Genomic DNA, 55,974 nt, shown 5'->3' with positions numbered 1-55,974 from the left:
GCAGGCGTTTGAACCCCGCGCGGTCGAACTCGCCCGATTCCAGCAGTTGCATGGCCGAGTCGTAGTCGCCGTGCGGTGTTCTGACACCACCGGCGATCACCAGCGCCTGGTCGACGCCCGCCTCATTGGCATAGCGCGCGGTCCAGTCGTGCAGCATCGCACGATCATGGATGATGCGCGCCGGGAAATGCGGCATCGGCGCATAGCCCTCGTCGGTGAGGCGTTTGGCCGTCGCGACCATGTCGTCGATCGGCGTGCCCTCGATATGGGCGATGTAGACGCGGGTGCCGGCGGGTAGCAGGTCGCGGAAGGTCTCGACCTTCTCGGCGGTGCGCGGCATCACCTCGATCGAATAGCCATGCAGCAGCGCCTCGACCTCGCGGTTGACGGGGGGCTTGGCCGGGGTGGATCTGTCACGTGTCCTGAAGTTCAAAAGTGCCATCGCGGCCTCCCATAGCGAGCCGGGGCGCATTCACGCCCAGCCATCGTTTGCGATCAACGTCTTGATGCGGTCCTGATCGAATTCAGCGTCGAGGCGGTCGGCCTCTGTCCGGGCGACGGTGTCGGCGTCGCCCTCGACCGGGTAGGGATCGGCCTTGCGCCAATCGGCGAGATAGGCGTCGGTGCCCGCCGCGCCGGTCTTCATCGCGGCGCGGTCGATGGCCTGCTCGAACCGCTCGGGCAGTTGCACCTTGGTGCCCCGGCGCCCCTTGCCGACGATGACCTGCGCGGGGATGTCCCGCCAGTAGACGATGGTGACGTCAACCATGGCTGATTCCTTGTTCCTTGAGGCCTTGGTAAAGCAGGGGCGACATATGGCAGCGCTTGATTTCGACAGAACGGATGCGACCAGCGACGCGGGGGCAGAAGGCGACGGGGTGTGGCAATTGTGCAGTCGGCAAGGCCTCGAGGATGAGCCGCACAGTGCCGGGCCGCGATGCGGCGATTCACCGCTGGCGCAGAGGCTCATTATGCCAGCCACATCCGAATGACATCATGGCGTTGCAAAGTCGTCGGCCAACTCGCCGTGCCGGGGGGCGGCGTCATGCCGGAGGCATGCGTCCCGCATGACGATGCGCGGCGGCCTGCGGCCGTGATCCCGCGCGGGGGAGCCACGTCACCGCTCAGCTTTTGAAATGCTTCGACAGTTTCAGGCCCTGGCCCTGGTAATTCGATGCGATCCCGGCACCGTAGATCTGGTCGGGCACCTCACGCATCCGCTCGTAGACCAGGCGCCCGACGATCTGGCCGTGTTCCAGCACGAAGGGCGCCTCGTGGCAGCGCATCTCGAGCACCCCGCGCGAGCCGGCCCCGCCCGCCGCCGCGTGGCCGAAACCGGGATCGAAGAAGCCCGCGTAATGCACCCGGAATTCCCCCACCATGGCCACATAGGGGGCCATTTCGGCGGCGGTGTCGGGGGGGATATGCACAGCCTCGCGGCTGACGAGGATGTAGAAGGCGCCGGGGTCGAGGATAATATGCCCATTCTCGGCATGAACCTCTTCCCAGAAATCGGCGGGTGCGTAATGGCCGATACGGTCAAGGTCGATCACACCGGTATGCGGCTTGGCGCGATACCCTACCAGCGTTCCGGTTGCCGGGCGCAGATCCACCGAAAATCCGAGACCGTCGTCGATCACGGCGCTGCCATCGACCAGCGGGGTTTCGGCGTGCAAGGCGCGCAACGCCGCGTCGCTCAGCGTGGCGTCCCCGACGCGAAAGCGGATCTGGTTGAGCCGCATGCCCGAGCGTACCAGCACCGAAAACGAGCGTGGGCAGATCTCGGCATAAAGCGCCCCGGTATAGCCCGGTCCGACGCGATCGAACTCGACCCCGCCATCGGTGATCACGCGGGTCAGAAGATCGAGCCGGCCGGTCGAGGATTTCGCGTTCGCCACCGCCTGCACCGCGTCGGGCAGGGCAAGGCACTCCATCAGTGGCACGACATAGACACAGCCCTTTTCAAGGACGGCGCCGGGGCCAAGATCGAAGCGGTGCATCTCGAATTCCGCGAGCCGGTCGGTCACGCAGCGGCCCTTGCCGGTCAGGAACGAGGCGCGCACCCGATAGGCGACAGGGCCGAGGCGCAGGTCGAGGCTGGCCGGTTGCACCTGGTCGGGCTGAATGTCGCTCTTGGCCGACAGGCGGCCATCGGCAATCATGGCGCGCAGGCTCTGGCTGGAGAGAACACCGCTCATGCGGCATGCCCGCATAACGGCGACACCTCCGCCCGGACGGGCAGGGGCCCCATCGCGGTCGATGTATTTGTCGGATTGGTCGGGCTAGCAGGACTCGAACCTGCGACCTTCCGTCCCCCAGACGGACGCGCTACCAGGCTGCGCCATAGCCCGACGATGGCCTGTTCATACGCATTTTGCAGGCGGGAACAAGGGGCAAATCCCATTTTAATTCCCGGCCGCGTCGTTTGCGCGGCTGTCGCCGTCGAGGCGGCGCAGGCGGTCCGCGATGGCGGACAGGCGCGTCGCCAGATCCGCCGGCACAGGGGGGTGCAGTCCGGCCAGCAGGGCCAGCGCGCCGCGGGGCGCCGGCAGGGTATCGGGTGCATCCTCGGGCAGATCGGGCAGCGGGGGCAGGGCGGGCCTTGGCGGCGTATCGGGGGCCGGGGGCGCGGTCGCCGCATCCGGTGCCGTGCCTGCGTGGCCCGGGGGCGGCGCGCTGTCCGGCTCGGTTGCGGCCGTGTCAGGCATATCGGGTGTTGCCGCGTCCGGCGGTTCTGGCATGGCAAGGTCCGGGGCGGCGTCCGAAACCGTGTCCGGTGCCGGCTCGGGAGGCGTGCCGCCGCGCGGCTCGAATGCAAGGACATCGGCGCCCGTGGTCCCTGCCGTGGCCGTGTCACCGCCCTGACCGCTGTCACGCTCACTGCCTGCGTGGTCGTGCGATGGTGCCATCGCCACGACATGTGCCACCCCGTGATCGCGCAGGATCTTCTGCACGCCCTTGATGGTCATGCCCTCGTCATGCAGCAACAGCCGGATACCACCGATCAGCTTTATGTCGTCGGGCCGGTAATACCGGCGTCCGCCCGCGCGTTTGACCGGCTTGATCTGGGGAAACTTGCTTTCCCAGAAGCGCAGCACATGCGCCGGCACCTGCAGGATGTCGGCAACCTCGCTGATCGTGCGGAAGGCGTCGGCGGATTTTGCCATCAGCGGCACGTGTCCTTAACCTGTACCTTCAGACCTTGTTGCCGTTGGCGACACGGTCTTTCATCAGGTGTGAGGGTCGGAACGTCAGCACCCGGCGGGGATTGATGGGCACCTCCTCGCCGGTCTTCGGATTGCGGCCGATCCGGGCCGTCTTGTCGCGGACCGAGAACGTGCCGAACGACGATATCTTGACCTGCTCGCCCCGCACCAGCGCGTCCGACATGTGGTCCAGCACGCTTTCGACCATTTGGGATGCGTCGTTGCGGGACAACCCCACTTCGCGGAAAATCGCCTCGCTCAAATCCATCCGTGTCAGAGTCTTGTTTGCCATAATGTCCCCGTTGTTTTTCGCAGCACTGTGGCCACAAGCAATTTCCATGTCAATGTCAACACCTTGACTGACGAGGGCCGCACGCGGTTTTTTGCGCGGTTTCGGTATTTTACCACCGCAGGACGATGGCACCCCAGGCAAGACCGCCGCCGATTGCCTCGGACAAGACGAGGTCGCCAGGGCGGATGCGACCATCGGCAACCCCTACCGAAAGCGCCAGCGGGATCGAGGCCGCCGAGGTGTTGCCATGGTCCTGCACGGTGACGATGACGCGGTCCATCGGTAGGCCAAGCTTTTTGGCGGTGCCCTGGATGATCCTGATATTGGCCTGATGCGGAACGATCCAGTCAACGTCGTTCGCGGTCAACCCGGCCTTGTCGAGCGCCGCCTCGGCGGTCGAGGTCAGCTTTTCCACGGCCTGCCGGAACAGCGGATTGCCCTGCATGCGCAGCTTGCCCGACGCGCCGGTGGTCGACACGCCGCCATCGACATACAGCATCTCGCGGTAGCGCCCGTCGGAATTGAGATCCGAGGACAGGATGCCGCGATCGGCGGTCGTACCGTCGCCCTCGGCCGCGCCGAGAATCAGCGCGCCGGCGCCATCGCCGAACAGCACGCAGGTCGCGCGATCGGTCCAGTCCATGATGCGGCTGAAGGTTTCGGCACCGATGATCAGCAGCCGGTCGGCCTGGCCCGAGACAATCAGCGCGTTGGCGGTGGTCAGCGCGTAGATGAACCCCGCGCAGACGGCCTGCACGTCGAAGCCGTAGCCCCGCGTCATGCCCAGATCGTTCTGCACCATGGTCGCGACCGACGGAAAGGTCAGATCGGGCGTCGAGGTGGCAACGATCACACCGTCGATATCATCCGGTGTCAGACCGGCATGTCGCAGCGCCGCACGCGCGGCGTTTGTCGCCAGATCCGACGTGGTCTGGCCCTCGGCGGCAAAGCGGCGGTTCTCGATGCCAGAGCGCGAGCGGATCCACTCGTCGGTCGTGTCGAGGGTCGCCTCGAAATGGGCATTGGGCACGATGCGGTCGGGCAGGTCGTGCCCGACCCCTTCGACGACGGCGCGGCGGGTCATTGGTTTTCCTTGTCGGGGGTCATCTCTGGCGGGTCGTCGGTGTCGGGCAGCGCTGCTGAGGCTACACGCGCCGCGAGCCGTTCCGTGAAGTTCGACTGACCCAGCTCGAAGGCGAGCTTGATGGCCGAGCTGACGCCGGTCTCGTCGGCCGAGCCATGTGATTTGACGACCGTTCCGTTGAGCCCGAGAAACACGCCGCCATTCGCGCGACGCGGGTCGATCCGCTTCTTCATCCGGCGCAGCGATGTCAGTGACAGGACCGAGGCGAGCCGCGACAGCATGGAATAGGCAAAGGCCTCGCGCAGCAGATCCGAGAACAGTTTGGCCGTGCCTTCGCCGGTTTTCAGCGCCACGTTGCCAGTGAACCCGTCGGTGACGATCACGTCACAGACGGTTCCGGGCAGGTCGCGCCCCTCGACGAACCCGACGAATTCGAAATCCGAGATATGCGCATTGGCCGAAATCAGGTCATAGGCTTCGCGCAACTCGGCGCGGCCCTTGTGTTCCTCGGTGCCGACATTCAGCAATCCGATGCGCGGCCGATCCAGCCCAAAGCCGTTGCGCGCGTAGGATGCGCCCATCAACGCGTATTGCACCAGATCGCGGGCGTCGGCGCGGATATCCGCCCCGCCATCGAGCATGATGTTGTGTTGTTGCGGGTTCTGGGACGGCCACATCACCGCGATCGCCGGCCGCGTGATGCCCGGCAGCTTGCGCAGGCGCAACACCGACAGCAGCATCAGTGCGCCGGTATTGCCGCAGGACACGCATACGGTCGCCTCGTTCGACTGGACCGACTGGATCGCGGACCACATCGAGGTGTTGCGACCCTGACGCGCCACCGTGCTGGGCTTGTCGTCCATGCTGACGCTGTCGGGCGCATGACGGATTTCACACCGGTCCGTCAGTTCCCTGCGCTTGGCCAGAAGCGGTGCGATCACATCCTCGGGCCCGTGAACGATATAGCCGATATCGGAATTCTTCCGGGCCGATCTGGCCATGCCGGCAACGACCGTCGCCGGCCCCTCGTCACCGCCCATCGCGTCAATCGATATTATGGTGCGTCCGGAAGGTTTCCCAGTCTGGCCTGTCGAAGCGGTCATGCGGCATGTCGCCCTTCGTCTGTTCAGGCCGCGTCTTCGTCCATCTCGATGTCGTCGACCGTGCTGACGACCTCGCGATCCGCGTAGTGACCGCAGGCGACGCAGACATGGTGCGGGCGCTTCAGCTCGCCACAGTTGGAGCACTCGTTGGGGTTCCCCGCAACGAGCGAGTCGTGGGCGCGGCGATTGTTGCGGCGCGATTTCGAAACTTTGTTCTGTTGGACAGCCATGTCTCAACCTCAATTCCAAGGGGCCGAGCGGCCCGGTTTCACGAATGTTCGCGGCTCTTAAAGCGTATGGCGCCGTTGGTTCAACCCTCCGAGCCGACGAAACCGCGAAAATACAGAGATTTGTCCCCGCGACAAGCGATTCCCGCGCAATATGGGCCCCGTCTCACTCCTTTGTGCCGAGTTTGTCGCGCAGCCCCGCCAGTCCGGCGAAGGGTTTGGTATCCTCGTCGGTCAGTGGCACGACCCCTTCGGCGGCTGCTGTCACGGGGTCCAGTTCCGCCCCGTCGCGGCGCGGCCAGGGTGGCAGCGCAAGGCTCAGCGCCTCGATCATCACGCGACGCAGGTCGATATCGTGTTCGAGCGGCTCAACCGTGTCATCCTCTGGCATCTCCATCTCGTCGCCGGGCAGATCCTCGGGCCGGTCGGCCTCGGGCGAAAAGCGCCGTGTCACCGGTTCGTCGATGCGGGTGGTCACCGGAGAGAGTGTCACCACGCAGGGCTGCACCACCGTGGCCCCCAGATCCGCGTCCAGCACCCAGTCCGGCCCGTCCGCCGTGATCCGCCCGGACAGGCGCAGCTTGCGCAGATCGGACAGGCCAAGCTCTTCGGCGATCATCCGTCGGGTGCCGGCGTCAGGCGTCAGCTCGACACTGTGCTCGCCGCGTGCGCGCAGATGCGCCACGCGCAGCACCTCGTCATTTCGCTTCGCATCGCTCATGTCGCGCCTGCTTCCTTTCTTGAACCTGCGGCCTGCATTGATATAAGCCGACGTAAGAGCCGCGCGCGGCCATGGCAAGAGGGCAGACATGACAGCTTTGATCCCCCGACTGGTCCGCAGCATGGCGCTTGTCGGTCTGTTGACCGCGACGGCATGCAGCGCGACCTACAGCAATCACGGATATGTCCCCCCAGAGCAGGACCTGCAGGCCCTCGTCGTCGGGGTGGATACCCGCGCCACCGTTGACGATGTGGTCGGCCCGCCCTCGGTGGCCGGCATGTCGCAGGACGGCGATTACTATTATGTGCGGTCGCGCAAGCGGACCTTCGGCATGTTCCGCCCGCAGGACGTCGAACGGCAGGTGCTGGCGATCTCGTTCAACGACGATGACACCATAGCCAATATCGAACGCTTCGGGTTGGAAGATGGCAACGTTGTGCCGCTGGAGCGTCGCGTGACCGACAATTCGGTGGTCAGCGACGGGTTCCTGCGGCAATTGCTGGGCAACCTTGGCAACATCAATCCCTTCGGAAACGACGACAACAGCGGATTCGGCCTTTGATCCAGTCACGCCCGTGTCATCGCATCCGTGTTAGATTGACGTGGTGGACGGAATGGCAAGGAACGAGGCGACGATGACGGGGGACGCGCGGTACGTGGCGCGACCGGCCAGTGGCCCGGACGATGTGCGGCGGGCGCAGGCTCTGCGGGCCCAAGGGTTCGGGCGGCCGGGCGGCACGGATCACGATGGTTTCGACGACATCTGCATGCATGTCCTGATCGAGGAGCGGACGACGGGCCGGCTTGTCTGCTGTTTCCGGGTCATGATCCTGACCGGTGGGTGCGACATCGCGCAAAGCTATTCGGCGCAATTCTACGAACTGTCCGCCCTTGGCGAATTCGACGGCAGGATGGCCGAGGTCGGCCGTTTCTGCATCGCGCCGGACCTGCACGATCCCGACATCCTGCGCGTCGCCTGGGCGGCGCTGACGCGGCTGGTGGATGACGAGAGCATCGAGATGCTGTTCGGCTGCTCGTCCTTCAAGGGGGTGCGGGCCGACACCTATCTCGATGCCTTCGCCATGCTGCGCGAGCGGCATCTTGCGCCGCCGGAATGGGGGCCGCGTGTCAAGGCGCCCCGCGTGTTTCGCTTTGCGCAAAAGCTTCGGCGCTATCGTCCCGATCTGAAACAGGCGATGCGGCACATGCCGCCGCTGCTGCGCACCTACCTTGTGATGGGCGGATGGGTCAGCGATCACGCGGTGATCGACCGCGAGCTGGACACCCTGCATGTGTTCACCGGGGTCGAGGTCGGCGCGATCCCGGATCGGCGCAAGCAGGCGTTACGGGCCCTTGCCGGCTGAGCGGTCTTGACGCTGGCGGGGCGTCGGGATAGCCCGCCGCCATGGCACGCGCACCCCTTCTGCAACTCAACGACATATCGCTTACATTCGGCGGTGCACCACTGTTCAGCGATCTGTCGCTGGTGGTGCAACCGGGCGACCGCGTCGCGCTCGTGGGGCGCAACGGGTCGGGTAAATCGACCCTGATGAAGGTGATGGCCGGGCTGGTCGAGGCCGATCGCGGAGACCGCATCGTGACCCCCGGCACGACCGTCGGCTACATGGAACAAGAACCCGCGATGGAAGGGTTCGCCACGCTGGGCGATTTCGCTATGAGCGAGTTGGACGAGGGCGAGATGTACCGCGTTGAGATGGCCGCCGAGGGGCTGAAGTTCGACCCCGCGCGCCCGGTCGAGACCGCCTCGGGCGGCGAGCGCCGCCGCGCCGCACTTGCCAAGCTGATGGCGGAATCGCCTGAATTGATGCTGCTGGACGAGCCGACCAACCATCTCGATATCGAGGCGATCGCGTGGCTGGAGGACCAGCTGAAAAGCACCCGCAAGGGATTCGTCCTGATCAGCCACGACCGCGCGTTTCTACGTGAGCTTAGTCGCGCAACCCTATGGATCGACAGGGGAATGACGCGTCGACAGGAGCGCGGGTTCGAGCATTTCGAGGAATGGCGCGACAAGGTCTGGGAAGAAGAGGATCAGCAGCGCCACAAGCTGGATCGCAAGATCAAGGCCGAGGCCCGCTGGGCCGTCGAGGGGATCAGTGCGCGGCGCAAGCGCAATCAGGGCCGGGTGCGCAACCTGCAGGAATTGCGCGCCGAACGCGCCTCGCAGGTGCGCCGGCAGGGCACCGCGGCGATGGCGCTGGAACAGGGCCCGTCCTCGGGGCGCAAGGTCATCGAGGCCGACGGGATTTCGAAGCGTTACGACGATCTGGTGATCCTGCGAGAGTTCAGCATCCGCATTCTGCGCGGCGAGCGTGTGGCCTTTGTCGGCCCCAACGGCGTGGGCAAAACGACCCTGCTGAAGATGCTGATGGGCGAGGTGCCGCCCGATACCGGCACCGTGACGCATGGCACAAACCTTGTGCCGGCGGTATTCGACCAGGCGCGCGCGCGCCTGGCCCCCGACATGACATTGTGGGATAGCCTCACGGGCGACCCGGACATGCGCGTTTCGGGTCAGGCCGACCAGGTGATGGTGCGCGGCCAGCCACGGCATGTGATGGGCTATCTCAAGGATTTCCTCTTTGACGAACGGCAGGTGCGCGCCCCCGTCCGGTCGCTGTCGGGCGGCGAGAAGGCGCGGCTGCTGCTGGCCAAGCTGATGGCGCGCGAAAGCAACCTTCTGGTGCTCGACGAGCCGACCAACGATCTGGATATCGAGACCCTCGACCTGTTGCAGGAACTGCTGGACGACTATGACGGCACGGTGCTGCTGGTCAGCCATGACCGCGATTTTCTGGACCGCGTCGCGACAACGACCATCGCGATGGAGGGCGACGGCACCGCCACCGCCTATGCCGGCGGGTGGACCGATTACAGGGCGCAACGCGGCGCGGATACGGCCCCCAGCCATCCGGCGAACGCCCCCAGATCCAGCCATGCCAAACCCCAGACCAAGGCGCGCCCCGCGCAACAGAAGCTCAGCTTCAAGCAAAAGCACCGGCTGGAAGAATTGCCCAAGGAAATCGGGCAGCTGGAGGCCGAGATCGCCAAGCTTGAGGACTTGCTGGCAGATCCCGATCTTTTCTCGCGCGACCCGGTGAAGTTTCGCAAGGCCACCGAGGCGCTGACCGCCCGTCAGACCGCAAAAGACAAGGCCGAGGAAGAGTGGCTGTCGCTGGCCGAAAAGGCAGAGGCCGAGGGTTGATTTCGCTGTAGACCGTCGATTTTCGCGATTATGTTTCGCCGCATGACGTCAGAGAATCGCAGCCTTCGGGACCGCATCAGACTATTATATGATGGGCGCAGCAAGCGCGCGACGCGCTTTCGCTACGCGCTGCTGATCTTTGATGCGGCCAGCATCGTTTTTTTCCTTGCCACCGCGACATTGCCGCTGACCCCGGCGCTGATCGCCGTCGATGTCGTGATTGCGATGCTGATCCTTGGTGATTTCATCTGCCGTTTCTGGATTGCCGAGAACAAACCCCGGCACTTGCGACAGATCTACGTGCTGGTCGACCTTGTGGTGCTGGTCTCGCTGATCGCGGCCCCGTTCCTGGGCCAGCAATTTGCGGCGCTGCGGCTGTTGCGGGCGCTACGACTGGTGCATTCGTATCACCTGCTCAAGGATCTGCGGCGCGACATGCGCTTTTTCCGGCTGCACGAGGATGCGATCGTCGCGGCGGTCAACCTGCTGGTCTTCATCTTCACGATGACGGCGGTCGTGTTGCTGCTGCGTGGGGGGCGTGAACACGGGCTCGAAACCTACGTGGACGCGCTCTACTTCACCGTGACCACGCTGACCACGACCGGTTATGGCGATATCCTGATGACCACGTCCGCGGGGCGGCTGCTGGCCGTGGCGATCATGGTGATCGGCGTGGGGCTGTTCCTCAGCCTCGCGCGCGCGATCTTCACGCCCGCCAAGGTCCGCCATAAATGCCCGGACTGCGGGCTGATGAAGCATGACCCCGATGCGATCCATTGCAAGCATTGCGGGCTGGAGCTGAAGATCGAGACCGAGGGCGCGTAGCGAGAAAAAGACGCGGCGTCGGCAGCCCCGACGCGATACGAGGCCACAGGCCGCCGCGCCCCTCACTGCATCCGCAGCGCGCCGTCCAGCCGGATCACCTCGCCGTTGAGATACCCGCATTCAACGACGAACCGCGCCAGTCGCGCGTATTCTTCCGGATGCCCCAGGCGCTTTGGAAAGGTCACTTCGGCCGCGAGGCTGTCCTGAACCTCTTGCGGCAGACCACGCATCATCGGCGTGGCGAAGATGCCCGGTGCGATGGCCATGACGCGGATGCCCTCACGAGTCAGATCGCGGGCCATGGGCAGGGACAACCCGACGATCCCGCCCTTGGACGCGGCGTAGGCCGCCTGGCCCTTCTGCCCCTCGAAGGCGGCGATCGAGGCGGTGTTGACGATGACCCCGCGCGCGCCGTCCGGATCGGGCGTGTTGCCGGCCATCTCGGCCGCCGCCAACCGGGCGACGTTGAACGTCCCGACAAGGTTGATGTCGATGGCCTGTCGAAACAGGCCGAGATCGTGTGGCCCGTCACGGCCCAGCGTCTTGGCCCCCGGGGCGATGCCGGCGCAATTGATGGCCACGGTGATGCGCCCCATGGCGGCTTTTGCCCCGGTGATGGCAGCGGCGACAGAGGCTTCGTCGGTCACGTCCGTTTCGACGAATGTCGCGTCGATCTCGGACGCCACATCCTCTCCGCGCGCCGTATCCCGGTCGAGCAGCGTCACCTGTGCGCCGCAGGCGCGAAAATGTCGTGCCGCGGCCTCGCCCAGACCCGACGCTCCCCCGGTAATGATTGCCGCCGTGTCCTCGATGCGCATGATTGCCTCTTTGTCTGCAAATGAACACATGTTCAGATACCGGGCGCGGCGCAGGCTGTCAAACCGACCGCGCGTGCCCGAGATCCGCCATCCGACGCGTGCGGGGCGTGGCGTTTCCCGACCCGGCCCTCGCCGGCCCTTGGTCGCACGCGCCACGCCGACACGGACCAACAGAAATGGCCCCCCGCGTCCACTGACCACCTTTCATTTTGCCAGCCGGACGCTTATGCCGAGGTCGATACTGCATCCACGACGTCGGAGCCATGCCATGACCACAGACGCCACCCATGCCGGCATTTACGGACTTGATCGCTGGGGGCAGGGGTATTTCGACGTGCTGGATAACGGCGATGTCGCCCTGAAGAATCCGCTTTCGCCAGACGCGCCGGCCGTCAGCCTGCCCGAGATCATCCGGGATCTGGAAAAACGCGGCATCCAGACGCCGATGATCCTGCGGGTGGGCTCGTATCTGGAACACGCGATCGGGCAGATCAATCACAGCTTTCTCGACGCGATCGCGCGTTCGGGGTATCGCGGCACGTATCGTGGCGTCTTTCCGATCAAGGTGAACCAGCAGGCGCAGGTTGTCGACCGGATCGTGGAATACGGCCGGGCCTTTGATTTCGGGCTCGAGGCCGGATCGAAACCCGAACTGGTGATCGCGTTGGCGCACAAGTTGCCGAAAGATGCGCTGATTGTGTGCAACGGCGTCAAGGACACCGAATTCGTGAGCCTTGCGATCCAGTCGCGCAAGCTGGGATTCAACACCGTGATCGTGCTGGAAAGCGTCATGGAAGTGGACACCGTGATCGAGGCGAGCCGCACGCTGGGGCTTGATCCGATGCTTGGCGTCCGGGTGAAGCTGACCAACCAGATCGGCGGCAACTGGGCGGCGAGTTCGGGGGACCGTTCGACCTTCGGGATGAATACCGCGCAACTTGTCGACGTGATCGACAAGCTGCGCGAGGCGGGGTTGCTGCATTGCCTGATGCTGCAGCATTCGCATCTGGGCAGCCAGGTGCCCGATGTGAACGATGTGCGCCGCTCGGTCGGTGAGGCGTGCCGCTATTTCAGCGAGCTGACCGCCGAGGGCGCGCCGCTGACCCATCTGGACCTTGGCGGCGGTCTGGGGTTCGATTACACCGGCGAGAAGAAGGCCGCGGCCAATTCCATCAATTACAGCGTGTCGGAATATTGCACCAACATCGTCGAGACCGTCGGCTATGCCATGGACGAGGCCGGCATCGACCACCCGACGCTGATCACCGAAAGCGGGCGCGCGGTGGCCGCGTCCTCGTCGATGCTGATCTTCAACGTGCTGGAGGCAACGCTGTTCGATGCGAGCGAGGCACCCGATGCCGAGCCGGGCGACTTTCACCATGTCACCGACCTGATCGCCGTCGGCGAGTATCTCAAACCCGACCGTCTGCGCGAATGTCTCAATGATGCCGCCTTTTACCGCAACGAGATGCGGGCACTGTTCCGGCGCGGCCAGATCGGCATCCGGCAGATGGCCCGGACCGAGAAGATCTATCGCCACCTCATGGCCCGGATCAAGGCGGTCGCCGCCAGCGACGACAGCGCATCGAGCATCGAGGACGAGCTGGAAAAGCTGGCCGACATCTATCACTGCAATTTCTCGCTGTTCCAGTCGTTGCCGGATGTCTGGGCGATCGGCCAGTTGCATCCCCTGATGCCGCTTCAGATGCTCGACCAGAGGCCGACGCGCCGCGCTATGTTGTCCGACATCACCTGCGACAGCGACGGCAAGGTCGACAGCTTCATTCTGGATGAGGGCACGTCGCCATCGCTGCCGGTGCATGATCTGCCCGAGGACCGACCCTATCACATGGGCGTCTTCTTCATCGGCGCCTACCAGGAGACGCTGGGGGATCTGCACAACCTTTTCGGCGACACAAACGTGGTCACGATAGACTTGCGTGACGACGCCGGCTTCGATTTGCTGCACGAGCAGGAAGGTGACACCATCGCCGAGGTGCTGTCCTATGTCGAGTATGATCCGAACGACTGCGTTGCCGCGTTCCGCAAGCTCGTGGACGGCGCCATCTCGGCCGGCACGATCAGCGTCGAGGAACGGCGCCCGCTGATGGCCGCCTATCGTGACAGCATCAACGGCTATACATACTACGAATAGCGCGCAACATACCGAGGGGACAAAGATCATGGGCACAACACTCGTAATCGGCGCCGGCGGCGTCAGCCATGCGGCCGTCCACAAGATGGCGATGAACGCGGATATCTTCACGCATGTCGCGCTGGCCAGCCGCACAAAGTCCAAATGCGACGCCATCGCCCGTTCCGTGAAAGAGCGTGTCGGGGTGGAGATCGACACCTATGCGCTTGACGCGATGGACGTGTCGGCGACAGTTGATCTGATCCGCCGGACCGGCGCCGAACTGTTGGTCAATCTGGCCTTGCCGTACCAGGATCTCAAGCTGATGGATGCCTGTCTCGAGGCCGGGTGCCATTACCTTGATACCGCGAATTACGAACCCGAAGACGAGGCCAAGTTCGAATACAGGTGGCAATGGGCCTATGCTGACCGGTTCCGCGCGGCGGGGCTGGTGGCGATTCTGGGGTCGGGGTTCGATCCGGGTGTGACCAGCGTGTTCGCCACGTGGCTGAAGAAACACAAGCTGGACACGATCCGACAGATCGACGTACTCGACGCCAATGGCGGCTCGAACGATCAGGCCTTCGCCACCAACTTCAACCCCGAGATCAATCTGCGCGAGGTGCTGCAGGACGCGAAGCACTGGGAAGACGGCGACTGGCAGGTGACGCCGGCGATGACCCACAAGGTCGAGTTCGACTTTCCGGGCATCGGGCCGAAGACCATGTACCTCATGTATCACGAAGAGCTTGAAAGCCTCAGCACGCATTTCCCCGAGATCGGGCGCGCGCGCTTCTGGATGACCTTCGGCGACGCCTACATCACGCATGCCAAGGTCTTGCAGAATGTCGGCATGACGCGGATCGATCCGGTGGTGCATAACGGTGTCGAGATCGTGCCCATCCAGTTCCTCAAGACGCTGCTGCCCGATCCCGGCGGTCTTGCCGGCGAGACCAAGGGCAAGGCCTGCATCGGCGACATCGTGACCGGCGCGGCCAAGGACGGCACGGGCGAGAAAACCTTCTACATCTACAACATCTGCGATCACGAGGACTGCTATGCAGAGGTCGGCAGCCAGGCGGTGTCTTACACAACGGGCGTTCCGGCGATGATCGGGGCGGCGCAGGTGCTGAAAGGCAACTGGAATACGCCCGGCGTCTGGAACATGGAACAACTGGACCCGGACGATTTCATGGACATGTTGAACGACAACGGTTTGCCGTGGCATGTCAAGGAACTGTCCGGCCCGGTCGACTTCTAGAGTGGTACAAGGGGTCGGAGGAATGTCCCAGATGATGCAAACCCAGGCCGGAGATGCCGGGGCGTTCCGGCGGTTCGACCTGTCGCGCGTGCCGTCGCCCTGTTTCGTGATCGACGCAGCCGCGGTCGAACGCAACCTTCAGGTGCTGGCCGACGTGGGCGAGCGGTCCGGCGCGCGCATGCTCAGCGCGCTCAAGGCGTTCTCGATGTTCTCGCTGGCGCCGCTGGTACGGTCGTATCTGTCGGGCACTTGCGCCAGCGGGCTGTACGAGGCCCGTCTCGGCCGCGAGGAATATGGCGGCGAGGTCACGACCTTTTCCACCGGCTACAAGGACCGCGAAATCGACGAGATCATCGCGCTGAGCGATCACCTGATCTTCAACAGCCCGGCCCAGAAGGACCGTTTCTCGGCGCGCGCCGCGGCGCACGGCGTATCGGTGGGGCTGCGCATCAATCCCCAGCATGCCGAGGGCGAGGTGCCCAAGTACGATCCCTGCCAGCCCGGTTCGCGTCTTGGCGTGCCGGTCTCGGACCTGACCGAGGCTGCGATGGACGGTGTCGAGGGCGTGCACATGCATACCCTGTGCGAACAGGGGTTCGAGCCCTTGCGCCGCACGTGGGAGGCCGTCGAGCCCGCGATCGCGCCGTTCATGGCGCAACTGAAATGGATCAACCTCGGCGGCGGGCATCACATCACGCGGGATGATTACGACCGCGAGGCGCTTATCGCCCTCATCCGTGACATCCGCGCGCGTCACGGGGTCGAGGTCTACCTGGAGCCGGGCGAGGCGGTGGCGCTGGATGCGGGAATCCTCGTGGGCGAAATCCTGGATCTCTTCGAGAACGGAGTACAGGTGGCGATCACAGACATTTCCGCCACCTGCCACATGCCCGACGTGATCGAGGCGCCCTATCGACCGGCCTTGCTGCACGAGGCCGAGGCGGGACAGACCTACCGGCTGGGCGGACCGTCCTGTCTGGCGGGCGACATCATCGGTGATTACACGTGGCGCGATCCGGTGCGGCCCGGACAGCGCATCGCGTTTCTCGATCAGGCGCATTACTCGATGGTCAAGACCAACACCTTCAACGGCGTGCCCCTGCCATCTATCGCGATCTGGGACAGCCGGACCGACGACCTGCGCATCGTGCGCGAGTTCGGATACGGAGATTTCAAGGAACGCCTGTCATGAGTGATTTCCTGGACAGCGAACTGACCCCGGACGAGCGGCGCGACGACGCGTTGTTCCGGGTGATCCCGGTGCCGCTGGAGCGTACGGTATCGTATGGGTCGGGCACTGCGCGTGGTCCCGCCGCGATCCTCGCGGCCTCGAACGAGCTTGAGCGGATCTGCGCGGGCAAAGAGCCGTGCCGCGCCGGGATCGTCACCGAAGCGGCGCTCGACTGCGCGGGTCCGATGCCCGACGTGATGGCGCGTCTGGCCGCGCGCACCGAAGCGGCCGCGCGCGCGGGCCGGATTCCGGTTACCCTGGGTGGAGAGCATTCGCTGACATACGGGGCCGTGACGGGCATTGCGCGTGCGCTCGGCCAGCCGGTGGGTGTCGTACAGATCGATGCTCATGCCGATCTGCGCGTGGCCTATGAGGGCGAGGTGCATTCGCATGCGTCGGTGATGCACCTGCTGGCCGAGGATGGCGTGCGGCTGGCCCAGTTCGGGGTACGCGCCTTGTGCCGCCAAGAGGTCGAGAGCCGCGACCGCAACGGTGTCTTCTGGCGCGATGCAGAGGATCTGGTGACAGACCGTGTGCACCGGATCGAACTGCCCGTGGATTTTCCCGACCTGATCTATGTCTCGTATGATCTCGACGGGCTGGACCCCTCGCAGATGCCTGCCACTGGCACGCCGGTGCCGGGGGGGCTGGACTTCTACCAGTCGCTTCATATCGTCGAAAGCGCGCTGGAGGGCCGTAAGTGCGTCGGCATGGACGTGGTAGAGCTGGCCCCCGACGGCAAGGCAGCCTGGGATTTCACGGCAGCGCAGGTCACGTACCGCCTGATGGCAGCCTGCGTGTGACAGGCGGTTTCAGTCGCCGGTGATGTCACCCGCGTCCGACAAAGGGCATGTTGGTCGCCATGATCGTGGCAAACTGCATGTTCGCACCGTCGGGCAGGCTGGCCATCTGGTAGACGGTGTCGGCCACCACTGATACATCCATGACCGCCTCGGGGCGGATCGACCCGTCGGCCTGTGTCACCCCGTCCGCCATGCTGGCGGTCATTTCGGTGACGGCGTTTCCGATATCGACCTGTCCGCAGGCGATCCCGTACGGGCGCCCGTCCAGCGACAGGCTGCGCGTGATCCCGGTCACCGCGTGTTTGGATGCCGTATAGGCGATCGAGCCCGGACGCGGTGCGTGTGCCGAGATCGAGCCGTTGTTGATGATCCGCCCGCCCTGCGGGTCTTGGGCCTTCATTCTGGCGAAGGCCGCGCGCGCGCAGTTGAAGACACCGTTGACGTTGACGTCGACCACGGCGCAGAAATCCTCGGGCACGATCTCGTCGGGCGTCGCCGCGCCAAGGTTGCGACCGGCATTGTTGAAGACCGCGTCGATCCGGCCCCAGTGTCGGGCGGCCCGCGCGAAGGTGGCATCGACCTGCGCGGCGTCGGTCACGTCGCAGGGCAGGACAAGCGCCGCCTCGGCACCGTCCGCAGCGTCGATCAGCGTGTCCTCGCGCCGGCCCAGAAGCCCGACGCGCCAACCTTTGCCAAGGAAGTGCCGCGCAGTGGCCCGGCCGATGCCACTGCCCGCGCCGGTGATGATGATCGTTTTCGGCGCGCTCATCCGCGTCTCCTTTCAAGGTGCAAGTTTCAATCCGGCATCGGTATCGGCCCGACATCGTCGGGCACCTGGTAGCCGCGCCGCACCGCGGGGCGCGCGGCAAGGTCACGGTACCAGCGCAGCACATTGGGAAACGCGCGCAGGTCCACGGTATGCCATTCATGCCGCGCCACCCAGGGAAAGATCGCCATGTCGGCGATCGAATAGTCCGGCGCGACGTAGGCGCGATCCGCAAGGTGGTGGTCGAGCACGCCGTAAAGCCGCTGCGTCTCGCCCGCGAAGCGGTCCTCGGCGGGCTGCGACAGCCCCTTGTTGAAGTGCAGAAAGAAATGCGCCTGTCCCAGTATCGGCCCGAAGCCGCCCATCTGCCACATCAGCCACTGCATGACCTCCGTGCGGGCGATCAGGTCGCCGGGCAGGAAATGCCCCGTGCGTTCGGCAAGATAGACAAGGATCGCGCCGGATTCGAAGATCGACAGGCCCGTATCATGATCGACGATGGCAGGGATCTTGTTGTTGGGCGACACCCTCAGGAAATCCGGTGTGTGCTGCGCGCCCGCGCCAATGTCGATCGGGATGGCCGTGTATGGCATGTCCAGTTCTTCAAGCATGATGGAGACCTTGCGCCCGTTCGGCGTGCTCCACGTGTAAAGGTCGATCATGTGGTCTGTTCTCCATCGCTCGGAATATGTGGACGGTGCCAGATATCATCAGCGGGGTCCACAGCCACGCGCGACCGGCGCCCGACGACTGCGCCCGACGACCGCGCGGGGCAGGGCGCCGGGACCAGTCGGTCGACACGCGGGTGGTCCATGCTAGCTCAACGCCAGTCAAAGGAGAATCGCATGTCCCTACTCGTCCTCGTCTTCGCGACCGGCGTGATCTTCCTGCTCGCCGATGCAGTGATGCTGTCGACCGTGATGAAACCCCTCTTCGCCCGGCATCTTGGCGACAGTTTGCTTGATGGCATCCGCCCCCTGCCGGCCGCATTGTTCTATGTCATCTACATGGCGGGCGTCATCTGGTTCGCGGCCTGGCCCGCGCTGCGCGACGGCACGCCATCCACGGCCCTCGTCAACGGCGCGATCCTTGGGTTCGTCGCCTACGGCACGTACGAGCTTACCAGCTGGACGGTGATGCGCGACTGGCATCCGTCGATGGTGGCCGCCGACATGGTCTGGGGTGCCACCGTCACAGCGATATCGGCATGGGGCGGGGTGGTGGCCGCGCGTGCGATCAGTTGATCGCAGGACCGGCGCCGCCGCCGGGTCCGCATCATGTGTCGTTTCTGCGTGACCGGCTGTGTCGCCCACTGTCACCATCCCGACCGCACAGGTCGATGACTGTCCCCGCCGCTATCCGGCGACGGGGCCACGCGTGCGCGAGGTTCAGCCGATGCGATAATTCGGCGACTCGCGGGTGATCTGCACGTCGTGCACGTGACCTTCCTTGAGCCCTGCCCCGGTGATGCGGACGAACTTGCAGTTGTGGCGCATTTCCTCGACCGTGGCACAGCCGGTATAGCCCATGGCGGCGCGCAGGCCCCCGACAAGCTGATGGATCACCGTTCCCGATGCCCCCTTGTAGGGCACCTGTCCCTCGATGCCCTCGGGCACGAGCTTGTCGCTGGCCGCATCCGCCTGGAAATACCGGTCGGCGGACCCGCGTGCCATCGCCCCGAGGCTGCCCATGCCGCGATAGGACTTGAACGAGCGGCCCTGGTAGAGGATCACCTCGCCCGGCGCCTCGTCGGTGCCGGCCAGCATCGAGCCGACCATCGCGCAGGAGGCACCGGCGGCGATCGCCTTGGCAAAATCCCCCGAGAACTTGATGCCGCCATCCGCGATGACGGGCACGTCGCCGGCGACCTCGGCGCAGTCCATCACGGCGGTCATCTGCGGCATTCCGACCCCGGCCACCATGCGCGTCGTGCAGATGCTGCCCGGCCCGATACCCACCTTGACCGCGTCGGCCCCCGCTCCGATCAGCGCGCGCGTGGCCTCTGCCGTGGCGACGTTTCCGGCCACGATCTGCACGTCGTTGGACAGCTTCTTGAGCCGTTCAACAGCCTGCGACACGCCTTCGGAATGTCCATGCGCGGTATCGATCACGATCATGTCCACGCCAGCCTCGACCAGCGCCTGACTGCGCTCGAACCCGGCATCGCCCACGGTCGAGGCGGCGGCGACGCGCAACCGCCCCAGCCCGTCCTTGCAGGCCGTCGGGTTGAGCACCGCCTGTTCCGTGTCCTTGAGTGTCAGCAATCCGGTCAGCTTGCCGGCGGCATCGGTCACCAACAGCTTTTCGATGCGGCGCGCCTTCATCAGGCTCTTGGCCTCTTCGCGATCGGCAGGCTCCTGCAGGATCGCAAGGCGGTCGCTGGTCATCATCACGCGCACCGGTGTCGCGTCATCCTCGGCGAAGCGCATGTCGCGATTGGTGACAATGCCCACGACGCGGCCGGTCTCGTCGACGACAGGGAATCCGGTGACGCGGTAACGCTCCTGCAGGGCCTTGGCGTCGGCCAGCGTCTGATCCGCGCGCAGGGTTATGGGATTGTAGACGATGCCCGATTCGAACCGCTTGACGCGGCGCACCTCGAGGGCCTGCTGCTCGATCGTGAGATTGCGGTGGATCACCCCCATGCCGCCCGACTGCGCCATGCTGATCCCCATGCCCGACTCGGTTACCGTATCCATCGCCGAGGACAGAAGCGGGATGTTGAGGTCGATGGACCGTGTAACCCGCGTGCGCGTATCCGCACTGCCGGGCAGCACGTTCGATGCCGCGGGCACCAGCAATACATCATCAAAGGTGAGCGCCTCGCGAATCTCCATTCCGGTTCTCCATGGATGTCTCGTTTGGCACGTCCCTATTGCATGGATGATGCTACGGCGAAAGGGTCATTCGGGCCTCGTGCCACGCGATGACACGGTATCGTGTTGTCGGTGGCGCTGTCCGCAGGCGCGGCGGCAAGACCGTGGCGCGCGCTTGACTTTCGCCGTGTCGGCGGTCATATCCACGTCAACCGACATTTCCTGCCGCGTGAGCAGCACGGTCCCCGCATGGCGGGGCGTTCCTTATGAAATGTCGCGGATATGTTCCCAAGATCACGCGTGGGGCCAGACATCTGTCGTGATGTGCGGAACATGCTGTCCCGTTCATGCACATCAGGTGCAACCACGACGAACGGGCGACCGCGACGGTACGCCCCGGAAGGATACGTTTTGAACCTTTTCGACGAAATGGGCCTGCCCCAATCGCTGACCCGCAAGCTTGCCAATACCGGCATCACCGAGCCGACGCCGATCCAGACCCACGCCATCCCGCATGCCCTGAACGGGCATGACGTGATGGGGCTGGCGCAGACCGGCACCGGCAAGACCATGGCCTTTGGCCTGCCACTGGTGACCGCACTGATGGAGGATTCGGGCCAGCCGGCGCCGAAATCCGTGCGCAGCCTGATCCTCGCCCCGACGCGCGAGCTTGCCGGGCAGATCCGCGATGCGCTGCTGCCGCTGGTCAAGGACAGCCCGATCAAGATCAACCTCGTCGTCGGCGGCGCCTCGATCAATCCGCAGATCAAGCGGCTGGAGCGGGGCACCGATATCCTTGTCGCCACGCCGGGTCGCTTGCTTGACCTGATCGACCGTCGGTCGCTGCGGCTGGATGCGGCAAAATTCCTGGTGCTGGACGAGGCCGACCAGATGCTTGACCTCGGCTTCATCCACGCGCTTCGCCGGATCGCGGGGCTGCTGCCTGCCGAACGTCAGACCATGCTGTTTTCGGCCACCATGCCAAAGCAGATGGAAGAGATCGCCGCGTCCTACCTGACCCACCCGAAGCGTGTCGCGGTCAGCCCGCCGGGCAAGGCGGCCGACAAGGTCACGCAAGAGGTGCATTTCATCGCCAAGGCGGCCAAGCCCGACCTTCTGATCGAATGCCTTGGCGCGCACAAGGGCGAACTGGCGCTTGTGTTCGGCCGTACCAAGCACGGCTCGGACAAGCTGGCGCGCAAGCTTGAAGGGGCCGGGTTCGCGGTCGCCGCGATCCACGGCAACAAGAGCCAGGGACAGCGTGAACGCGCGCTTCAGGCGTTCCGCGACGGACGGGTCAAGGTGCTTGTCGCCACCGATGTGGCGGCACGCGGCCTCGACATTCCGGACGTCAAGCATGTCTACAATTTCGAGCTGCCCAACGTGGCCGACAATTACGTGCACCGCATCGGGCGCACCGCGCGGGCCGGACGTGACGGCGCCGCCATCGCGTTTTGCGCGCCCGAAGAGATGGGCGAGCTGAAAGACATCCAGAAGGTTCTGGGCATGACCATCCCCGTGGCGTCGGGTCGTCCGTGGGAAGTGCTGCCCGACCCGGCCGCCAAGAAACCCGCAGGCTCTGGCGGACCGCGCCGGCGTGGTGGCGGCGGTGGCGGTGGCACCGGCAAGCCGCAGGGCAAGTCCGGCGGCGGCCGTCGGCGGCGCGGCGGCGGTGGTGGCGCGCGCGCGAACGCAGCCTAAGCGGAAGGGCGGAGCGGCCTGAGCACCGTTCAGGCTGCGCCCCGGCGCGGTACGCAGCGCTGCTCTTCCTCGTCCGTCCCGGGTGATCCCGGCCCGCATCACCTAGCGCTGATCGGGCGGGGTTGCCTCGACTGCCAGTTCCTGCGCCATCTCGTCGAGACCCCGCACCTGCGTCTGTTTCTCGCCAAGGCGGCGAACAGACAGCGTGCGCTCCGCTACTTCGCGCCCGCCGCAGGCCAGGATCACGGGCACCTTGCCGACGGAATGCTCACGCACCTTGTAGTTGATCTTTTCGTTGCGGGTGTCGGCCTCGGCGCGGATGCCAAGGGCGGTCAAGGCTGCTGTCACCTCGTGAACATAGTCATCGGCATCCGAGGTGATCGCGGCCACCACGACTTGACGCGGCGCCAGCCAGAAGGGCAGGCGGCCTGCGTGTTCCTCGATCAGGATGCCGATGAACCGCTCGAAGCTGCCAAGCGTCGCACGGTGCAGCATGTAGGGCCGGTGCTTGGCCCCGTCCTGTCCGATATAGGTGGCGTCGAGCCGTTCTGGCAGGTTCGAATCCACCTGCAGCGTGCCGCATTGCCAGTCGCGGCCGATGGCGTCGGTCAGCGTGAATTCCAGCTTTGGCCCGTAGAACGCGCCCTCGCCCTCAAGCAGCTCGTAGGTGTAACCGGCCGCCCGGCACGCATCGCCAAGCGCCTTTTCCACGAAATCCCAGCTTTCGTCGCTGCCGATGCGTTTCTCGGGGCGGGTCGACAGCTTGATCGTCCAGTCGTGAAAACCAAGATCGCCATAGATCCGCGACAGGAAGTCGATGAAGCGGGCGGTCTCGCCCTCGATCTGGTCCTCGGAACAGAAGATGTGGCCGTCATCCTGCGTGAAGCCGCGCACCCGCATGATGCCGTGCAGAGCGCCCGATGGTTCGTACCGCGCACACGAACCGAACTCGGCCATGCGCAGCGGCAGGTCGCGGTAGGATTTCAGGCCCTGATTGAAGATCTGCACGTGACAGGGGCAGTTCATCGGTTTGAGCGCGTTCACGGCCTTTTCGCGGGCGTGTTCCTCGTCGACCTCGACGATGAACATGTGATCCTGGTACTTGTCCCAGTGACCCGACGCCTCCCACAGCTTGCGGTCCACCACTTGCGGGGTGTTGACCTCGACATATCCGCCGCGCTGCTGCTGGCGGCGCATGTAGTCCTGCAGGGTGGTGTAGATGCTCCAGCCGTTGGGGTGCCAGAAGATCTGGCCCGGCGCCTCTTCCTGCATGTGAAAGAGGTTCATCTCGCGGCCCAGCTTGCGGTGATCGCGGCGCTCGGCCTCTTCAAGAAAGTTCAGATATGCCTTCAACCTGTCGCGGTTCTGAAAGGCCACGCCGTAGATGCGTTGCAGCATCGGGCGGCTGCTGTCACCGCGCCAATAGGCGCCCGCGACGCTCATGAGCTTGAACGCGTCGGCCGGCACCTGTCCGGTATGCTGCAGGTGCGGGCCACGGCACAGATCCTGCCAGTCCCCGTGCCAGTACATGCGCAGCGGCTCGTCGCCGGGGATCGCCTCGATCAGCTCGACCTTGAAGGGCTCGCCCTTGGCCTCGTAATGCGCGATCGCCCGGTCGCGGTCCCAGACCTCGGTGGTGACCGAGTCGCGGGCCGCGATGATCTCTTTCATCTTCGTCTCGATGCGGCCCAGATCCTCGGGGGTGAACGGCTCTGCCCGGTCGAAATCGTAATACCAGCCGTTCTGGATCACCGGCCCGATGGTGACCTTCACCTCGGGCCAGATCTCTTGCACCGCGCGGGCCATGATATGCGCCAGATCGTGCCGGATCAGTTCCAGCGCGGGGGCCTCGTCCTTCATCGTGTTGATGGCGATGGCGGTATCGCGGGAGATCGGCCATTGAAGGTCCCAGTGTTGCCCGTCGACCTGCGCCGAAATCGCCTTTTTCGCCAGCGAGGTCGAGATATCAGCCGCCACCTCGGCCGGGGTCACGCCAGCCGGATAGCTGCGCGCATTGCCATCGGGAAATGTCAGGGAGATGTCGGTCATGGTGCCGGCTCCTCGTCGGTTTGGCGCCTACGAAACGCCCGGTTGCGGGTATGCTGCCTAATGCCCCGCGCAGGGCGCGGCGTCAAGAGGCGCGGGGCGTGTATACCACGGTATGGAATTAACCTGCTGACACGGCAGGAAAAAACCGTTGGATCCGTCGTGAATGGGGGCTATACCGTCGGTCAAGCTCCGCGCGCGGCAATCGCGCGTCGGGACATCCCGAAGATACGTACCCAAGGAGGCAAGACACATGCCGGGCTATAACTCGAAGTTTGATTTGTCGGTTTCGGACATCGACCTGATCGAGGCGGCGCTGCATCAGCAGCGCGCCGATCTGTCGGCCCGTGTCGTGACGGATGGCGGTGCCGCCGCCCCTGCGGACGACAACGCGTCCGACGATGACACGACGCTGCGCCACATCCACGATCTGTTGGGTCGGCTGCACAATCAAAAGGTGTTCTACCGTCCGCGTCGCGGCGCCTATATCGGCGGCTAGGCCGCCCGCTTTTGGCATGATTGCATGAAAACCCTGACAGATCGCCTGATCGCGCCGGACATGGCGAGGATCGACGCACAGAACGCCCGGCGCCATGTGCTGGCCCTGACGCTTAGCAAGCTGGCCGATGGCCTGCTCGACCCCAAACTGGTGCTCAGCTGGCTTGCCGGCGCGATCGGTGTCCCGGCCGCCTTCATCGGGATGCTTGTGCCGATCCGTGAGGCCGGTGCGCTTTTGCCGCAGCTTGTGATCGGGGCGCGGTTGCGCGCCATGCGGCAGCGCCGTTGGGTCTGGATCGCGGGCAGCGCGGTGCAGGGGCTTGCGGCGGTCGGTATCGCCGCCGCCGCCTTGATAAGCGGCGGCATTATCGCCGGGCTGATGATCTGCGGGCTGCTGGCAGTGCTGTCAGTGGCGCGCGCGGCCTGCTCGACCTCGCACAAGGACATCCTGGGCAAGACCGTGGTCAAGACACGGCGTGGCGCGGTCACCGGGCTGGCCGGGTCCGTCTCGGCGGCGGGGGTCGCAGTGTTCGCCGTGCTGATGTTGGCCGGGGTTCTGACCTCGCAGGCGGCACTTGTCGGGGCGGTCGCGCTGGCCGGTCTGGCCTGGCTGCTGGCGGCGCTGACGCTGATCGGGCTGCGCGAAGAGGACAGCACGCCGCAGACCGGATCTTCGACCGCGGCGTATCGCACCATCCTCGGCCGGGACGCCAATCTGCGGCGCTTCATCCTCGTGCGCGGGCTTCTGGTGTCCAGCGCGCTGGCGCCGTCCTACCTGGTGCTTCTGTCGGTGCGTGAGGGTGGCACGCTGGCCGCGCTTGGGGCCCTGGTGCTGGCCTCTTCGGTCGCGGGGTTCGTCAGCTCGTACATCTGGGGCCGGCTTTCGGATCGCGACAGCCGCCTTGTCCTGGCGCTTTGCGGGGGGCTTGCGGGGGTGGCGATGCTGGCCGCGATCGCCGCGAAGATCCTTGGCGTGGCGCGAGTGCCCGGCGTGATCCCGGCCGCTCTTCTGGTCCTGATGCTGGCCTATCACGGCGTGCGGCAGGCGCGGTCGATCTATCTGGTGGACATGTCCGCCGCAGAGGATCGCGCGCAGAACACGGCCATCGCCAACACCGCCATCGGCGTGATCCTGTTGCTCGCCGGCGTGTTTGGGGGCGCACTGTCCTTTATTGGTCCGCTGGGGGCGCTTGGCGGCTTCGCGGCAATGTCATTGGCCGGCGGGGTGTCTGCCCTGACCCTGCAGCGCCCGGCGGGCTGAGCGCGCCGCGCGAAAACCGGTTTGCGAATACACGGCGCGCGCGGCATGGTTGCCTTGAAAACGAGGGGACAAGTCATGCCGCCATCTTATTTCACCACGTCTGCGGGGCGCCGGATCGCGCATCACCTGACACCGGGCAGGGGGCCGGGCGTCGTTTTTCTTGGTGGGTTCAAATCCGACATGGAAGGCACAAAGGCGCTCTGGCTGGAGGAATGGGCGCGCCAAGCGGGCCGCGCTTTCCTGCGATTTGACTACTCGGGGCATGGCGCGTCGTCGGGCGACTTCACCGACGGGGCGATCGGCGACTGGTCGGCGGATGCGCGTGCCGTCATCGACGCGATGACGGCGGGTCCGCAGATCCTGGTGGGGTCGTCGATGGGTGGCTGGATCGCATTGCTGCTGGCGCGTGCCATGCCGGGGCGGGTGGCCGGTCTTATCACCATCGCCGCAGCCCCCGATTTCACCGAGGACGCGATGTGGGCGGGGTTCAATTCGGACCAGCGCGCGGCGCTTGTGTCCGAGGGGCAGGTGAGGCTGCCGAGCGACTATGGCGAGCCCTACATCATAACCCGCCGCCTGATCGAGGACGGGCGCGATCACCTTGTCCTGCGCGCGCCGCTCGATCTGCCGTTTCCGGTACGCTTTCTGCAAGGCACCGCCGACGCGGATGTCGCGCCGTCGGTCGCCGTTGCGCTGATGGATCATGCCACCGGGCCGGACATGCGGCTGCTGCTGGTCAAGGGCGCGGATCACCGGTTCTCCGATCCCGATTGCCTCGATCTGATCGGCACGGCGATTGACGATGTGATCGTGCGCGCGTCCACTTGACCTTGCCGGTTCAGCGTCGCAGACCGGCACTGACCCGTCCCAAACCGGAGCCCGCCATGACCCAGCCGCTTTTCACCAGTCCCGCCGCGCCACAGGTTCCCGTCACGGGCGAGCGCGCCGGCTACCCCGTGCGCCGTATCTTCTGTGTCGGGCGCAACTATGCCGCGCACGCCCTCGAGATGGGAAACGAGGTGGATCGCGAGGCGCCGTTTTATTTCACCAAGTCGGCACAAACCATCTGCCTCGGCGGGGCAGAGATCGCCTATCCGCTTGGCACGCAGGACTGTCACCACGAGATGGAGTTCGTCGTGGCCCTCGGCGCATCGGCCTTCCGCGTGACCACCGACGGGGCGATGGATGCGGTTCTGGGGTTTGCCTGCGGCATCGATCTGACCCGGCGCGACCTGCAGGCCGCCGCCAAGGACAAGCGCCGGCCCTGGGATCTTGGCAAGGATTTCGAGCAGTCCGCCGTGATCGCGGACATCACCCGCAAGGAGGAGTTCGGCGCGATCGGCGATCAGGCGATCCGGTTGTCGGTGGACGGCGCGGTGCGGCAGGATGCGACCCTGTCGGACATGATCTGGTCGGTGCCAGAGGTGATCGCGGATCTGTCGCATTACTACCATCTGGGGCCCGGCGACCTGATCTATACCGGCACGCCGGCGGGGGTCGGCCCGGTTGTCCCCGGCAATGTCCTGCTGGGTGAAATCGACGGGCTGGCCCCGCTGCGCCTCGGCATCACGGCCCCGGAATGAGCGCAATGACCGATCCCGGCCGATTGCAGCATGTGCCGGTGACGCTGTTTACCATCGTGATGGGGCTGTGCGGTTTCACCCTTGCATTGCGGGCGGGCGAGGGCGCCTTCGGGCTGACAAACGTCCCGTCCGGGGCGGCGCATTGGCTGACCATGGTGGTCTTCGCCGCCGTCGCGCTGGCCTACCTGGCCAAGATGCTGCGGCATCCGTCCGCTGTTGCGGCCGAGTGGAACCACCCGGTGAAGCTGGCCTTCTTCCCGGCGATCTCGATCTCTCTGGTGCTGATGTCGATCGTGATGCTCGTGCCCAATCCGGGGCTTGCGCGCGCGATGTGGCTCATGGCGGTGCCATTGCAGTTGATCCTGACGCTGGCCGTGGTCAGTGGCTGGATCGGGGCGCGCGCGTTCCAGCATGGTCATCTGTCGCCGGCCTGGTTCATCCCGGCCGTGGGCAACGTGATCGTGCCGATCGCGGGCATGCCCATGGGGTATGTCGAGATCAGCTGGTTCTTTGCCAGTACCGGTCTGATCTTCTGGCTGGTGCTACTGACGCTGGTGATGAACCGGCTGGTCTTTCACGATCCGCTGCCAGAGCGGTTGCAGCCGTCGCTGGTGATCCTGATCGCGCCGCCCGCCGTGGGGTACCTGTCGTGGGTCGAACTGGTGGGCGGGGTGGACGCCTTCGCGCGCGTGCTGCTGAATTGCGTGTACCTCTTCACGCTGATCGTGGCGGTTCAGTTGCCCAAGCTGGTGAAGCTGCCCTTTTCGCTGGCGTTCTGGGCGCTCAGCTTTCCGGTAGCCGCCGCGGCAATCGCGAGTTTCGCGCATGCCGGGGCCACAGGTTCTGACGGACACCGGTGGATCGGTCTGCTGTATCTGGCCGCGTTGTGCGGGATCATCGCCGGGCTGTTGTGGCGCACGGGGCGCGCGCTGATTTCCGGCGTGCTTCTGCAGCCCGACTGAGCCGCGTTTTCCGGCTACACGGCCGGGCCGGGGCGTTCCTGAACGAAGCGTGGCAGGATCACCGGCAGCGTCGCGATGGACAGCGCCGCGGTTGCAAGGAACATCGCCTCGGGGCCCCACGTGTCGGACATCGTCCCGGCGACCACCGGACCCAGCACACTGCCCAGGGCGACGGCTATCAACGCGGCGGTGAAGCTGCGCGCGGGCATGTGCGGGAACAGTCGTTCCGACCAGAAGGACAGGACCGCGCTCATCATCATCACGTACACACCTTGCAGGCCTGCTGATAGCACGAGGCCGCCCCACGATGTCGGGACCAACGCAACAAGGCCGAGCGACACCGCCGAGGCCACCAGCAGACCGCGCAGTAGCGTGGACAACCCGGTGCCGCCCTTGATGCGGCCGGTTGCAAGACCGAGCAGCCCGAAGATGCCGAAACAGACGAACAGGATCGCCGGGGAACTGCCGGACGGCGCGCCGGGCACGCCGCCCGCCTGCTCGATCCGGTCCGCCGCGAGCGAAAAATAGATCGCCGTGGTGGTCCCGAAGGACAGCGCGATGGCATAAAGCGGCATGGCCGACCGGTGGAGCAACGTGGCCCACGGCGCGGTCGGTGTGCTTGCCCCCAAGGGGCCCGTTGGTTCGCGCAAAGCGACGACATTGGCCAGCAGGGCGCCCGCGCTGATGATCGAGAACGCCGCCCAGGCCATGCGCCATGGCAGGCCGCTCAGGCTGACGGCGATTGCGGTGGCCCCGGCGCCGGCAATCCCAAGGCTGGTGCCGGTGCTGATGATCGCCAGCGCCGAGGGCCGCGTCTCATCGGGCAGGCGGCGGCTGACGATATTGTTGAAAGGCGTCCACGCGAACCCCGTGCTGGACATGGCCAATACGATCCCCAGCGTCAGCATCGGCAGGCCCGCGGCGCCCGAGACAAGCGCGGTCCCGAGTGTCGCCAACCCCAACCCCAGCAGAACCGGCGGGCGCGGCCCGGCCAAAGCCAGCGTCGCATAGGCCGCCACGAGTCCGACCAGCATGCCAAGAAACCCCAAGCTGGAGATCAGGCCCGCCATCTCGGTGGACAGCGCGAAATCCCGCCGGATTTCCGACAGGAACAGACCGAATCCCATGCGCGCGGGGCCATAGGTGATCGCGGTCGCAGCAAAGCCCGCGGCCGAGAGTTTCCAGAATGATGACATGGCGAACCTCTGTCGGGATCAGGCGCGTACCTTGTTCAGGTTGGCCTGTACCCGCGGGGTTTCAACGTCCGATCCCTGTGGTCTTCTGTCTTCTTCCTGTGAGTGCCGCCAAAAAAAACCGGCCCGGTAACATCACCGGGCCGATCTTTTTGCGTCTATCTGTGCCCTTGGCTGTGGTCGGCTAGCCGAGCAGACGGCGCGCGACGACCTGTGCCTGGATCTCGGCGGCGCCTTCGAAGATGTTGAGGATACGCGCGTCGCACAGGATGCGGCTGATGGAATATTCCAGTGCAAAGCCGTTGCCGCCGTGGATCTGCACGCCATTGTCGGCGGCCGCCCATGCGACACGCGCGCCGAGCAGCTTGGCCATCCCGGCCTCGAGGTCGCAGCGGCGGCCGTTATCCTTTTCCCAAGCCGAGAAATATGTGAGTTGCCGGGCGATCATGATCTCGACCGCCATCATCGCAAGCTTGCCGCTGACACGCGGGAACGCGATGAGCGGCTTGCCGAATTGCTTGCGATCCTGCGCGTATTTCATCGCCACGTCGAGCGCCGATTGCGCCACCCCCACGGCACGCGCGGCGGTCTGGATGCGGGCCGATTCAAACGTCTCCATCAGCTGCTTGAAGCCCTTGCCCTCTTCGCCGCCCAGCAGGTTCTCGCCCTTGACGTGGAAATTGTCGAAGGCAAGCTCGTGTTCCTGCATGCCGCGATAGCCCAGCACCTCGATCTCGCCGCCGGTCATGCCATCGGTCGGGAACGGATTGTCCTCGGTGCCCGGTGTCTTTTCGGCGAGGAACATGGACAGGCCGCGGTGATCGGTTGTGTCGGGCTTGGTGCGCGCCAGCAGCGTCATCACGCGGGTGCGCATGGCATGGGTGATCCATGTCTTGTTGCCCGTCACCTTCCAGTCGCCGTTCTCGTCCTTGACCGCCCGGGTGCGCAGGGCCCCCAGGTCAGATCCGGTGTTGGGTTCGGTGAAGACGGCCGTCGGCAGGGTTTCGGCGCTGGCGATTTCGGGCAGCCATTTCTGCTTCTGCTCTTCGGTGCCGCCGGCAAGGATCAACTCGGCGGCGATCTCGGACCGGGTGCCGAGGCTGCCCACGCCGATATAGCCACGGCTGAGTTCCTCGGAGACGACGCACATCGATGCCTTCGACATGCCGAGTCCGCCGTACTCCTCTGGGATGGTCAGGCCGAACACGCCCATTTCCGCCAGCTCGTCGATGATCTCCATCGGGATCAGTTCGTCCTTGAGATGCCAGTCATGCGCGTAGGGTTCGATCTTGTCGATGGCGAAGCGGCGGAACTGCTCGCGGATCATCTCCAGCTCGTCGTCGAGACCGCTGCGCCCGACAGTGGCCTCGGCGCTGCGTTCCTGCATCAGTTCGACCAGCCGGGTGCGGGCGGCCTGTGTGTTGCCGGCCTGCATCAGCATCGTTGCGGCGGGGTTCATCATCAGCGCCGCATCGTCGGTGGCAAGACCCATGTCCGACAGGCGCACAATCTCGCCCTGGTTCATCGGAATGCCGCCGGCGATCTGGTTCAGATATTCACCGAAGGCGATCTGGTGGATCAGTTGCTCCACCTCGCCGAACTGGTCGCGCTCTTCGAGACCCTTCGCCCAGGTCTGCATCTGGCGCAGCGCCTCGACATAGGTGGCCAGCCACGCGAAGCCATGCGCGGCGGTCTGGTTCGCCTCGATGGCGCTGCCCGAGACACGCCCGTCGACTGTCACCATCTCGGCCACCGATGCCTTGGCCCGCGCGAGTATCGTCTCTGCAGGCTGCAGGGCCGAGCCGGTCAGCGCCACCAGGTCGCGCAGAATGACCGTCCGGGCCGATGCAATATCCTGTCCGTCATGTGCCATGGGTCGAATCCTTTCGTCTGTTTCGAGACTTTTATCTATTTCGCAGCTGCAGCACAACAATTATACCAAATGTCGCAGGTTTTTGATCTAAAGTTGCGTCCCGATTTCGATGTGCGGGCCACCTGACGCCATGCTACCCAGTGTTCATGGATATGATTTTCGACGTCGTTTCGCAATGGGGCTGGATATTCGCGACCGGCCTTGCGTTTTTTTCTGGGGTGGTCAAGGGCGTGGTCGGGTTTGCCATGCCCATGATGCTGATGGCGGGGCTGAGTACGGTGATGTCCCCGGATCTCGCTCTGGCGGGGCTGATTCTGCCGACGCTGGTGGCAAATCTTTGGCAGGCCCTGCGGCAGGGACCGCGCGCGGCGCTGGCGTCAATGCGGCAGTACCGGGTGTTTCTTGTCACCGGCGGGGTCGTGATGCTGGGGTCCGCGCAACTGGTTCCGGTGCTGCCGCCCGCGTTGATGTTCCTGATCATCGGAAGTTTCATCACGCTATATGCGCTGGCCACATTGCTGGGGCGGGGTCTGCATGTCGCGGCCCGCGGTGGCCGGCGTGGCGAGGCGGCGATGGGGGCACTTGCCGGGGTGTTCGGCGGCGTGTCGGGCATCTGGGGACCGCCCACCGTGGCGATGCTGACAGCGCGCGCCACCGAAAAGCGCGAACAGATGCGCGTTCAGGGGGTGATCTTCGCGCTCGGCTCTGTCCTGTTGCTGGTCTCGCATACCGGGTCTGGCGTGCTGCGCGCCGAAACCCTGCCGCTTTCGCTATGGTTGGTAGGGCCTGCGGTGCTGGGGGTCTGGTTGGGGTTCTGGTTGCAGGACAGGTTCGACCAGGCGACCTTTCGCAAGGCCACCTTATGGGTCCTGTTGATCGCGGGGACCAACCTGATCCGCCGTGGCCTGATGATGTGACGCCCTGCGCGGCCCGCGTGCAGTTGAACGAACACCGGCGCGACCACATAATACCGGACCAAATGAAAAAGGGCCCGTGCGTCGGCACGGACCCTGACACTCTTGTGACCGCGCCCGGAGCGTCAGCCCGCGTGCGTGCCTTCCTTCTTGCTGGGCTTGGAGTCCGCGTAGATCACCAGTGGCGCTGCTTCTGACGTGACGGCCTCTTCGTTGACGACGACCTCTTCGACATTTTCCAGACCCGGCAGATCGAACATCGTGTCAAGCAGGATGTCTTCGAGGATGGAACGCAGGCCGCGCGCGCCGGTCTTGCGGGCGATCGCGCGCTTGGCGATCGCCGACAGCGCGTCGTCGGTGAAGGTCAGCTTCGCATCCTCCAGCTCGAACAGGCGCTGGTACTGCTTGACCAGCGCATTCTTCGGCTGCGTGAGGATGATGACAAGCGCATCCTCGTCCAGATCTTCGAGCGTTGCCAGAACAGGCAGGCGGCCGACGAATTCCGGGATCAGACCGAATTTCAGCAGATCCTCGGGTTCGAGATCGGTCAGCACCTCGCCCACGCCACGCTCGTCATCGCTGCGCACATCCGCGCCGAAGCCCATGGCGCTGCCCTTGCCACGCTGCGCGATGATCTTGTCGAGACCGGCAAACGCGCCACCGCAGATGAACAGGATATTGGTGGTGTCCACCTGCAGGAATTCCTGCTGCGGATGTTTGCGCCCGCCCTGTGGCGGCACGGCGGCGACCGTGCCCTCCATCAGCTTGAGAAGCGCCTGCTGCACACCTTCGCCCGACACGTCGCGCGTGATCGACGGGTTCTCGGACTTGCGGGTGATCTTGTCGACCTCGTCGATATAGACGATGCCGCGCTGCGCCCGCTCTACGTTATACTCCGAGGATTGCAGCAGCTTGAGGATGATGTTCTCGACATCCTCGCCGACATAGCCCGCCTCGGTCAGGGTGGTGGCATCCGCCATCGTGAACGGCACATCCAGAATGCGCGCCAGCGTCTGTGCCAGAAGCGTCTTGCCGCACCCGGTCGGCCCGATCAGCAGAATATTCGACTTCTGAAGCTCGATCTCGCTTTTGCCGGAATTGTTCAGGCGCTTGTAGTGGTTGTGCACCGCCACCGACAGCACGCGCTTGGCGATTGCCTGTCCGATCACGTAATCGTCCAGTACCTTGCAGATATCCTGCGGCGTCGGCACGCCCTCGCTGGACTTGATGCCGCTGCCCTTGGTCTCTTCGCGGATGATGTCCATGCACAGCTCGACGCATTCGTCGCAGATGAATACCGTCGGGCCCGCGATCAGCTTGCGCACCTCGTGCTGGCTCTTGCCGCAAAAACTGCAATAGAGTGTATTTTTGCTGTCGCTGCCGGAATTGTTCGCCATCACGTACCTTTCAGACCCTGAGCCGCCATTCGGTCATGCGGCCCGATCGGGGCCTTTGCTCTGTCATTCATGTCTCCCGCCAGCTTAGGTCAGGCGGGAAAACACCACAATGCGAAAATGTCTGATGAGCGTGCGTGCCGATCACCGCTTATTTCTCTTCGTCCTCGCTGGTGACGCGGTTGCTGACGATTTCATCGATCAGACCCCAGTCCTTGGCTTCCTCGGGCGATTTGAAGTTGTCGCGCTCCAGGGCGTCTTCGACAGCTTCAAGCGTCTGGCCGGTATGGGTGACGTAGATCTCGTTCAACCGGTCCTTGAGCTTCTGGGTTTCCTTGGCGTGGATCATGATATCCGTCGCCTGTCCCTGATAGCCGCCCGAGGGCTGGTGCACCATGATACGGCTGTTGGGCAGCGAGAACCGCAGGCCCGGCGCGCCGCCGGCCAGCAGAAGGCTGCCCATCGACGCGGCCTGACCCACCACCAGCGTGCTGACCTTGGGCTTGATGTACTGCATCGTGTCGTAGATCGACAGCCCGCTCGACACGACGCCGCCGGGGCTGTTGATGTACATGCTGATCTCTTTCGACGGGTTCTCCGCCTCGAGATGCAGAAGCTGTGCCACGATCAGGCTGGACATGCCGTCATGCACCGGCCCGCTCAGGAAGATGATGCGCTCTTTCAGCAGGCGCGAAAAGATGTCGTAGGCCCGCTCGCCGCGGCTTGTCTGCTCGACGACCATCGGCACGAGCGTATTCATGTAGGTTTCCATAGGATCGTTCATCGTGGCCTGCCTGCTTTCCTGCCCGGTGCTGTGCGTCCGGTTTTACAAATCGGCCGACATTTGCCGGCCGCCGCGTCCCGAGAGTCTTAGTGTTGCGCCCAAGGGGCTGCAAGGGCATCGCACGAATTTGTGGCGCCCCGGTAGCGCGGCGACGGATTTCCTACCACATGTGTCAGGTTTTTCGCGCAAACCGCAGGTCTTGTTTTGCAGGCCGGTTCAAAACATCTTATGACACATGCAAAGCACCAGAGAAATCTATCGCAATGCCGCTTCCCGTTCTCGACGACACGACCACGCAAGAAGAAATGGACCGCATGGTCGAAAACGCCACAACGGCGGCGACCTTCCTCAAGGCGATCAGCCATGAGGGGCGGTTGCTGATCCTGTGCCATCTGGTGTCGGGTGAAAAATCCGTGACCGAACTCGAGGAGTTGTTGTCGGCGCGGCAGGCCGCGGTGTCGCAGCAATTGTCCCGGCTTCGGCTCGAAGGGCTGGTGACCACGCGCCGCGAGGGCAAGGCGATCTATTACCGCCTTGCCGACGAGCGGCCGCGCCGCGTGCTTGAAGTGGTCTATGAATTGTTCTGCGCGCAAGATGCCGCCGATGATCATGGCGCACGTGACGATGGCGGCGGTGATCGCGGCTGATCCGGGGTCAGGCGGCGGTCACGGTCCTGTCCACCGCGTAGGGTGCGAAGGCGTCGTCGACCTCGGTGTGGTTGACGTGGTTGGCGTAGTTGCTGACCGTCTTGACGGCAAGCGCCAGGATGATTTCCAGTACATGCTGATCGGTATAACCCGCAGCCTTGAACGCCTCGGCCTGCGCCCTGGTCGGCAGGCCCCGGGTTTCCCACATGTGATGGGTGAACGTGCGCAGCGCCTCCAGCTTGGCATCAGGTAGCGCCTTGCCGTCACGCAGTGCCTGCGTGTGCTCGGCTGACAGTTTCGAGACGTTGATCGCCAGCATCGAATGCGCCGCCGTGCAATAATCACAGCCATTCGCCAGCGAGATCGTCAGGAACACCACCTCTTGTTCCGGCGGGGTGAAATTGGCCTGCGTGCGGAAATGGTCGTAACCGTGCAGATAGGTGGACAGCAGCCCCGGATTGATGGCCATGCCGCGATACATGTTGGGCACGAACCCCAATTTCTCGCGTGCCCCGTCCAGAAGCTCCTTGGCAAGGCCCTCGGCCTGATCGTCGGTCACCGGATTTGCGTCGATCTTGTATTCCGCAGTCATGAAACCCTCCTGTGTTTGTCTAACCCGCAGGTAATCGGTCGAAGGCGCGTATGTAACCGCGACATCCGTCACCTCACCGTGTGGCCGGTGTGATCGCGACGCGCCCCGTGGCGCGGGGGGCCGGCTTGCGGAGTTTATTTCGGGCCGCCCCTTGCACCCCGTGGCACACAAACGCCATCTGCATTCGAGGCGGACCACCCGCATGTGAAGGGCGTGATTGTTGGAATACCTCTTTGTGCTGGCCGGACTGGTCGGGTTGTTTCTGGGCGGCGAATTTCTGGTGCGCGGCAGCGTCGGTCTTGCCCGGCGCATGGCGATCCCGCCTCTGCTGATCGGGCTGACGGTCGTGGGCTTCGGCACTTCGACGCCAGAGCTTCTGGTCTCGGTCGAGGCGGCGTGGCGCGGGGTGCCGGATATCGCGGTCGGCAATATCGTCGGGTCGAACATCGCCAACATCCTGCTGATCATCGGCATCTCGGCGCTTGTCTGGCCCATCAAGGTGATGGGCGCGACCCTGCGTCGCGACACCGCCGTGATGATGGCGGCGGTGCTGGTTCTGGTGCCGATATTCGCCATGGGGCAGGTGGGCCGACTGTCGGGCGCGCTGCTGGTCGCCGGCCTCGCGGGCTACCTGATCTGGGCCTATCTCAAGCCCGGCGTGACAGCGGTCGAGGACGAGGGCGTGCCCGCGCCGTCCTCGGTGCTCGTCTCGGCGTTGTGGGTGTTGGGCGGGCTGGTCGCGCTGATGGTGGGTGCGCGGTTTCTGGTGGATGGCGCGGTCGCCATCGCGCGCGGCTACGGCATATCCGAGGCGTTCATCGGGCTGACGATCGTCGCCGTTGGCACCTCGCTGCCCGAGCTTGCGACCTCGCTGATCGCCGCGTTGCGCCGCCAGTCCGAGATCGCCATCGGCAACATCGTGGGATCGGGCATTTTCAACGTGCTGGGTATCCTTGGCCTTACGGCGGTGATCACGCCGATCCCTGTGGCGTCGCGCTTCCTGACGTTCGATCTGCCGGTGCTGATCGCGGTGTCGCTGCTGCTGGCCGGGCTGCTGGTGACGCGCCCGGTGATCGGGCGCGGGGTCGGGGTGGCGATGCTGTTGGGCTACGCGGTCTATATCTGGTCGGCGCAGGGCTGAGGCGCGTGCCGCATCAGTGGCCGTAAAGCGCGAGGTAGAGGCCGAACAACCCGACGACGATCAGGCTGATCGCCCAGACAAGGTCGAGGTTGAACCACGTGCGCGACAGGAATTTCAGCCCGAGCCAGAAATAGATCACCGCCGCGATCACGCCCCCGGCCAGCGTCATCGCGAGGGTATGCGCCCCGGCCACCACGACGGCCGAGCCGATGTTGCGCCCCATCAGGTCGCGCGCGGCGGCGTGGCCGGCATCGCCTGCATCCACGCCGCAAATTCCCAGATAAATCGGCACCAGCATCAACCCGGCGCCGTGCGCCATTGCCGCAAGGAAGGACCACAGCATCAGCTTCGAGGGATGCACGCGGGCAAGGATCTTCGGGTGCCGTCTGTTGATCAGCAGGTAGATGCCGGCGGCGATCACCAGCGTGGCCGCGCCAACGCGGATCTCTGTCTGCCAATCGAGCAGCGCGGTCATCATCGAGAACGGCAGCAGGATCGCCAGCATTGCCAGAAGATGCCCCGCCGCCAACGCGCCAAGCGCCTTGACGAGGGCGATGCGGCGCCCGTCCATCAACCCCGCCGACACCGCCAACGGCCACCCCATGCCGGGATTGACGCCGTGATACAGCCCCGAAAGGATGACGGCCCCCCAGAGGGCCGTCAGCGTACCCGTATCCATTCAGAGATCAGACGTTGGGATAGCAGAAGCTGTCGGTGGAACAGTCGCCGCCTTCAAGCCGGATCTGGTGCGCGCGGTAGCCCTTGGGGAAATCGACGTAGAAATCCTTGTCCAGCGTCAGGCCGCCGGACTCGCCGACGCGCGCCATGACCATCTGCCCGCCGTCCTCTCCGGGATAGAACTGGTCGTCCCACGTGGAATACAGCGAGTTGGTGAAAAAGACACGTTTGCCGTCGCGGCTGATCTCGACCATCTGCGGACCGAAGACAAAGTCGCCGCCGCCTGGATGCTTGGTGCCCCGGCCGATGCCGCCAAGCTCGATCTTGTCGACAAAGACCGGGTTCAGCGGGTCCGTCACATCGTATTGGTGAACCTCGCCCAGCCCGAAGCAGGGCACGTAAAGGTACTTGTCGTCGAGGCTGAGATCGATGTCGGTGACCAGCGGCGGCACCGCCTCGAACCCCTTCAAAAGCGGCGGCAGGTTCTCGGGCTTTTCAGGGCGCGGATCGATGGTGATGGTCTTCTTGTATTGCCATGTGCCGTCATCGCCGCGCCACCACGTGAAGACCACCCCCTGCAGGTTGGTCGTGTCGACCACCACGCCGCAGAAGCCGTAGGATTTCTTCGGGTCATGCGCCGGCCGGATCTCCAGCGCCATCTGGTATTGCTCGCCGAAATCGATGGTCTGGATGTTCTTGCGCCGGCGCAGGTCCCAGAAATGGATCGAGTGCCCGTACTTGTTCGACAGCAGGTCCTCGGCCACGAGGCCGTTCTCGAATTGCGGCGGCAGGCCCCATTCCGAGCTGACCATGTAATCCTGCGGCAGGTTCCACCAGAAATCGTAATGCTTGTCTTGTCGGCCGCGGTCCATCTCGTACTGGCCGATGATCTCGAAGGTCTCGCAATCCATGATGAAGATGCCCGGCGGCCCGTCTGTGCCGTCCTTGCCGCCACCGCCCAGGGTCGAGACATAGATCCCCTCGGGGCCGCAATGGATGGTGTGCGGGCGCGAATAGCCGGTCTTGGCGAACACTTCTTCGGGTTCGATGATCTTGTGGATCTTCAGGTCCAGCGGATCCTTGGTGTCGATCACGTAGATGCGCGAGGACCGGATGCCCGGCACGATCAGGTAGCGGCGTTCCAGAAAGGCGTGACCCGACAGCGGCGAAAGCGAGGACGAACAGGCGTTCCAGCCGAAATGGTGAAACTCGTCGCCCTTGTTGGGCATGATCAGGCTGTGGACGATGGTGCCGTAGCCGTCGGATTCCGGGTTGAGATCGACGACGGCGATCCCGTCGGGCTGACTGCCATCGGGGCTGAGCATGACGGTGAAGCCGTAGTTTTCCATCGGCGCCTGCATGGCAAGCTGCGCGGTGGCGTGAAATGTCGGGTCGGGTCGTAAGGTCATGGTATCCTCCCTTGAATGAATGTGCCCGGCATGGGCCGGTCCGCTCGCTCTCCTCTGTGTCCCGCGATGCCTCCGGGATCTCCTCAAATCCCGGCCGGCATGCTGTGCCCTGCGGCCCCGTCGATGCTGTGGTGGGGCAGGCGGCACTCCCTTTCATCTGCGCCTTCAGTGTCTCAATCTATGATATGAAATGTTCGAAAAACAAGAAAAATCCGGACAACCCTCTGAACAACCCGGTGCATCCGTCCAAAGGTCGATCCCGCATCCGGAGCGTGCTGGTGCGACAAGCTGTCGGACAGGATGCACCCGAGGCGACATCGGGCTCAGGCCCGGCTCCGCCTGCCGGCAAGGCAGGCGGAGCCGGCCGATGGAGTTTTGCGGCAACGCGCCTTTGACCGCACCGTCGCGTCGCGGCTGTGCATGGTGCATTTGGCAAGGCGGACCCGGCATCTTCCTTTGGTCTTGCCAACGCACCTGACAAGATGGAACTGCGCGCGGGCAGGATCTACGTTTGCCGCACCATTGCCAGCCACTTGCCATGGCCACTGCCCGTGGACAGGGTCTCCTTGTCAACGATGCGTTGCCCCCGCAGGAACACCTGCTCTGGCCAGCCCTGAACGACTCTGCCTTCGAACGGATTGTAGCCGACGTTGTCGTGCAGGTCGTTGGCCTTGTACTCATGGCTGAGATCTGGATTCCAGATCGTTATGTCGGCGTCGAATCCGGTTGCGATCTGGCCCTTTCCGGGTAGGCCGAAGGCACGCGCGGGGTTGCTCGCCGTCATCCGGGCAAATGCGGCGAGGCTGGCGCGGCCCTTGGACACCATCGCGTCGAACATCAGCGGCAGGCGTGTTTCCAGCCCCGGCATGCCGTTCGCGATCTTGTTGAACGGGGCATCCGTGCCGTTTGCGAACTTGCCGGTGCTGTCCATGCGGTAGGGTGCGTGGTCCGATGTCACAAGCTCTATGGTGCCATCGGCGATCGCGTCCCACAGTGCCGCCTGGTCGTCGGCCGTGCGCTGTGGCGGTGAGCACATGAAGCGTGCGGGATTGTCCTGTTCGAGCACATCCACAGTCATGAAGAGATAATGTGGACAGGTTTCGGCCTGCACCCGGACGCCGCGCGCGCGTGCCCGTCGTACGATGTCGGCCCCCTCGCGGGTCGAGACGTGAAAGATCATGATTTCTGCGCCGGTGAATTCGGCAAAGCGACACATTCGGTCGATGGCTTCGATCTCGGCCTCGCGAGGGTGCGACTGTGCATGATATTTCGGCGCAGTCTTGCCGGCTGCGAGCAGCCGTTCCGTCATGTGCGCGATCATCCCGTCATTCTCGGCGTGAAAACAGACCAGGGCACCATCACGCTTTGCCACTTGCAGGATATCGAGGATCGACTTGTCGTCCTGACGTACCTTTGCATAAGTGGTGAAAAGCTTGATCGAGCGATGGCCTTCGGCAATCAGCGCGGGGATGTCATCCGAAAGATTATTGTCGCCGGTATCCGACACGATCATGTGAAAGGCATGGTCGATCATCGCGCCTTTATGCGCGAGGGCGGCATAGTCGGAGACGACGTGTCGCATCCTCTGGCCGGGATGCTGTGCGGCAAAGGACACCACCGTCGTCGTGCCGCCCATGGCCGCGGATCGTGTCGCGGTTTCGAAGGTATCCGCATTCATGAGGCCAGCGCCGGACACCTGTTCGATATGGCAGTGCGTGTCCACACCGCCCGGCAGGACGAGTTTTCCCGAAGCGTCGATAACGGTGTCGGATGATCCCGGCAGGCCGGGTCCCATGGCCGCGATCCTGCCGTCGCTGATGCCGATGTCGGACAATGTCGGCCCATCCGTGGTGACCGTGGTTCCCCCCCGGATGATAAGGTCGAAGTGATGATTTTGCATGGTGTCTCGCGCTTGTAGTGTGACAAATGGCATTCGCAGTGTATACCGTTTCTACGATCTTGAAACCCGTGATGTGAGCCGGGATCATCAGGGCGCCGTTGCAGAGGAGAAATGTTTGTGTCGGATAGTATGGAAACTCTGGGCGGATCGGCCTTCAAACGGCTCAAGGCGATGATCCTTGACGGCTCTCTCGAGCCTGGAATGCGCCTGAGCGAAAAAAAATTCGCGGAATTGCTGGGGGTGTCGCGGACGCCGGTGCGCGAGGCGATCGGTCAGTTGATCAGCGAAGGTCTTGCCATCCGCACACCCGGCGGCACCCCCGTGGTGAATCGGATCTCGCTGAATGACATCATGGAAATCCTGCATGTCCGCAGCCTTCTTGAATGTGAGGCGGCGAGGAAAGCGGCGTTGTCCAACACCTCGAATACAGAATTAATGTCGATACGCGAGGATGTTAGTGGATTTCTAACAGGCCCCCGGCCAGCGCCGGGTGTCCATTCGGCGCTGGATATGCGGTTGCACGGCCTGATCGCGCAGATGGCCGGGTCGCGGCTTTTGATCGACTTGATCGAAGGCCTCAAGATCAAGACACGCATGTACGATCAAGGGTCGATCCCCGAGCGGTTCGAGCCCGGGTGCCATGAACACCTTGCCATAATTGACGCGATTCTGGCGCGAGATGCCACGCAGGCGGCAGATGCGATGAAGCTGCATCTCAAGAATGTGCGCGAATCGATCATATCGCATCTTTATCATCCATTTTGAGGGCAGGCGCCGCTGCGCGCGGGAAAATTCACTCGGGGGGCGTTGACTCGGGATTCTAGCTGTATACTGTCGGAATACCATTTAACGACTTCTGGATGCCCTGTATGACCTCGCACTCTGTGACCCGGCCCGATGACGGTGTCGTTCTTGCCATTACCTTTCAGTACTACCGTGACCTGCCCACGGCGATGGCGTTCTACGAGGGGGTTCTCGGCTTCGAACTTGCCATCGATCAGGGCTGGTCGAAAATCTACCGCATCGCGGGGCAGGCCCATGTCGGCCTCGTTGACGAGGTGCGCGGCATGCAGAACTGGGCCGCGGACAAGACCAGCCAGCTGTGTCTGCGGGTTCCGGATGTCGAGGCGTGGCACGCATGGGCCAAGGCCAATGACGTGGACGGGCTGACCGACCCGCGCGACAGTGCAGAGCTGGGCATCCGCGCGTTCGTGATGAACGACCCCGAGGGCTACCAGATCGAGGTGCAGACAGCCAAACCCGGACACTGACCCGAAACAAGACACCCCGGAGGACCGACAAAACGGTTCCCACCCTTTCCCCAACTGCGACCAACATGGAGATCCACATGACGCATCTGTCTCAATTCGCCCTGCGCGCTGGCGCCCTGGGCCTGACCCTTATGGCAACGACGGCCACGGGCGCGTTCGCCCAGGAAAAATCCGTCACCATCGGACTGACCGCCGATCCAAGCCACCTGTACCCGCTGGCGGGCGAAGAGTTGTCGTCCAACATCATGTATTACCACCTCTACGATCCGCTCGTGCAGCGCAGCCCCGACCTGTCCTTCGGTCCGGGCCTTGCCGAAAGCTGGGAGGCGGTCGATGACACGACATGGCGGTTCAAGCTGCGCGAGGGTGTCACGTTCCATAACGGCAACGCATTCACGGCGTCCGATGTCGTCTTCACCGTGGAGAAGGCGCGCGAGTCGATCCGGCCCGATCTGGTCGCCAATATCGAAACGATCACCGCGATCGATGAGCTGACGGTCGAGATCACCACCCCCAAGCCCTATGCGGTGCTGCCCAACGACCTCGCGGAACTGCTCATCCTCGATGAGGAGTACACGACCGAGACCGGCGATGAACGGATGGATCTCAAGCCGATGGGCACCGGGCCGTACATGCTCGACGAGTGGATCAAGGAGGAACGTCTGGTTCTGGAGGCGTTCGACGATTACTGGGCCGGGCCGCCGACCATCGACACCGTGACCTTCCGTCCGATCACCAATCCCGCGACCCGGACCGCCGCGTTGCTGACCGGCGAGGTGGACGTAATCCAGGATCTGTCCGTGCGCGACGTCGAGCGCGTCAGGTCCGAAGGCGGGTTCGAGGTGCTGACCCGTCCAAGTCTTCTGAACCTGGTGCTGGCGCTGGACACCCGCGAGCAGTCGCCCACCATCGACGGCCCCAACCCGATGACCGACCAGCGCGTGCGCGAGGCGATCGCGCGATCGATCGACATGGGCGCGATCAACGAGATCGTGATGAACGGGCTTGCCACCCCCAGCGATCAGTTCGTGCCCGCGTCCCATATCGGCCATGTGGACGGCATGGATTTCCGCGAGATTTATCCGGTGGACATCGAGGCGGCAAATGATCTTATGGCCGAGGCGGGCTATCCCGACGGGTTCGAGATGACGCTGGACGCCACCAATGACCGCTATGTGAACGATGCGCAGATCGCGCAGGCGCTGGCGTCGATGCTGGCCAAGATCGATATCGACCTCAACCTGAATATCATGCCGAAATCGAACTTCTGGGGCTATATCCGCGTACCCACCGAGAATTCGAGCTTCATCATGAGCGGCTGGGACGTGCCGTCGGGCGATGCCGGGTCGATGTATGCCTCGCTGTTCTACACGCGTGACAAGAAGGACGGCTACGGCCAGGTCAATCGCGGCTCGTATTCCAATCCGGAGGTGGATGACCTGATCGATCAGGCCGATGCCACCCCCAGCGTGCAAGAGCGTGACCGTCTGCTGCAGGAGGCGACCAAGATCCTGATGGCGGATATTCCGATGATCCCGATGCATTACGAGCAGGACATCTACGGTGTGCGGGACGGCGTGATGCTGGAGCCTCGTGTCGACAAGTTCATCTGGGCTTACGACATGGACGTCGAATAACCCCGATCAACGCGCAGCCCCGGCAGGTGCGCCCTGCCGGGATTGTTTTTCAGACCTGACTTTCGCACCGGAGATCGTGGCCAGCCCATGCTTGGATATCTTCTCAAACGTCTGATCCAGATGACGCTCGTGCTGTGGATCGTGTCGGTCATCGTGTTCCTCATGATGAGCTTTACCGGCGACCCGGTGTTCATGGTGGTCCCCATCGATGCCTCCGATGCCGAAATCGCGCAGGCGCGGCGTCTGCTTGGTCTCGATGACACGTTGCTGGTCCAATACTGGAAGTTTCTCAGCAGCCTCGTGCAGGGCGATTTCGGTCAGTCCTACGTGTTCCGCCAGCCCGCGATGACGCTCATCCTGGAACGCCTGCCTGCGACGGTGGAACTGGTGCTCGTGGCGATGGTTCTCGCCGTCGCCGTGGCCATCCCCTTGGGGGTCTATGCCGGGGCGAACCCGCAAGGCCGGATCAGCCGTATCATCATGGCCGGATCGTTGCTGGGCATTTCCCTGCCGGGTTTCTGGGTCGGCATGGTGCTTATCTATCTTTTCGCCGTGCATTGGGGGGTGTTCCCTTCCTCTGGGCGCGGCGACACGGCCGAGATTTTCGGCCTGCGCCTCAGCGTGCTGACATGGGACGGCTGGCATCATGTCATCCTGCCCGCCATCACCCTGTCGCTGGCGACCATGGCGATCATCCTGCGCATTACCCGCGCCGGCATGATGGAGGTGGGGCGCCAGGATTTCATGAAATTCGCCCGCGCCAAGGGGGCGACCCGCCGTGACGTGCTCTACAGGCACGGGTTGAAGAACGCGCTGATCCCGGTCGTCACCATATTCGGTCTGCAACTGGGCGATCTGATCGCGTTTGCGACCATCACCGAGACGATCTTTTCATGGCCCGGCATGGGCAAGCTGCTGATCGACTCGATCTACCGCGCCGACCGGCCGGTGATCGTGGTCTACCTGATGCTGGTCGCGCTGATCTTCGTCGTCATCAATTTCCTCGTGGACATGATCTATACGCTGATCGATCCGCGCATCCGTTTGAAGTGAGGGGCACAGGATGGTGACCGGTTTTCTGAAAACGGAGTTCTTCCACAATTACAGGCGCAGTGCGTCCGCGATCATCGGCAGCGCGCTGATGGTACTGTTTGCCTTCGCGGTGCTGGCCGGGCCGTTCCTCGTAGCGCAGAATCCCTATGACGTAGCGTCGCTCAACCTCATGGACAGCTATAAACCCCCCGTATGGCTCGACGGCGGTGACCCGCAGTTTCCACTGGGCACCGACGGGCAGGGGCGGGATGTCTGGGCCTCGGTGCTGTACGGTGCGCGCATTTCCCTGTTCATCGGCGTGGTCGCGATGGTGGCCTCGTGCACGATCGGTACAGCCCTCGGCCTGATCGCGGGGTTCTATGGCGGGCTGGTCGATGCCGTGATCATGCGCATCGCCGATATCCAGTTGTCCTTTCCGTCGATCCTGATCGCGCTTTTCCTGATGTCGGCGGTGGGCACCGGCGTCGACAAGGTTCTGATCGCGCTTACGGCGGTGGGATGGGTGGTCTATGCCCGCACGGTGCGAGGATCGACCCTGTCCGAAATCGAGAAGGAATACGTGCAGGCCGCCGCCGTCGCGGGGCTTCCCAATCACAAGATCATCCGCAAGCACGTGTTGCCGAACGTCCTGACGCCGCTCATCGTGATCGCCACCATCCAGGTCGGCACCTTCGTCCTCATCGAAGCGAGCCTGAGCTTTCTGGGGGTCGGCGTGCCGATCACCCAGCCATCGCTCGGGCTGCTCATCAAGAACGGGTTCGACGTGCTGTTCAGCGGCCTCTGGTGGACATCGGTCTTTCCGGGCCTCGCGATCATGATGCTCGTGTTTGGCATCAACCTGTTCGGCGATTTCCTGCGCGACGAATTGAACCCGAGGCTGAAATGACCGGTTCCGAACACAGACCGCTTTTGTCGGTGCGCGACCTGCGTACCTGTTTCCACACCTTTTCCGGTACGGTGAAGGCGGTGGACGGCGTCACCTTCGACATTGGCGAGGGCGAGGTGATGGGCCTTGTCGGGGAAAGCGGCGGAGGCAAGTCCGTTGTCGGCTTTTCGATCCTCGGACTGATCGACAGTCCGGGCAGGATCGAGGGCGGTCAGATCCTGCTGAACGGCGAAGACCTTGTCACGGCCGGCGAGGCCCGGCTGCGCGCCATTCGCGGGCGCGAGATCTCCATGGTGTTCCAGGATCCCATGACCTCGCTCAACCCGCTGCACACGGTCGGTCGGCAGATGGACGAGGTGTTGCGCCTGCACACCGATCTGGACGCAACGGCGCGGCGCGCGGCATGCGTCGACATGCTGGAAAGCGTCGGGATTAGCCGTGCGGCGGACCGGCTGGATGCCTATCCGCACCAGTTCTCCGGCGGCATGCGCCAGCGTGTTGTGATCGCCATCGCGCTTCTGGCGCGGCCCCGGCTGATCATCGCGGACGAGCCGACCACCGCGCTCGACGTGACGATTCAGAGCCAGATCCTGAAGCTCATGCGGGGCCAGATCGCGGAAAAGGGCGCGTCGTTGATCCTGATCACGCATGACCTTGCCGTGGTGTCGGAAATGGCCGATCACATCACGGTGCTCTACTGCGGGCAGGTGGTCGAACGCGGACGCACCCGCGACCTGATCACGGCCCCGTCTCACCCCTACACGCGCGGGCTTATCGACAGCATTCCCGACACGGCGCACCGTCGCGATCGTCTGAGCCAGATCCCCGGCACGGTGCCCGATATCCGCAACCTGCCAAAGGGCTGCAACTTTCGCGACAGGTGCCCGCGCGCGCAGGCGCTTTGTGCCGAGCGGGAACCGACGCTGGAGCCGCAGCACGGCTCGCTTCACGCCGCGTGCCATTTCCCTTTGAAACCCGGAGACACGGCATGACCGACAGCACCGACCCGATGCTCGATGTGCGGGACCTGGAAATGCACTTTCCCATTGGTGGCGGTATCCTTGACCGGCTGCGCATCGGGTCAGGGGGCGTACGGCTGGAAAACCCCGTCGTGCACGCGGTCAACGGCGTCAGCTTCCGCATCGCGCGGGGCGAGATCATGGCGCTGGTCGGTGAATCGGGCTGCGGCAAGTCCACCGTCGCCAAGGCGATCGCCCGCATCCACAGGCCGACCAAGGGCGAGGTTCGGGTCGAGGGCGCGGATATCGCCCATGCCGGTTTCGCCGATCTTCTGCCGGTCCGCTCGCGAATGCAGATGATCTTCCAGGATCCCTACGCCTCGCTCAACCCGCGCCAGCGGGTGCGAGATATCGTGGCGGAACCGCTGCTTCAGCAGATCACGGACGCCGCAGAGCGCAAGGACGTGCCCCGGCGGGTGGAAGCGCTGCTTGCCCGCGTGGGGCTCAGTGCCGAACATGCGGGTCGCTATCCGCACCAGTTCTCCGGCGGTCAGCGTCAGCGCATCGGCATCGCGCGCGCCTTGTCGGTGACGCCGGGGCTGATCATCGCGGATGAACCTGTCTCGGCGCTCGACGTGTCGATTCAGGCGCAGATCCTCAACCTGATGAAGGATCTGCGGGACGAGTTCGGCCTTGCCTATCTCTTCATCAGCCATGACCTGTCGGTCGTGAACCACATCGCGGACCAGGTGGGTGTGATGTACCTTGGATTCCTCGTCGAACACGCGCCGCGCGACGCTCTTTTCGCCCGGCCGCGCCACCCCTATACACGGGCGCTGCTGTCCGCCGCGCCCAGCATCAAGGAACGTCGCGACACCCGGGAGATCGCGCTGACCGGCGAGGTGCCCTCGGCGCTGGACCTGCCGTCGGGCTGCTGTTTTCGCACGCGCTGTCCGTTCGCGTGGGATCGCTGCGCGCAAGAGCGCCCGGTCTTGCAGGATGTCGGTCAGGGTCAGACCGTCGCATGCCACCTTGTGGACGAGCCGGAAAGGGATACGGAATGGCAGTAATCGCACAAGCCCGACTGGGGCTCAATGATCCGCATGACTGTACCGATGCAAGCGATGAACTGCCCATCCTGCGCGCGGTCTATGACACGCTGGTGCGACGGGTCGGGCAGGATTTCGTTCCCCATCTCGCGACGGGGTGGGAGGTGTCCGAGGATGCGCTGCGCTGGACCTTTCACCTTCGGCCCGATGTGCGTTTCCACGATGGCAGCGTTTGTGACGCCGGGGCCGTGGCGGCATCTCTCGACCGGATGGCACGCGAAGACAAGGGGTATACGCTGGGCGCACCGGCGGTCTGGCGGCAGTACCTGGGCGGCGCACAGATCGAGGTCGCGGACGCGGTGACGCTGACCCTGACGCTGGCCGCGCCCATGGCCGATCTGCTCGACGTGCTGGAGCAGGGTTTCATCGTGGCCCCGTCAGCCTTTGATGCGCTGGATGCGGGCGATCTGGATGTTCAGATCGGATCGGGACCATATCGCCTGACCGCGATCACGCCCGACAGTATTTCGGCGACCCGGACGACCCGTCATTTCGCGGGCCTGCCCGAGAACGCGACGGTGACATGGCAGCGTGTGCCCGATCCCGCGACCCGTCTTGCGCTGCTGGAAAGCGGCGCGGTGCAGGTGGCCAACAGTCTGGATTTCGAGGCGTCGCGCAAGCTGGCTGGCACGCGGCACGAGTTCCTGTCGCCTGTGGCGATCATCTATCTTCTGAACGCCGCGCAAGGCCCGTTATCCGATGGCCGTGTCCGTCGCGCCCTGAACCTTGCGGTGGACCGCGATGCGATCGTCGAAACGGTGATGCACGGCGCGGCGCGTCCCTTGCGCGGGTTCGTCAGCCCGAACCATTTTGGCGCGGGGTCGGCAGACGGGCTGCGGATGGACCGGGATCGCGCCCGCAGCCTGCTGGCCGAGGCGGGGTTCGCCGATGGCCTGTCCCTTGCAGTGGATTGCCCCACGCGCCTGCCCGACGAGGCAGAGCGCCTGACAGCCGCCCTTGGCGATCAACTGGCCGAGGTGGGCATTTCCCTCGACGTGCATGTCCATCCCGAGCGCGAGGATTATGCCCACATGGTCCGGCGCAAGGAGATCCGCGATCTCTGCGTCTTCGATTCCAGCCCGATGAGCACCTATCGCGTGCTGCATGAAAAGATCGACTCGCGCGTCAAGGGATCATGGTGGCAAGGCTACGCCAATACGCGGATCGAACCGCTGATCGACCAAGGCCGTGTGACGACCGACCGCGCCGCACGCGCGCGGCTCTGGCGCGAGGCGTATGCGCTTTTGCAGGACGATCCGGCCTGGCTCACGCTGTACAACCCGGTGCGGGTGATCGGTCTGGCAGGGGATCACCCCGATTTCGAGATGCCGGCCGACGGCGTGATCGACGTGGCACGGCTGCCCATGCTGGACGGGGGTGACGCGTGAAGGTCGAAACGCTTCTGACCGGCGGATGCATCGTCACCATGGACCCCGAGCGCCGGGTGATCGACAACGGTGCAATCGCCGTCGCGGACGGGCGGATCGTCGCCCTCGGTGACGCCGAGACGCTGCAGGTCGATGCAGATCGGGTGATCGACGTCACGGGGCACGTCGTCTTTCCCGGTCTCATCGACGTGCACGCCCACGCCGGTCATGGTCTGGTCAAGTCCATGGGGATGCATGGCGGTGACCGCTGGGAGGAGATCTGCGGCGAGGTCTATACCCAAGCCTCGCCGCCGGAATTCTGGTACGCAGAGGCGCGTCTGGCCGCGCTGGAACGGGTGCGCTTTGGCGTGACGACCGGGGTGTCGTTGCTGGGCGGCGGTGACACGATCATGCGTACCGACGATCCGGCCCATGCCGCCGCGCATTGCCGTGGCGTGATCGAGGTCGGCACGCGCAGCGTGGTTGCCGTCGGACCGACGCGGGCGCCGCACCCGAAGACCTACGCAAGCTGGCAGGACGGGACGCGGACCGACTATCCCGTGACGTTCGACCGGCAGATGCAAACCTGCACGACCGTGGTCGCGAACTGGCACGACACGCATGAGGGGCGCATCTTCATCGCGATGCTTTATCCGGTCCTGCGCGATGAGCATGAGCGCGACATGGAACCCGGTGACTATGCCACCGCGTGCCGGCAAGCCCGGATCACGCGCGCCTTTGCGCGGGACAACGGCCTGCTATTCACGCAGGATGGTCATTGGCGCGGTTCGATCAGACGGGCGCAAAGGCTTGGCCTGCTCGGGCCGGAGACGCTGCTGTCGCATTGCATCGACCTGGACCCGGACGAGATCGATCTGGTGGCCGAAACGGGTACGAAGGTCGCCCACAATCCGTCCGCCAACGCGTCGATCATGGGGCGCTGCCCCGCAACGGAACTGATGGAAATAGGGGCTTGTGTCGCGCTTGGATCTGACGCGACCGCGCCCGACCGGTCGGCCGACATGTTCCGGCACATGCAGCAGGCGATGCATTACCACCGTCGGCATTTTCGCGATGCTTCTGTTCTGCCCATCGGCAAGGTGCTTGAAATGTGCACCATCGGCGGGGCAACCGCGCTCGGGCTGCAGAATCGCATCGGATCGCTGGAGCTGGGCAAGTTGGCCGATATCGTCACCCTCGACCTGCGCCGGCCGCATCTTTATCCGCCCCAGATGCCACTGCACAGGCTGGTCTCTTTTGCCAATGGCAATGACGTCACCAATGTGATGATCGGCGGCGAGATGGTTCTGGAGGACAGGCAGGCAACGCGCGTGGACGAGGCCGCGATACTGGCCGACGCCGCGCGCGAGGCGGCAACGATGATCGACCGGATCGGGGGCGCGCCGGATCTCGCGCTGCCTGCCGGTTTCTGGGGCCAATAAGGACCGCGTCATGACCATATACGTCATCAATCCGAACAGCAGCCAGCATGTGACCGACGGGATAGACCGTGCCGTAGACCCGATGCGCGCGGTCAGCCCGGTGCCGATCGCGGCCCGTACCCTTGCCGAGGGTCCACCGGGCATCGAGACGCAGGCCCATGTCGACGGCGTCGTTGCGCCCATGCTCGCGCAGTGTGCCCGGCTGGAAGAGCGGGCGAGCGCCTTTGTCGTGGCCTGTTATTCCGATCCGGGCCTCGCGGCGCTGCGCGAACAGTCGCGTCGCCCGGTCCTGGGCATAGCCGAGGCGTCGATCCTGACGGCGATGACACTGGGCCAGCGGTTCGGCATCATCTCGATCCTGTCGAAAAGCATCCCGCGCCACATGCGCTACGTCGCCTCCATGGGGGTGATGGACAGGCTGGCCGGCGACCGCCCGCTGGAGCTTGGCGTGCTCGACCTTGCCGACGAGACCCGCACATTCGCACGGCTCAAGACCGTTGGCACCGCGCTGCGTGACGAGGCGATGGCCGATGTCGTCATTCTTGGTTGCGCGGGCATGACCGCGTTTCGCGCGGATCTTGAAACCTATCTCGGCATCCCGGTGATCGAGCCCTGTCAGGCCGCCACGTCCATGGCGATCGGCCGGGTCGCCCTTGAAACCACACGATAAGGACAGATGATGACACGACTTACAACCAAGGCGGCGGGCGTCTACGTCATCGCCGTAACCCCGTTCCATCCCGATGGGCGCATCGACATGGAAAGCTGTGACCGGATGGTCGATTTCTACCTCGAGGCCGGGGCGACCGGCCTGACGGTTCTGGGGATGATGGGCGAGGCGCCCAAGCTGACCGTCGATGAATCGCGCGACGTTGTGGCGCGCATACTGGGCCGCGTGAATGGCCGGGTGCCGGTGGTCGTCGGCGTGTCCGCCCCCGGTTTTGCGCAGATCGACACGCTGACGCGCATGGTCATGGATCTTGGCGCGGCCGGGGTGATGGTCGCACCGCCGTCCAGCCTGCGCACAGACGACCAGATCGTGACCTATTACCGGCAGATCGCGGAGGTTCTCGGTGACGTGCCCTTCGTGCTTCAGGATTTTCCGCTGGTCACCGGGGTTCAGATCTCGCCCAAGGTGATCGCGCGCATCTTCAATGACCTGCCGACCTGCGTGTGCCTGAAACACGAGGATTGGCCGGGGCTGGAAAAGATCACCGCGCTGCGCGCCGAGGGCATGCTGGGGCGCCGCATCTCGATCCTTTGCGGCAATGGTGGGCTGTTCCTGCCCGAAGAGATGGCCCGTGGCGCCGATGGCGCGATGACCGGCTTTGCCTATCCCGAGATGATGGTCAGCGTGGTGCACCACATGCAAAGCGGCGATGCCGGACGCGCGCGGGACATCTTCGATGCCTACCTGCCGCTTGCGCGGTTCGAACAACAGCCCGGTCTTGGCCTTGCGATCCGCAAATACATGCTCGCCAAGCGCGGCATCATCGCCCATGACGCGCTGCGCCGCCCCGGTGCCACGCTTTCACAAGAAACCCGCGCCGAGGTGGACAGCCTTGTTGCGCGGCAGGAATACCGATTGAAGGAGCTTACCTGATGGATCTGGAACTGACCGGAAAACGCGCGCTCGTGCTGGGTGCCAGCCGGGGCCTTGGCATGGCGATCGCCAAATCGCTGGCCGCCGAGGGCGCCACCATCCTGGCCGCGGCGCGCAGCCGCGACAAGATCGACGCCTGGGCCGACGGCATGGAAAATGTCCAGCCCGTGGCACTGGACATTGCCGATATCGCGCAGATCGACGCGCTGGCGGACCGATTGCTGGTCGAGGGTGGCGTCGACATCATCGTGAACAATGGCGGCGGGCCACCTCCGGGCACGGCCCAGGCGGCAGAGCGTGGCGCCTGGATCACCCATTTCGAGGCCATGGCCGCGAACCTCTTTCATCTGACGGGGCGTCTTCTGCCACCGATGAAAGAGCGCGGATGGGGGCGTGTCATCTCGGTCACCTCCTCTGGTGTCGAACAACCCATTCCCAACCTCGCGCTCTCCAACGGCATCCGGTCGGCGGTGGTCGGCTGGTGCAAGACACTCGCCAGTGAAGTGGCCGGCGACGGGATCACCGTCAACGTCGTCATGCCGGGCCGCATCCACACCGTACGTGTCGACGAACTCGACGCGGCGGCCGCCAAACGCACCGACAGCGATGTGGCAGATGTTGCGGCAAGATCCCGTGCGACCATTCCGGCAGGGCGCTACGGAAAACCCGAGGAGTTTGCTGATGTCGTGACCTTTCTCGCATCAGCTCGCGCAGGCTACGTGACCGGCTCCCGCATCCGCATCGACGGTGGTTCCATAAAATCGATCTGACGGGCGGGGCGGAATGCCGCCAGCCAAACCGGCCCGGCCTGTCGGAGTATCCTTTGTCCAACATGTCCGGATGACGGAGCATTTCCGGATTGCAGGCCGCGGCCCGCCCTTGACGATCCTGCGCGGTGTCGGTCGCATGCCGTGCTGGCACGCTGGATGCCGCGCAATCGACTCAGGGCTAAGCATCGGGCGTATGATCAGATTCGGTCATGTGCCACGCTTTGGCTGTGGCTTGGACGTGGCTGCGGCAGGTCTCTGATTGCGGTCGGTTCAAGTCGGAAAGCGGGCCGTCTGGTGCCGGGCGCGGCTCTCGCAAGGACCACGATTTGCGCCTCATGATGGCATTCGGTGTATGGACCGGGTCGTGCAACCATGCCGCACCCCACCGACCCGCGCGGGATCGATCGGCACCGGACCCTTCGGAACGTGTATTCCATCAGGCGATGACTCCACGTCCGGCAAGACGGGCACAGCAGTTTCAGACAAAACCCGCCCAGGATAGCCATGCCCCGAGGCTCGGATCAGGGCGGTCTTAACGCAACGCCGGGTTTTTGTCGTGACATAGGTACGTCACTTGAGAGAGGCCACCATTCGGGTCGATGAGGTCCCCACGTAATCAACGCCGCAATACGGGTGAAAATGAAGCAACCGTCACGCCGACGACGTTATGCCGATACCGGACCACGCACGATCGCCTAAGCATTATTTCGATGTCATAGACGTAAATGGCAGCCCGTAGGGGAGTCGAACCCCTCTTTCCAGGTTGAAAACCTGGCGTCCTAACCGATAGACGAACGGGCCAATTACAAGAGCGTGACTAGGCAAAACCCGTAATGCGCGCAAGAGGGTTTTTGCAAAAAACATACCGGCATGGGCAAGAAATCCGACGGCGTGCCTCAAACCGCTGGGGCCGCATCCTCAAGCCGCAGCTGCACAGAGCGGCGCCCACCCCAAGTATTTATATCGAGGCGTCCGGCGAGGTGGAAGCGCGCGCCGTCATGTCCGGCAAGGGCCGGGCCAAGCGCCGTGTCGAAGGCCCCAAAGGCGATCGCCTCGAGGCTTGCACCGAATCCGTCGGTGAAGCGCAGCTTCAGATGGCTGTCGCCCAACTGGCGCGCAAAGGTGATCTGGCTGTCGGCGAAGACGAAACGCGGCCCCGGTGCGCCAGCGCCGAAGGGACCGGCTGCGTCGATCTGTTCGATCGACTCGATCGTTGCCGCGCGCGGTGTCAGCAACCCGTCGAGCCGCAGATCGGCCGGCCCGGCGCGATCCGCGCCCTGCTTGGCCAGCAGTTCTGTAAGCCGCGCCATGGCCGGTTCCAGCATGTCGCGGGCGACGGTCAGGCCGGCCGCCATCTTGTGCCCCCCACCCTTGAGAAGCAGGCCCTCGGCCGCGAGCCGCTGGATCGACGCCCCGAGATCGACACCTGCGACCGAGCGGCCCGATCCCTTGCCTTCGTCTCCCTCCAGCCCGATCACGATGGCGGGCCGGTTCAGGCTTTCCTTCAGACGGCTTGCAACGATGCCGACGACGCCGGGATGCCAGCCTTCGCCCGCCGCCCAGACCAGCGCCGCCTCGGTGCCCCGCGCCTCGGCCTGGGCCATCGCCGCCTCGCGCACCTGCGCCTCGACCTCGCGCCGTTCGGTGTTCAGCTGGTCGAGGCGTTCGGCCATCGCACGGGCCTCGGCCGGGGTGTCGCAGGCCAGAAGACGCGCGCCGAGATCGGCCTTGCCGATGCGCCCGCCGGCATTGACGCGCGGTCCCAGCAGGAACCCCAGATGATAGGCGTTGGGCGCCGCATCCATGCGCGCGACATCCGCCAGTGCCACCAGCCCCGGACGCTCGCGCCGGGCCATGACATGCAGGCCCTGCCGCACGAACGCGCGGTTGACCCCGATCAGCGGGGCGACATCGGCCACGGTCGCCAGCGCCACGAGGTCGAGCGACGCCATCAGGTCTGGACCGCGACTGCCGGCCTCTCGCAACTGCCGTCCCGCCTCGACCAGCATCAGGAACACCACCGCCGCGGCACAGAGATGCGCGAGATCGCCGGTTTCGTCCTGCCGGTTGGGGTTCACCACGGCATGCGCGGGCGGCAGGGTTTCGCCCCCCAGATGGTGATCGAGCACTATCACGTCGGCCGCCCCGGCGGCGGCGAGCGCTTCGTGGCCAAGTGTGCCGCAATCCACGCAGATCACGAGGTCGTGCTGCATCGACAGCTCGGCCATCGCGGCGGGGTTGGGTCCGTACCCCTCGTCGATCCGGTCAGGAACGTAAAGCGTGGGCGCGCGCGTCTGAATGCGCCGCAGCCAGTCGATCAGAAGCGCCGCCGAGGCCCCGCCGTCGACATCGTAATCGGCAAAGACCGCGATGCGCTCATTGCCCTGAACCGCGCGCAGGAACCGTGCCGCGGCACGCTCCATGTCGCGCAGGCCGCGCGGGTCGGGCAAGAGGTCGCGCAAGGTGGGGGCCAGGTAGGCCGCAGTCTCGGATGGGCTCACACCGAGCCGGGCCAGCGTCTGGCACAGGGCGCGGGGCAGGCCGCTGTCTTGCGCCATCGCCTCGGCTTGGCGGTCGATCTCGATGCCCGGCCCGATCCAGCGCCGCCCGGTCAGCGAGCATTCCACGCCCAGAAAGGCCGTCACTGGCGATCGTCCCTTCTTCTTGGTTCAAATACCCCGGGGGTGGGGGGGGGGGGGGGAGGGGGGGGGGGGGGGGGGCGCTCTTTTCTGTTTTTTCCTACTCCCCCCCCCGCCCCCTCTCTCCCGCCCCCCCACCCCTCCTCCGT

At 64.5% G+C, this 55,974-nt stretch carries 53 protein-coding genes and 2 tRNA genes (1 of these 55 only partly in view); 30 read left to right on the top strand and 25 right to left on the bottom strand.

Translation table 11 applies throughout. The features are described 5' to 3' along the window. The 10 genes from ACROSR_RS10150 to ACROSR_RS10105 form a co-directional block, all read right to left on the bottom strand. Positions 1 to 442, bottom strand: the beginning of a protein-coding gene (locus ACROSR_RS10150) for a methylenetetrahydrofolate reductase (protein WP_432684633.1). Its footprint begins 503 nt before the window's first position; only the first 442 of its 945 coding nucleotides appear in the window; its start codon is at positions 440 to 442; its stop codon lies off the left edge, out of view. Between the two features lie 30 nt (positions 443 to 472). Continuing rightward, complete coding sequence (locus ACROSR_RS10145) at positions 473 to 769, bottom strand: virulence factor (RefSeq protein ID WP_432684631.1); 297 nt, start codon at positions 767 to 769, stop codon at positions 473 to 475. A 355-nt stretch (positions 770 to 1,124) separates the two neighbouring features. Beyond that, on the bottom strand, positions 1,125 to 2,198 hold the full coding sequence (locus tag ACROSR_RS10140; RefSeq protein WP_432684629.1) for a 2'-deoxycytidine 5'-triphosphate deaminase: 1,074 nt from the start codon (positions 2,196 to 2,198) through the stop codon (positions 1,125 to 1,127). A 76-nt stretch (positions 2,199 to 2,274) separates the two neighbouring features. Next, positions 2,275 to 2,351 (bottom strand) — tRNA-Pro (locus ACROSR_RS10135). Positions 2,352 to 2,405: 54 nt separating this feature from the next. Further along, positions 2,406 to 3,167 (bottom strand): MerR family transcriptional regulator, encoded by a 762-nt coding sequence (locus tag ACROSR_RS10130; RefSeq protein WP_432684627.1) that lies wholly within the window; start codon positions 3,165 to 3,167, stop codon positions 2,406 to 2,408. Between the two features lie 28 nt (positions 3,168 to 3,195). Continuing rightward, complete coding sequence (gene ihfA / locus ACROSR_RS10125) at positions 3,196 to 3,498, bottom strand: integration host factor subunit alpha (RefSeq protein ID WP_432684625.1); 303 nt, start codon at positions 3,496 to 3,498, stop codon at positions 3,196 to 3,198. A gap of 109 nt (positions 3,499 to 3,607) precedes the next feature. Further along, positions 3,608 to 4,582 (bottom strand): beta-ketoacyl-ACP synthase III, encoded by a 975-nt coding sequence (locus ACROSR_RS10120; protein ID WP_432684623.1) that lies wholly within the window; start codon positions 4,580 to 4,582, stop codon positions 3,608 to 3,610. Then, positions 4,579 to 5,685, bottom strand: coding sequence for a phosphate acyltransferase PlsX (gene plsX / locus ACROSR_RS10115; RefSeq protein WP_432684621.1), 1,107 nt, complete (start codon positions 5,683 to 5,685; stop codon positions 4,579 to 4,581). Before plsX ends, ACROSR_RS10120 begins: the two co-directional genes overlap by 4 nt. A gap of 23 nt (positions 5,686 to 5,708) precedes the next feature. After that, entirely contained in the window at positions 5,709 to 5,915 is a 207-nt protein-coding gene (gene rpmF, locus ACROSR_RS10110) for a 50S ribosomal protein L32 (protein ID WP_432684620.1), read from the bottom strand. A gap of 163 nt (positions 5,916 to 6,078) precedes the next feature. Continuing rightward, the gene (locus ACROSR_RS10105) at positions 6,079 to 6,633 is read right to left on the bottom strand and encodes a YceD family protein (protein ID WP_432684619.1); all 555 of its coding nucleotides are present in this window, start codon (positions 6,631 to 6,633) and stop codon (positions 6,079 to 6,081) included. A gap of 88 nt (positions 6,634 to 6,721) precedes the next feature. Between ACROSR_RS10105 and ACROSR_RS10100 the strand changes: the two genes are divergently transcribed. From ACROSR_RS10100 to ACROSR_RS10085, 4 genes are read left to right on the top strand one after another with little or no spacing between them, the layout of a single operon-like run. Beyond that, complete coding sequence (locus tag ACROSR_RS10100) at positions 6,722 to 7,195, top strand: outer membrane protein assembly factor BamE (protein WP_432684617.1); 474 nt, start codon at positions 6,722 to 6,724, stop codon at positions 7,193 to 7,195. A 52-nt stretch (positions 7,196 to 7,247) separates the two neighbouring features. Then, positions 7,248 to 7,997, top strand: a complete 750-nt coding sequence (locus tag ACROSR_RS10095) for a GNAT family N-acetyltransferase (protein WP_432684615.1) — start codon at positions 7,248 to 7,250, stop codon at positions 7,995 to 7,997. 41 nt (positions 7,998 to 8,038) lie between these two features. Beyond that, a complete protein-coding gene (locus tag ACROSR_RS10090) occupies positions 8,039 to 9,859 on the top strand; it encodes an ABC-F family ATP-binding cassette domain-containing protein (RefSeq protein ID WP_432684613.1) in 1,821 nt (606 codons plus the stop codon). 42 nt (positions 9,860 to 9,901) lie between these two features. Further along, positions 9,902 to 10,684, top strand: coding sequence for a potassium channel family protein (locus ACROSR_RS10085; RefSeq protein WP_432684611.1), 783 nt, complete (start codon positions 9,902 to 9,904; stop codon positions 10,682 to 10,684). A 62-nt stretch (positions 10,685 to 10,746) separates the two neighbouring features. Here ACROSR_RS10085 and ACROSR_RS10080 read toward each other — a convergent pair whose 3' ends face one another. Further along, entirely contained in the window at positions 10,747 to 11,502 is a 756-nt protein-coding gene (locus ACROSR_RS10080; protein ID WP_432684722.1) for an SDR family NAD(P)-dependent oxidoreductase, read from the bottom strand. Between the two features lie 268 nt (positions 11,503 to 11,770). Between ACROSR_RS10080 and speA the strand changes: the two genes are divergently transcribed. The 4 genes from speA to speB are packed head-to-tail and all read left to right on the top strand — an operon-like array spanning position 11,771 to position 16,931. Continuing rightward, on the top strand, positions 11,771 to 13,657 hold the full coding sequence (gene speA, locus ACROSR_RS10075; protein ID WP_432684609.1) for a biosynthetic arginine decarboxylase: 1,887 nt from the start codon (positions 11,771 to 11,773) through the stop codon (positions 13,655 to 13,657). Positions 13,658 to 13,685: 28 nt separating this feature from the next. Further along, entirely contained in the window at positions 13,686 to 14,897 is a 1,212-nt protein-coding gene (locus tag ACROSR_RS10070) for a saccharopine dehydrogenase family protein (protein WP_432684607.1), read from the top strand. Between the two features lie 22 nt (positions 14,898 to 14,919). Beyond that, entirely contained in the window at positions 14,920 to 16,089 is a 1,170-nt protein-coding gene (gene nspC / locus ACROSR_RS10065; protein ID WP_432684605.1) for a carboxynorspermidine decarboxylase, read from the top strand. Continuing rightward, positions 16,086 to 16,931, top strand: a complete 846-nt coding sequence (gene speB, locus ACROSR_RS10060) for an agmatinase (protein WP_432684603.1) — start codon at positions 16,086 to 16,088, stop codon at positions 16,929 to 16,931. The genes nspC and speB overlap by 4 nt, the downstream gene beginning before the upstream one ends. Before the next feature lie 25 nt (positions 16,932 to 16,956). Here the strand turns inward: speB and ACROSR_RS10055 are convergent, their stop codons facing one another. Further along, a complete protein-coding gene (locus tag ACROSR_RS10055) occupies positions 16,957 to 17,700 on the bottom strand; it encodes an SDR family oxidoreductase (RefSeq protein ID WP_432684601.1) in 744 nt (247 codons plus the stop codon). A 26-nt stretch (positions 17,701 to 17,726) separates the two neighbouring features. After that, entirely contained in the window at positions 17,727 to 18,359 is a 633-nt protein-coding gene (locus tag ACROSR_RS10050) for a glutathione S-transferase N-terminal domain-containing protein (protein ID WP_432684599.1), read from the bottom strand. A gap of 183 nt (positions 18,360 to 18,542) precedes the next feature. Between ACROSR_RS10050 and ACROSR_RS10045 the strand changes: the two genes are divergently transcribed. Continuing rightward, on the top strand, positions 18,543 to 18,941 hold the full coding sequence (locus ACROSR_RS10045; protein WP_432684597.1) for a DUF2177 family protein: 399 nt from the start codon (positions 18,543 to 18,545) through the stop codon (positions 18,939 to 18,941). A gap of 144 nt (positions 18,942 to 19,085) precedes the next feature. Here the strand turns inward: ACROSR_RS10045 and guaB are convergent, their stop codons facing one another. Then, positions 19,086 to 20,534 (bottom strand): IMP dehydrogenase, encoded by a 1,449-nt coding sequence (gene guaB, locus ACROSR_RS10040; protein ID WP_432684595.1) that lies wholly within the window; start codon positions 20,532 to 20,534, stop codon positions 19,086 to 19,088. Positions 20,535 to 20,942: 408 nt separating this feature from the next. Between guaB and ACROSR_RS10035 the strand changes: the two genes are divergently transcribed. Continuing rightward, the gene (locus tag ACROSR_RS10035) at positions 20,943 to 22,214 is read left to right on the top strand and encodes a DEAD/DEAH box helicase (protein WP_490166894.1); all 1,272 of its coding nucleotides are present in this window, start codon (positions 20,943 to 20,945) and stop codon (positions 22,212 to 22,214) included. Positions 22,215 to 22,316: 102 nt separating this feature from the next. On the opposite strand, the gene thrS is transcribed toward ACROSR_RS10035, so the two are convergent. Then, positions 22,317 to 24,263: a threonine--tRNA ligase gene (thrS, locus tag ACROSR_RS10030; RefSeq protein ID WP_432684591.1), complete on the bottom strand. Its 1,947-nt coding sequence runs from the start codon at positions 24,261 to 24,263 to the stop codon at positions 22,317 to 22,319. Positions 24,264 to 24,513: 250 nt separating this feature from the next. Here thrS and ACROSR_RS10025 point away from each other — a divergent pair, with 250 nt between their 5' ends. The 5 genes from ACROSR_RS10025 (at position 24,514) to ACROSR_RS10005 (ending at position 28,564) form a co-directional block, all read left to right on the top strand. Next, positions 24,514 to 24,759 carry a hypothetical protein gene (locus tag ACROSR_RS10025; RefSeq protein ID WP_432684589.1) on the top strand — a complete coding sequence of 82 codons (246 nt, stop codon included), beginning with the start codon at positions 24,514 to 24,516 and terminating at the stop codon, positions 24,757 to 24,759. Positions 24,760 to 24,783: 24 nt separating this feature from the next. Beyond that, positions 24,784 to 26,019 (top strand): MFS transporter, encoded by a 1,236-nt coding sequence (locus tag ACROSR_RS10020; protein ID WP_432684587.1) that lies wholly within the window; start codon positions 24,784 to 24,786, stop codon positions 26,017 to 26,019. A 75-nt stretch (positions 26,020 to 26,094) separates the two neighbouring features. Further along, entirely contained in the window at positions 26,095 to 26,847 is a 753-nt protein-coding gene (locus ACROSR_RS10015; protein WP_432684585.1) for an alpha/beta fold hydrolase, read from the top strand. Positions 26,848 to 26,903: 56 nt separating this feature from the next. After that, positions 26,904 to 27,602, top strand: coding sequence for a fumarylacetoacetate hydrolase family protein (locus ACROSR_RS10010; protein WP_432684583.1), 699 nt, complete (start codon positions 26,904 to 26,906; stop codon positions 27,600 to 27,602). A gap of 5 nt (positions 27,603 to 27,607) precedes the next feature. Then, positions 27,608 to 28,564: an SLAC1 anion channel family protein gene (locus ACROSR_RS10005; protein WP_432684581.1), complete on the top strand. Its 957-nt coding sequence runs from the start codon at positions 27,608 to 27,610 to the stop codon at positions 28,562 to 28,564. A 14-nt stretch (positions 28,565 to 28,578) separates the two neighbouring features. Here the strand turns inward: ACROSR_RS10005 and ACROSR_RS10000 are convergent, their stop codons facing one another. After that, positions 28,579 to 29,760: an MFS transporter gene (locus ACROSR_RS10000; protein ID WP_432684579.1), complete on the bottom strand. Its 1,182-nt coding sequence runs from the start codon at positions 29,758 to 29,760 to the stop codon at positions 28,579 to 28,581. 181 nt (positions 29,761 to 29,941) lie between these two features. Beyond that, positions 29,942 to 31,630: an acyl-CoA dehydrogenase family protein gene (locus tag ACROSR_RS09995; RefSeq protein ID WP_432684577.1), complete on the bottom strand. Its 1,689-nt coding sequence runs from the start codon at positions 31,628 to 31,630 to the stop codon at positions 29,942 to 29,944. Between the two features lie 146 nt (positions 31,631 to 31,776). On the opposite strand from ACROSR_RS09995, the gene ACROSR_RS09990 reads away from it, so the two are divergent. After that, positions 31,777 to 32,547, top strand: a complete 771-nt coding sequence (locus ACROSR_RS09990; protein WP_432684576.1) for a sulfite exporter TauE/SafE family protein — start codon at positions 31,777 to 31,779, stop codon at positions 32,545 to 32,547. Between the two features lie 122 nt (positions 32,548 to 32,669). Here ACROSR_RS09990 and clpX read toward each other — a convergent pair whose 3' ends face one another. Both clpX and ACROSR_RS09980 read right to left on the bottom strand, forming a co-directional pair. After that, positions 32,670 to 33,941, bottom strand: a complete 1,272-nt coding sequence (clpX, locus tag ACROSR_RS09985) for an ATP-dependent Clp protease ATP-binding subunit ClpX (protein WP_432684574.1) — start codon at positions 33,939 to 33,941, stop codon at positions 32,670 to 32,672. A gap of 148 nt (positions 33,942 to 34,089) precedes the next feature. Further along, a complete protein-coding gene (locus ACROSR_RS09980; protein ID WP_432684572.1) occupies positions 34,090 to 34,722 on the bottom strand; it encodes an ATP-dependent Clp protease proteolytic subunit in 633 nt (210 codons plus the stop codon). Positions 34,723 to 34,985: 263 nt separating this feature from the next. On the opposite strand from ACROSR_RS09980, the gene ACROSR_RS09975 reads away from it, so the two are divergent. Beyond that, positions 34,986 to 35,369: a metalloregulator ArsR/SmtB family transcription factor gene (locus ACROSR_RS09975; RefSeq protein ID WP_432684571.1), complete on the top strand. Its 384-nt coding sequence runs from the start codon at positions 34,986 to 34,988 to the stop codon at positions 35,367 to 35,369. A 7-nt stretch (positions 35,370 to 35,376) separates the two neighbouring features. Here ACROSR_RS09975 and ACROSR_RS09970 read toward each other — a convergent pair whose 3' ends face one another. Then, positions 35,377 to 35,961, bottom strand: a complete 585-nt coding sequence (locus tag ACROSR_RS09970) for a carboxymuconolactone decarboxylase family protein (protein WP_432684570.1) — start codon at positions 35,959 to 35,961, stop codon at positions 35,377 to 35,379. 220 nt (positions 35,962 to 36,181) lie between these two features. Here ACROSR_RS09970 and ACROSR_RS09965 point away from each other — a divergent pair, with 220 nt between their 5' ends. Continuing rightward, entirely contained in the window at positions 36,182 to 37,102 is a 921-nt protein-coding gene (locus ACROSR_RS09965; protein ID WP_432684568.1) for a calcium/sodium antiporter, read from the top strand. A gap of 13 nt (positions 37,103 to 37,115) precedes the next feature. On the opposite strand, the gene ACROSR_RS09960 is transcribed toward ACROSR_RS09965, so the two are convergent. From ACROSR_RS09960 to hydA, 3 genes are all read right to left on the bottom strand, one after another. Beyond that, positions 37,116 to 37,781, bottom strand: coding sequence for a hypothetical protein (locus tag ACROSR_RS09960; RefSeq protein WP_432684567.1), 666 nt, complete (start codon positions 37,779 to 37,781; stop codon positions 37,116 to 37,118). Positions 37,782 to 37,788: 7 nt separating this feature from the next. Next, a complete protein-coding gene (locus tag ACROSR_RS09955) occupies positions 37,789 to 39,189 on the bottom strand; it encodes a selenium-binding protein SBP56-related protein (protein WP_432684565.1) in 1,401 nt (466 codons plus the stop codon). Between the two features lie 505 nt (positions 39,190 to 39,694). Continuing rightward, positions 39,695 to 41,089 carry a dihydropyrimidinase gene (gene hydA, locus ACROSR_RS09950; RefSeq protein ID WP_432684563.1) on the bottom strand — a complete coding sequence of 465 codons (1,395 nt, stop codon included), beginning with the start codon at positions 41,087 to 41,089 and terminating at the stop codon, positions 39,695 to 39,697. 117 nt (positions 41,090 to 41,206) lie between these two features. Between hydA and ACROSR_RS09945 the strand changes: the two genes are divergently transcribed. The 12 genes from ACROSR_RS09945 to ACROSR_RS09890 all read left to right on the top strand — a co-directional run bounded on the left by ACROSR_RS09945 (position 41,207) and on the right by ACROSR_RS09890 (position 53,186). Further along, the gene (locus ACROSR_RS09945; RefSeq protein WP_432684561.1) at positions 41,207 to 41,854 is read left to right on the top strand and encodes a GntR family transcriptional regulator; all 648 of its coding nucleotides are present in this window, start codon (positions 41,207 to 41,209) and stop codon (positions 41,852 to 41,854) included. Between the two features lie 104 nt (positions 41,855 to 41,958). After that, entirely contained in the window at positions 41,959 to 42,360 is a 402-nt protein-coding gene (locus ACROSR_RS09940) for a VOC family protein (protein WP_432684559.1), read from the top strand. A 77-nt stretch (positions 42,361 to 42,437) separates the two neighbouring features. Continuing rightward, positions 42,438 to 43,997 (top strand): ABC transporter substrate-binding protein, encoded by a 1,560-nt coding sequence (locus ACROSR_RS09935; protein WP_432684558.1) that lies wholly within the window; start codon positions 42,438 to 42,440, stop codon positions 43,995 to 43,997. An 87-nt stretch (positions 43,998 to 44,084) separates the two neighbouring features. Further along, a complete protein-coding gene (locus tag ACROSR_RS09930; RefSeq protein WP_432684557.1) occupies positions 44,085 to 45,050 on the top strand; it encodes an ABC transporter permease in 966 nt (321 codons plus the stop codon). Positions 45,051 to 45,060: 10 nt separating this feature from the next. Further along, on the top strand, positions 45,061 to 45,936 hold the full coding sequence (locus ACROSR_RS09925) for an ABC transporter permease (RefSeq protein WP_432684556.1): 876 nt from the start codon (positions 45,061 to 45,063) through the stop codon (positions 45,934 to 45,936). Next, positions 45,933 to 46,928 (top strand): ABC transporter ATP-binding protein, encoded by a 996-nt coding sequence (locus ACROSR_RS09920; RefSeq protein ID WP_432684554.1) that lies wholly within the window; start codon positions 45,933 to 45,935, stop codon positions 46,926 to 46,928. The genes ACROSR_RS09925 and ACROSR_RS09920 overlap by 4 nt, the downstream gene beginning before the upstream one ends. Beyond that, positions 46,925 to 47,965, top strand: a complete 1,041-nt coding sequence (locus ACROSR_RS09915) for an ABC transporter ATP-binding protein (protein WP_432684552.1) — start codon at positions 46,925 to 46,927, stop codon at positions 47,963 to 47,965. The genes ACROSR_RS09920 and ACROSR_RS09915 overlap by 4 nt, the downstream gene beginning before the upstream one ends. Further along, positions 47,956 to 49,392 carry an ABC transporter substrate-binding protein gene (locus tag ACROSR_RS09910; RefSeq protein ID WP_432684550.1) on the top strand — a complete coding sequence of 479 codons (1,437 nt, stop codon included), beginning with the start codon at positions 47,956 to 47,958 and terminating at the stop codon, positions 49,390 to 49,392. Before ACROSR_RS09915 ends, ACROSR_RS09910 begins: the two co-directional genes overlap by 10 nt. Beyond that, complete coding sequence (locus ACROSR_RS09905) at positions 49,389 to 50,813, top strand: amidohydrolase family protein (RefSeq protein WP_432684548.1); 1,425 nt, start codon at positions 49,389 to 49,391, stop codon at positions 50,811 to 50,813. The genes ACROSR_RS09910 and ACROSR_RS09905 overlap by 4 nt, the downstream gene beginning before the upstream one ends. A gap of 10 nt (positions 50,814 to 50,823) precedes the next feature. Then, positions 50,824 to 51,483: an aspartate/glutamate racemase family protein gene (locus tag ACROSR_RS09900; protein ID WP_432684546.1), complete on the top strand. Its 660-nt coding sequence runs from the start codon at positions 50,824 to 50,826 to the stop codon at positions 51,481 to 51,483. 9 nt (positions 51,484 to 51,492) lie between these two features. Continuing rightward, positions 51,493 to 52,416, top strand: coding sequence for a dihydrodipicolinate synthase family protein (locus ACROSR_RS09895; RefSeq protein ID WP_432684544.1), 924 nt, complete (start codon positions 51,493 to 51,495; stop codon positions 52,414 to 52,416). Continuing rightward, the gene (locus tag ACROSR_RS09890; RefSeq protein ID WP_432684543.1) at positions 52,416 to 53,186 is read left to right on the top strand and encodes an SDR family oxidoreductase; all 771 of its coding nucleotides are present in this window, start codon (positions 52,416 to 52,418) and stop codon (positions 53,184 to 53,186) included. Before ACROSR_RS09895 ends, ACROSR_RS09890 begins: the two co-directional genes overlap by 1 nt. Before the next feature lie 726 nt (positions 53,187 to 53,912). On the opposite strand, the gene ACROSR_RS09885 is transcribed toward ACROSR_RS09890, so the two are convergent. Further along, positions 53,913 to 53,987 (bottom strand) — tRNA-Glu (locus ACROSR_RS09885). 95 nt (positions 53,988 to 54,082) lie between these two features. Continuing rightward, entirely contained in the window at positions 54,083 to 55,831 is a 1,749-nt protein-coding gene (recJ, locus tag ACROSR_RS09880) for a single-stranded-DNA-specific exonuclease RecJ (protein WP_432684541.1), read from the bottom strand. Positions 55,832 to 55,974: the final 143 nt, after the last annotated feature.

The organism is Roseovarius tibetensis (assembly GCF_050896375.1).
Lineage (GTDB): Bacteria > Pseudomonadota > Alphaproteobacteria > Rhodobacterales > Rhodobacteraceae > Roseovarius > Roseovarius tibetensis.
Note: the sequence above shows the minus strand (reverse complement) of the source record. Positions and strands in the feature narration are given on the sequence as shown.

Excerpts from the sequence above, each read along its gene's own strand:
- ACROSR_RS10145 (WP_432684631.1), bottom strand. The coding sequence starts at position 769 with ATGGTTGACGTCACCATCGTCTACTGGCGGGACATCCCCGCGCAGGTC.
- ACROSR_RS10140 (WP_432684629.1), bottom strand. The coding sequence starts at position 2,198 with ATGAGCGGTGTTCTCTCCAGCCAGAGCCTGCGCGCCATGATTGCCGAT.
- ACROSR_RS10130 (WP_432684627.1), bottom strand. The coding sequence starts at position 3,167 with ATGGCAAAATCCGCCGACGCCTTCCGCACGATCAGCGAGGTTGCCGAC.
- ihfA (WP_432684625.1), bottom strand. The coding sequence starts at position 3,498 with ATGGCAAACAAGACTCTGACACGGATGGATTTGAGCGAGGCGATTTTC.
- ACROSR_RS10120 (WP_432684623.1), bottom strand. The coding sequence starts at position 4,582 with ATGACCCGCCGCGCCGTCGTCGAAGGGGTCGGGCACGACCTGCCCGAC.
- plsX (WP_432684621.1), bottom strand. The coding sequence starts at position 5,685 with ATGACCGCTTCGACAGGCCAGACTGGGAAACCTTCCGGACGCACCATA.
- rpmF (WP_432684620.1), bottom strand. The coding sequence starts at position 5,915 with ATGGCTGTCCAACAGAACAAAGTTTCGAAATCGCGCCGCAACAATCGC.
- ACROSR_RS10105 (WP_432684619.1), bottom strand. The coding sequence starts at position 6,633 with ATGAGCGATGCGAAGCGAAATGACGAGGTGCTGCGCGTGGCGCATCTG.
- ACROSR_RS10100 (WP_432684617.1), top strand. The coding sequence starts at position 6,722 with ATGACAGCTTTGATCCCCCGACTGGTCCGCAGCATGGCGCTTGTCGGT.
- ACROSR_RS10095 (WP_432684615.1), top strand. The coding sequence starts at position 7,248 with ATGGCAAGGAACGAGGCGACGATGACGGGGGACGCGCGGTACGTGGCG.
- ACROSR_RS10090 (WP_432684613.1), top strand. The coding sequence starts at position 8,039 with ATGGCACGCGCACCCCTTCTGCAACTCAACGACATATCGCTTACATTC.
- ACROSR_RS10085 (WP_432684611.1), top strand. The coding sequence starts at position 9,902 with ATGACGTCAGAGAATCGCAGCCTTCGGGACCGCATCAGACTATTATAT.
- ACROSR_RS10080 (WP_432684722.1), bottom strand. The coding sequence starts at position 11,502 with ATGCGCATCGAGGACACGGCGGCAATCATTACCGGGGGAGCGTCGGGT.
- speA (WP_432684609.1), top strand. The coding sequence starts at position 11,771 with ATGACCACAGACGCCACCCATGCCGGCATTTACGGACTTGATCGCTGG.
- ACROSR_RS10070 (WP_432684607.1), top strand. The coding sequence starts at position 13,686 with ATGGGCACAACACTCGTAATCGGCGCCGGCGGCGTCAGCCATGCGGCC.
- nspC (WP_432684605.1), top strand. The coding sequence starts at position 14,920 with ATGTCCCAGATGATGCAAACCCAGGCCGGAGATGCCGGGGCGTTCCGG.
- speB (WP_432684603.1), top strand. The coding sequence starts at position 16,086 with ATGAGTGATTTCCTGGACAGCGAACTGACCCCGGACGAGCGGCGCGAC.
- ACROSR_RS10055 (WP_432684601.1), bottom strand. The coding sequence starts at position 17,700 with ATGAGCGCGCCGAAAACGATCATCATCACCGGCGCGGGCAGTGGCATC.
- ACROSR_RS10050 (WP_432684599.1), bottom strand. The coding sequence starts at position 18,359 with ATGATCGACCTTTACACGTGGAGCACGCCGAACGGGCGCAAGGTCTCC.
- ACROSR_RS10045 (WP_432684597.1), top strand. The coding sequence starts at position 18,543 with ATGTCCCTACTCGTCCTCGTCTTCGCGACCGGCGTGATCTTCCTGCTC.
- guaB (WP_432684595.1), bottom strand. The coding sequence starts at position 20,534 with ATGGAGATTCGCGAGGCGCTCACCTTTGATGATGTATTGCTGGTGCCC.
- ACROSR_RS10035 (WP_490166894.1), top strand. The coding sequence starts at position 20,943 with ATGGGCCTGCCCCAATCGCTGACCCGCAAGCTTGCCAATACCGGCATC.
- thrS (WP_432684591.1), bottom strand. The coding sequence starts at position 24,263 with ATGACCGACATCTCCCTGACATTTCCCGATGGCAATGCGCGCAGCTAT.
- ACROSR_RS10025 (WP_432684589.1), top strand. The coding sequence starts at position 24,514 with ATGCCGGGCTATAACTCGAAGTTTGATTTGTCGGTTTCGGACATCGAC.
- ACROSR_RS10020 (WP_432684587.1), top strand. The coding sequence starts at position 24,784 with ATGAAAACCCTGACAGATCGCCTGATCGCGCCGGACATGGCGAGGATC.
- ACROSR_RS10015 (WP_432684585.1), top strand. The coding sequence starts at position 26,095 with ATGCCGCCATCTTATTTCACCACGTCTGCGGGGCGCCGGATCGCGCAT.
- ACROSR_RS10010 (WP_432684583.1), top strand. The coding sequence starts at position 26,904 with ATGACCCAGCCGCTTTTCACCAGTCCCGCCGCGCCACAGGTTCCCGTC.
- ACROSR_RS10005 (WP_432684581.1), top strand. The coding sequence starts at position 27,608 with ATGACCGATCCCGGCCGATTGCAGCATGTGCCGGTGACGCTGTTTACC.
- ACROSR_RS10000 (WP_432684579.1), bottom strand. The coding sequence starts at position 29,760 with ATGTCATCATTCTGGAAACTCTCGGCCGCGGGCTTTGCTGCGACCGCG.
- ACROSR_RS09995 (WP_432684577.1), bottom strand. The coding sequence starts at position 31,630 with ATGGCACATGACGGACAGGATATTGCATCGGCCCGGACGGTCATTCTG.
- ACROSR_RS09990 (WP_432684576.1), top strand. The coding sequence starts at position 31,777 with ATGGATATGATTTTCGACGTCGTTTCGCAATGGGGCTGGATATTCGCG.
- clpX (WP_432684574.1), bottom strand. The coding sequence starts at position 33,941 with ATGGCGAACAATTCCGGCAGCGACAGCAAAAATACACTCTATTGCAGT.
- ACROSR_RS09980 (WP_432684572.1), bottom strand. The coding sequence starts at position 34,722 with ATGAACGATCCTATGGAAACCTACATGAATACGCTCGTGCCGATGGTC.
- ACROSR_RS09975 (WP_432684571.1), top strand. The coding sequence starts at position 34,986 with ATGCCGCTTCCCGTTCTCGACGACACGACCACGCAAGAAGAAATGGAC.
- ACROSR_RS09970 (WP_432684570.1), bottom strand. The coding sequence starts at position 35,961 with ATGACTGCGGAATACAAGATCGACGCAAATCCGGTGACCGACGATCAG.
- ACROSR_RS09960 (WP_432684567.1), bottom strand. The coding sequence starts at position 37,781 with ATGGATACGGGTACGCTGACGGCCCTCTGGGGGGCCGTCATCCTTTCG.
- ACROSR_RS09955 (WP_432684565.1), bottom strand. The coding sequence starts at position 39,189 with ATGACCTTACGACCCGACCCGACATTTCACGCCACCGCGCAGCTTGCC.
- hydA (WP_432684563.1), bottom strand. The coding sequence starts at position 41,089 with ATGCAAAATCATCACTTCGACCTTATCATCCGGGGGGGAACCACGGTC.
- ACROSR_RS09940 (WP_432684559.1), top strand. The coding sequence starts at position 41,959 with ATGACCTCGCACTCTGTGACCCGGCCCGATGACGGTGTCGTTCTTGCC.
- ACROSR_RS09935 (WP_432684558.1), top strand. The coding sequence starts at position 42,438 with ATGACGCATCTGTCTCAATTCGCCCTGCGCGCTGGCGCCCTGGGCCTG.
- ACROSR_RS09930 (WP_432684557.1), top strand. The coding sequence starts at position 44,085 with ATGCTTGGATATCTTCTCAAACGTCTGATCCAGATGACGCTCGTGCTG.
- ACROSR_RS09925 (WP_432684556.1), top strand. The coding sequence starts at position 45,061 with ATGGTGACCGGTTTTCTGAAAACGGAGTTCTTCCACAATTACAGGCGC.
- ACROSR_RS09920 (WP_432684554.1), top strand. The coding sequence starts at position 45,933 with ATGACCGGTTCCGAACACAGACCGCTTTTGTCGGTGCGCGACCTGCGT.
- ACROSR_RS09915 (WP_432684552.1), top strand. The coding sequence starts at position 46,925 with ATGACCGACAGCACCGACCCGATGCTCGATGTGCGGGACCTGGAAATG.
- ACROSR_RS09910 (WP_432684550.1), top strand. The coding sequence starts at position 47,956 with ATGGCAGTAATCGCACAAGCCCGACTGGGGCTCAATGATCCGCATGAC.
- ACROSR_RS09900 (WP_432684546.1), top strand. The coding sequence starts at position 50,824 with ATGACCATATACGTCATCAATCCGAACAGCAGCCAGCATGTGACCGAC.
- ACROSR_RS09895 (WP_432684544.1), top strand. The coding sequence starts at position 51,493 with ATGACACGACTTACAACCAAGGCGGCGGGCGTCTACGTCATCGCCGTA.
- ACROSR_RS09890 (WP_432684543.1), top strand. The coding sequence starts at position 52,416 with ATGGATCTGGAACTGACCGGAAAACGCGCGCTCGTGCTGGGTGCCAGC.